Here is a 56,834-nt window from a genome sequence, read left to right as displayed (position 1 = left end):
GGCGCCGAGGTGGCGAGCCCCGGCGAGCTGGCGATCGCGCGGGCCGCCGGCGTGCCGCCCGCGCACACGGTCCTCGACTCGCCGGCCAAGACCCCGGCCGAGCTGCGCGAGGCCCTGGCGCTCGGCATCGCCGTGAACGCGGACAATCCGCAGGAGCTCGCCCGCATCGACGCGATGACCCAGTCGGCGCCCACCCGCTCCCCCATCGGCCTGCGGGTGAACCCGCAGATCGGCGGCGGCTCCATCGGCGCACTCTCGACGGCGACGGCGACCTCGAAGTTCGGCGTCGGCCTGCGCGACGAGGGCGCCCGCGAGTGGATCGTCCAGGCGTACCTCGACCGCCCTTGGCTGACCCGCCTGCACGCCCACTCCGGCTCGCAGGGACTGCCCCTGGAACTGATGGTGCGGGGCGTGGCGGCGACGTACGAACTGGCCGAGGAGATCAACGAACGCGCCGGACGGCGGCAGATCGACACGATCGACATCGGCGGCGGACTGCCCGTCAACTTCGGTTCGGACGAGGAGAGTCCGACCCACGCGCAGTACGCGCGCCGCCTCAAGTCCCGCGTGCCGGGGCTGCTCGACGGGCGGTACGGCCTGGTCACCGAGTTCGGCCGCTCGCTGCTCGCCAAGCACGGCACGATCCTCGCCCGCGTCGAGTACGCCAAGTCGGCGGGCGCCCGGCCGATCGCGGTGACGCACGCGGGCGTTCAGGTCGCGACGCGCACGGTGTACGCCCCCGCGTCCTGGCCGCTGCGGATCGCCGCGTACGACGCGAAGGGCCGCCCCAAGAGCGGCCCTCCGGTGGGCCAGGACATCGCGGGCCCGGCCTGCTTCGCGGGCGACCTGCTCGCCGAGAACCGCCCGCTCCCCCTGCTCGAACAGGGCGACTACGCCGCGGCGCTCGACACCGGCGCGTACTACTTCGCGCACCACTACTCGTACAACAGCCTTGCCAGGCCCGGCATTTACGGCTTCTCGACGCACGCCGACGAGGTGCGATTCGCCGCCGTGCGCGAGCCGCAGACGCTCGACGAGATCGTGGCGGAGGCGGGCGGCGGCATCGCGCGGGAGGCTCTGCGCCGCCTCTGAGCCTGCACGCCCCCCTCGAAGGCTCTGAGGTTCCTCAACTCCCGCATAGTGACGTGGATCACGGGCAAATCCTCCCTCCAGGCCCGTAACTCGGTCCCGGTCTCGGGGGAGGCACCTGTGACGACATCCGGCAAACCCATCACCGCACCACCACCGGCCGAAGAGCCCTCGCTCAACCGCGCGATCGGCCCCAAGCTCCTGATCCTCTTCGTGATCGGCGACATCCTCGGCACCGGCATCTACGCCACCACAGGCAAGGTCGCGGGAAAGGTCGGCGGCGCGCTGTGGCTGCCGTTCGCGATCGGGTTCGTCGTGGCGATCCTGACGGCTGCTTCGTACGTCGAGCTGGTCGGCAAGTATCCGAAGGCGGCGGGCGCGGCCCTCTACACCCAGAAGGCGTTCAAGACGCCGTTCCTCACCTTCATCATCGCGTTCATGGTGATGTGCTCGGGCCTGGCGTCGGCGAGCGCCGCGGCCCGTGCCTTCAGCGGCGACTATCTGAGCGAGCTGACGAGCAACGCGCTCCCGCCGACGCTGATCGCGATCCTCTTCATCCTGGCGCTCGCGGCGCTGAACCTGCGCGGGGTCTCCGAGTCGGTCAAGACGAACGTGGTCCTCACGCTCGTCGAGCTGACGGGCCTGACGATCATCCTCGCCATCGGCGCGTACGCGGTCCTGAGCGGCGACGGGGACCCCGGCCGCCTCACCGACTTCGAATCCCCCAGCGGCGGCACGGGCTACGCGCTCCTGACGGGCGTGCTCGGCGCGACCGCGCTCGGCTTCTTCGCCTTCGTCGGCTTCGAGGACTCGGTGAACATGGCCGAGGAGACGAAGGATCCCGTGCGCACCTTCCCCCGCGCCATCTTCATAGGGGTCGCGGTGACGGGCACGATCTATGTCCTGGTGGCGCTGGTGTCCTCGCTGCTCGTGGACTACAAGGTCCTGGAAGGCTCCAGCGGCCCGCTGCTCGAAGTCGTCAAGGCGGGCGGCATCGACTTCCCGCACAAACTCTTCGCGCTGATCGCCCTGTTCGCGGTCACCAACTCCGCGCTCATCAACATCATGATGGCCTCTCGGCTCTGCTACGGCATGGCCAACGAACGCATCCTGCCGCGCGCGATGGGCCGCGTCCTGGCCCGCCGCCGCACGCCGGTGGTCGGCATCGTCTTCGTCTCGCTCCTCGCGATCGGCCTGGTATCGACGGGCGAGATCGAGGGCTTGGGCGACACGACGGCGTTCCTGCTCCTCTGCGTCTTCGCGGTGGTCAACGTATCGGTGCTCGTACTGCGCCGCGACCCCGTGGACCACGAGCACTTCCGTACGCCGACGGTGCTGCCCGTGATCGGGGCGATCACCGCGCTGATCCTGGCGAGCCCGCTGGCGGACCGCCCGGCGGAGGTCTACATCCGGGCGGGCATCCTCGTCGCCATCGGGGTCGGCCTCTGGGTGGTCAACAAGGCGGTGATGAAGGCGCGGGGCGAGGACTGATCAGGCGGCCACCCGCTGCTGCGGGCGGCGGCGCGCGCCGCCGGGGGCGGCGTCTCCCGCGGCGAGGCCGGTGGAGCGGTAACCCTTCACCGCCTTGCCCGCGGGGGATCCGGCCCGGCGGCCTAGCCAGTCGACGCGCACCCACAGGAGCACGTCGCCGTCCCGCTCGCGGCGCCCGAGCCAGGCGGCCTTGATCCAGAGCCCGACTCCCGCGCCCGCCATGGCCATTCCGGCCGCGGCGGGCACCACGAAGGCGCCGCCAAGCGCGGCCAGGAAGCCTGCGGCCAGCCACCAGAGGTGCGCGCGACGCCAGTTGCGTACGGTGACGGCGCGGTCCTGGAGGACGTCGTACTTGGCGGCGCGGGTCGCTTCGCGGGCGAGGGCGGTGTAGCGCTTCCTGCGGGAGCACGCGGTCGCGGCGGCCACGAGGATCCACAGAGCCGCTCCGGTGAGCACCCCGATGCGCCGCCCGGTGAGCCCGCCCGGCAGTGCACCCACGCCCGCGGCGACCACGCCGAGCCACCACAGCGGGGCGGCCCCCGCCCGTACGACCACCGGCACCCTGACCAGCCCCTGCCCACCGCGTCCCACGGTCCTGCCTCCTTCGCCGCCGCTCTGCTCCACCCCTTCGGCGGCGCAGGCTAGCGGGGCAATCTGAAGGGACCGTGAGAGGCGTGAAGGGACCGTGAGAGGCGCCGGATCATGTGCGCGTTACATCCGGTCACTCATGGGCCTTCCCGAAGCGCGCACGGAACCGATCGCGTCGGGCTCGGGCATGTTCACGTGGGAAATGCCCATTCCGTACGGCACTTGGGATTCGCTGCGTAACTTCCTCCCCGCCGGGCGAGGGCAACCGCCGCCCGGCCGGGTGGTGGGGACCACCTGGTTCCACCTGGGGAAGGGGAGGCCGCGTGCCCGGAATCGACGAGTGTCTGCTCGAAGCCATGACACTGCCCGGCGCACGCGGTGCAGCGATCGTCGACTGGACCAGCGGGCTCGCCCTCGGTTCCGTCGGCGCATCGCCGAACGGCGACCCCGAGGAGACGGCCACCGAGACCGCCGAGGTGGCGCGGTCGGCGGCGGAGTACCGGGCGTTCACCCCCGGGGACGGAGCTCTCGACCAACAACCGGGCCGCGAGGGGCTCCAGGTCGAGGATCTGATGCTCATCACGAGGAACGGCTTCCATGTGATCCGCTTCGTGGAGACGACCTTCGACAGCAGCGTCTTCCTGTACCTCTGGCTCGACCGGCACTCCGGCAACCTCGCGCTCGCCCGGATGCGGCTGCGGGACCTGTCCCAGCGCCTGGTGCTGGTGTGAGAACCGCGCGGGCCGCCGTGCCCGCCACCTCCCCGATGCTGATGCGCCTGGCCGACGAGCGGGCGACCGGCGCCTTCCTGCGCGACCAGGGCACCCTCTACCTGGCGGAGGGCCGTGTCGTACACGCGGAGAGCTCCGCGGCACCCGGCATCGACGTCCTGCTCACGGTCGGCGGTGCGCTGCTCCCGCAGGGCTGGCAGGAGGCCCTCTCGCTTGCGGGGACCCGGCACGAGGTGGGCCGGCAGCTCGTCGACAGCGGCCGGGTGACCGAGGGCGAGCTGGAGATGTGCCACCTGGGCGCGCTGTTCGACGCCGCGTTCTTCGTGCTCGGCCCGGCGAGCGGGCCCACCCGGTTCCGCTACGGCGTCGCGCACTGGCTCGGCCGGGTGCGTCCGGTGCCTGCCGAGGCCGTGGAGCGGGAGACCCGGCGGCGTCGGGCGCTCCTGGACAGCGTCTGGTCCTGCCCGGATCTCGACACCGCCCCCGTGGTGCCCCGCCCGCCCGCGCCGGGCCAGGCGGTCACCGGACGGCAGCGCGCCCTGCTGCGGCTCGCCGACGGCGTCCGCACCCCGACGGCCATCGCCTGGGCCCTGGGCCGCCCGGCGTTCCACACCCTGATCGAGGTCAGGCGGCTGGCCGCCGCCGGGCTCGTGGAGACCCCGCGGCAGGCCGGCCCGGCCCCGCACGCCCCGGCTCCACAGGACTGCGCCGAGCCGGACATCGCCCTGCTGCGCCGGATCCGTGACGGCCTGGAGGCAAGCCTGTGAGTCTCCGCGCCGCACACCGGCCCCGGCCCCCGTCCCCATGAAGTTCTTCGCGCTCTGGAAGCGCCACGGGAGGAGACAGCTGATGGCTGCCGAAGCCGACGTACTCGGCGAACTGAAACGACTACGGACCCGGATCCCCCAGCTCACGGGCGCCCTGACCGCAAGCGTCGACGGGCTCGTGCTGGCCCAGGACGCCACGGACGTCGAGGTGGAGGGCGTCTGCGCGCTCACCGCTGCGGCGCTCGGGGTGGCCCTGCGGCTGACCGACACGACGCACCAGGGCGGCTTCCGGGAGCTGCTCATCCGCGGTGAGCAGGGCTATGTGGCCACGTACGCGGCCGGTTCATCGGCCGTCCTGACCCTGCTCGCCGAGCCCCGCGTCAACGTGGGCCGGCTGCACCTGGAAGCCCGCCGTTCCAGCGCACTCATCGGAGAGCTGGTCGACGCCGCCGGACGGGGCGACGCCGCCACCGGCCGAGCGGAGGAAATCTGACCCATGTCCCCCACACCATCCTCGTCCCCCTCCTCACCTCGAAAATCCACCAGACGGAAAGGAAGTGCGGCACTCGTGACCACCACGGAGACGGCACTCAAGGAAACGACCACCTCGATCGAGGGCGTCATCGGCGTCGCCCTCGTCGACTACACGAGCGGCATGGCCCTCGGCACGCTCGGCGGCAGCAAGGACCTGGACCTGACCGTCGCCGCGGCCGGCAACACGGACGTGGTGCGCGCCAAACTGCGCGCGATGGAGCTCCTGGGGCTCAAGGACGAGATCGAGGACATCCTGATCACGCTCGGCTCCCAGTACCACCTCATCCGACCGATCAAGGGGCGCAACAACAACGGCCTCTTCCTCTACGTGGCCCTCGACAAGGCAAGGTCCAACCTCGCCATGGCCCGGCACCAGCTCAAGCGCATCGAGTCGGGGCTGGACGTCTGACACCGTTCGGGGCGTGCCGCCGCGCCTACTCCACGAAGAGCCCGCGCGCCGCCGCCCTCGTGTCGAACTCCTCCAGGCGGGCCTGGGCGTCGGGGAGGTCATCGCACATCGCCTCAAGGAGGACGCGGCCCAGGAGCATCGGGGCGCAGGCCGTGTCGAAGGCGAGGCCTGTGCCCACCGCCGCCGGGAGGAGGAGGGTGGAGTGGGCCGCCACGGGGGCGAACGCCGAGTCGGCCACCGTCACCACGGTCAGGCCCGCCGACCGGGCGTAGGCCAGCGCGTCGACCACCTCCCGCGGATGCCTCGGCAGCGCGAAGCACAGCAGCGTCGAGGCGCCCGCACGTACCGCCGCGTCGATCCGGTCGGCCAGCATCGTGCCGCCCTCGTCGAGGAGGCGTACGTCCGGATGGACCTTCGAGGCGAAGTACGCGAAGCCGTACGCCTGGGACGCGGCGGCCCGCAGGCCGAGTACGGGGAGCGGGCGGGACGCGGCCAGGAGCCGGCCCGCGCGCTCCACCGGTGCCGGGTCCGCGAGGATCTCCGCCAGGTGCCGCAGGTTCGCGATCTCCGCCTCGACCGCCTGCTGGTACTCGTTGAGGGAGGACTCGCCCGCCTCCTCCGCGGGTGACAGTTCCCGCAGGTGCCTGCGGAGCGCCGGGTATCCGTCGAAGCCGAGCGCCACCGCGAAACGCGTCACCGAGGGCTGGCTCACCCCGGCGAGCTCCGCCAGTTCGACGCTGGAGAGGAAGGGGACGTCCGCCGCCCTTCGCACCATGCAGTGCGCGATGCGCCGCTGCGTGGGCGTAAGCCGGTGTCCCTCGAAGAGCACTTGCAGCCGTGCCGCAGGACTGTCACTCATACCGTTCCCCTCACAACACCCTGGCCCTCGACGGCCGTTCCGCCTCCGGCCCCCAGGCCCGCCCACAACTCGGTGAACCGGTCAAGGAGTCCGGCCGCCGCCGTCACATCATCCGTCAGCGGGCGGTCGGCAAGCTCCGCATCGAGGACGGAGTCCGCAAGTTCGAAGGCCCGCCCGACGGGCAGTTCGGGGTCCAAGCGCATGTCGCGCTGGCGCAACGCCCTTATGGCAGCGACCAGTTCGCAGCCCACCACCAGTCGGTACGCCTCGCACGCGCGCAGCGTCTGGCGGGCCGCCAGCGAGGCGAAGCTGGCCTGCTCCTCGACACCGCGGGAGAGAACGGCGTGGCCGAGCGACGCGGGCGCCGAGAAGGCCCGCAGGTCACCGAGGGCCGCCCCGGCCGCGTACTCAAGGATCATCACGCCCGACGATGCCGGTTCGCCGTCCGCGAGGAAGGGGCGCAGGCGGGTGAAGGCCGGTTCGTTCAGGGTCGAAAGGCGGGACGTGGAGAGGCGTGCCGCCTGTGTCATCGCCAGCCTGAAGTGGTCCAGGGACAGGGCGAGTTGGGCCAGATAGAAGCCGCCGTGGTGGTACGCCGCCATGTCGTCCGGCGAGATCAGGGGGTTCTCTGCGGCCGCGTTGATCTCGACCGCGAGGACGTCCTCAAGGGCGTCCGCCGCGTCGTGCGCGGGGCCATGGATCTGCGGGACGCAGCGGAAGCCGTACGGGTCCTGGATGCGGCCGAGCGGTGGGGTCGGCCGGTCCGGTGCGCCGAGGATCAGGCGCATCCGTTCCGCGACCGCGTACGAACCCGCGTGGCGGCGCGCCTCGTGGACGGGCAGCGCGTACGCCTCGTACGAACCGTCGACGGCCATCAGGGAGAGCGCCGCCACCACCTGCGTGGCCGCGATCAGGCCGCGCAGTTCGTGCAGGGCGAGCGCGGACTGGCCGAGGGTGAGGGCGTTGCTGCTGATCAGGGCGAGGGCGTCGTTGTTGTCGAGGGGCTGGGGGGCGGGGGCGGCCCCGGTGCCCTGCCAGGGGTGCTCGCCCGCGAGCGCGAGGCCCATCTGGGCGAGGGCCGCGATGTCGCCGGTCCCGACCGAGCCGAACTCATTGACCTTCGGGTACGCGCCCGTCTCCAGGGCCTCGCAGAGCGCCGTGACGACGGTCGGGCGCAGGCCCGCGCCGCCGGCAAGGAGCTGGTTGGCGCGGACCGCGAGCATCGCGCGGACCTGCCGTGCGGGCAGCTCGTCGCCGATCGCTCCGGCATGGCTGCGCAGCAGCCGCAGGCCGTGGTCGGCGGCCGCCTCGGTCGGCACGGACTCATTCCGGTTGGCGCCCACGCCGGTGGAGCGGCCGTAGACGCGGCCCCAGGACGCGATCTCCCTCGCGGCGTTCCAGGAGCTCTCGGCGCGCTTCATCCCATCGGTCGCCGGAACGGGCTTTGCGGTGGATTCGGCCAGGCGTACGACATCTGTGACCATCAGCCCGCGGCCGTCCAGGACGACGACCGAGCCGCTGTCGTCGGTCACCCTTCCGGTCGCCCTGTCCGCGATATGAGACGACATCACTCGCAATTCCTCCTCGACCCGGACGCTCCGTCTTGCCCTGCGATCACTCGTAACCAGCGATTTACGCCGGGGCGTGGACAAGCTATTGACAATCTATTCAGTCACCGAGAACTCTGCATGACGATATACAGCCGGGCAAGGGACTCCTCATGATCCAATTCGATACGGTCCACAAGCGCTTCCCGAACGGCACAACCGCGGTCCACGACCTCACACTTGAGATGCCGGAAGGCGGCGTGACCGTCCTCGTCGGATCTTCCGGTTGCGGCAAGACGACGACGCTCCGCATGATCAACCGGATGGTCGACCCGACCTCAGGGACGATCAAGGTCAACGGCAAGGACGTCCTGCGCCAGGACGCGGCCGAACTGCGCCGCTCCATCGGCTATGTGATCCAGCAGTCGGGGCTCTTCCCGCACCGCACGGTCCTGGACAACATCGCCACGGTGCCGCTGCTGCTCGGCTGGGGCCGCAGGAAGGCGCGGGCGCGGGCCGCCGAACTCCTGGAGACGGTCGGCCTCACCGCCGACGCGGGCAAGCGCTACCCGCACCAGCTCTCCGGCGGCCAGCAGCAGCGCGTCGGCGTGGCCCGCGCGCTCGCCGCGGACGCGCCGGTACTGCTCATGGACGAGCCCTTCGGCGCGGTGGACCCGGTGGTCCGCACCCAGCTGCAGGACGAACTCCTGCGCCTCCAGCGGGAGTTGAACAAGACCATCGTCTTCGTCACGCACGACATCGACGAGGCCGTACGGCTCGGCGACCGGATAGCCGTCTTCCGCACCGGCGGCCATCTCATCCAGTGCGCGTCCCCCGCCGAACTCCTGGCCCGCCCGGCGGACGACTTCGTCGCCGACTTCCTGGGCGCCGAACGCGGCCTGAAGCTGTTGTCGTTGACGATGCTGGCGGAGGTCCCCAAGGCCCCGGCTCCGGAGGGCGGCGCATGGACGCTGCGGCTGGACGCTGCGGGGGCCCCGGTGGCCTGGCGGCACAAGGACGCGCAGGCCGCGGATGTTCCCGTACGCCCGCTGCGTGACACCGACTCGCTGCTCTCCGCCCTTAACGAGTCGATAGCCGCCCCCAGCGGCCTGGTCGCCCGCGTCGACGCGGCGGGCGTCCTGACCGGGGTGACGTCCCGGGACGACATCCATGAGCACGCGGGCGTGGCGCACGAGCAAGGCCGCGAGGGCGCCCCGTCAGGGGCGCGGGGAACTGCGCGAGCAACCCAAGACGACCCGCACCCGAAGGACGCCACCCCCGCCACAGCTGAGCGCCCCGCATGACCATCGACTGGTCGTGGATATCCGACCACACCGGCGACCTCACCACCCTCACGCTCTCGCACCTCCAGGCCGCCCTCACCGCCGTACTGCTCGGGCTGCTGATCTCGCTCCCGCTGGCCGTCGTCGCGCATCGCGTGCGCCCCCTGCGCGGACTGCTCCTGGGCCTCTCGAACGTCCTGTTCACCATCCCGTCCATCGCCGTCTTCGTGCTGCTCCTGCCGGTCAGCGGGCTCACCCGCACCACCACCGTCATCGGCCTGACGATCTACACGCTCGTCGTGCTCCTGCGGAACACCGTCGAGGGCCTGGACTCCGTACCGGCCAAGACGAAGGAAGCCGCGAAGGCCATGGGCACCCGCCCGCTGCGCACCCTGCTCACCGTCGAACTCCCCCTCGCCCTGCCCGTGATCATGGCGGGCGTACGGATCGCCACCGTCATGGCGATCTCTCTCGTCTCCGTGGCGACGTACATCGGCGACGGCGGTCTGGGACAGCTCTTCACGGACGGGTTCCAGCGCAACTTCCCGACCCCCGTCATCGTCGGCGTGGTCCTGACCCTGCTCCTCGCGCTCGTCGCGGACGCGCTGCTCGTCACCCTCCAGTACGTCCTGACGCCCTGGACCCGCCGCAAGAGGAGCGCGTGACATGTACGAACTCTTCAAGGACCTCGGCGCCTGGCTGGTCAGCGGCGATCAGTGGGCCGGGCCCGACGGCATCGGGCACCGCCTCGCCGAGCACCTCCAGTACTCGCTGCTCGCCACGCTCATCGCGGCCGCCATCGCGCTGCCGCTCGGCCTGCTCATCGGGCACACCGGGCGCGGCGCCTTCCTCGCCATCAACCTGTCGAGCTTCGGCCGGGCGCTGCCCACCGTCGGCCTCGTCGTGCTCGTCTTCCTCGCCAGCGGGCTCTCCATGTGGCCCGTCTACATCGCGCTCGTCGCGCTCGCCGTGCCCTCCATCGTCACCAACACCTACGCGGGGATGACCGCCGTCGACCGCGAGGTGAAGGACGCGGCAAAGGGCCAGGGCATGCGCTGGCACCAGGTGCTCTTCCAGGTCGAACTCCCCCTCGCCATGCCGCTGATCATGACCGGGCTCCGGCTCGCGCTGATCCAGGTCGTGGCGACGGCCACCATCGCCGCGTACGTCTCCTTCGGCGGGCTCGGCCGGTACGTCTTCGACGGGCTCGCCCAGCGCGACCTGGTCCAAGTCCTCGGCGGAGCCGTGCTCGTGGCGGTCGTCGCCGTCGTACTCGACCTCGCGCTCTCCGCACTGCAGCGCGCCCTCTTCCGCCACCGCCCCGCCAAGTCGGCCTAGGAGCAAGCCAGATGTCCCCCATCAACCGCAGAAATCTCCTCGGCGGACTGCTCGCCGCCGCGTCCGTGCCCGCGCTCGCCTCCTGCAGCGGCGGCATCACCTCCCTCGACGGCCAGGGCGCCGCCGGCGGGGGCGGCGGCTCCAGCAAGGACGGCGTGACGATCGGCACCGCCAACTTCACCGAGAACCAGGTCCTCGGCTACCTCTACGCCGCGGCCCTCGAAGCGGCCGGGGTGAAGACGAACGTCCGCCCCAACCTCGGCACCCGCGAGATCCTCATCCCCGCGCTCAAGGGCGGCGACATCGACCTGCTGCCCGAGTACCAGGGCGCGCTCCTGCACTACCTCGACCCCAAGGCGAAGGCCACCGAGGAGGGCGAGATGCAGAACGCCCTCGCCATGGCGCTGCCCCGCGGGCTGCAGATCCTCCCCTACGGGCGGGCCGAGGACTCCGACGCCTTCGCCGTCACGCGGGAGACCGCCGACGAGTACGGCCTCAGGTCCCTGGCCGATCTGGCAAAGCACAACGGCAAGCTCGTCATCGGCGCCGCCCCCGAGGTGAAGAAGCGCACCGTGGGCGCCGTCGGCCTCAAGGACGTCTACGGCGTGGAGTTCAAGGAGTTCAAGTCCCTTGATTCCTCGGGTCCGTTGGTGAAGGGCGCCCTGAAGAAGGGCGACGTGGACGTGGCGAACCTCTTCACCACCGACACCGACATCGCCGCCGAGAAGTGGGTCGTGCTCACCGACCCCAAGAACCTGATCCCCGGCCAGCACGTCGTCCCGCTCATCGCCGACCGCAAGGCCGACTCGACGGTGCGCAGGGCCCTCGCCCGCCTGGGGAGCGTACTGACGACCAAGCAACTCACCGAGCTGAACCGCCTGGTGGACAAGGACAAGAAGGACCCGGAGGACGTCGCGAACGACTGGGCGGCGCGCCTCGGCCTGACGAAGAAGTAACGCACGTACGGAAAACCGGACTTACAAAAAGCGGACTTACGAGGAAGCAGGGGAGTCGAGCGGCATGGCAGCTGAGGATCTGGTGGAGCGGCGCTCCATCGACGTCGTCCCCGACGACGAACGGCACGGCACCGCGTTCAGCCAGTTCACCCTCTGGCTCGGCGCCAATCTTCAGATCACCGCGGTCGTCACCGGCGCGCTCGCCGTCGTGTTCGGCGGCGACGTGGTGTGGTCGGTCGTCGGGCTCCTGCTCGGCAATCTGCTCGGCGGCGCGGTGATGGCCCTGCACTCGGCGCAAGGCCCGAAGCTGGGCCTGCCCCAGATGATCCAGTCCCGCGCCCAGTTCGGCGTGAAGGGCGCGGTCGTCCCGCTGCTCCTGGTCATCGTGATGTACGTCGGGTTCTTCGCGAGCGGCAGCGTCCTGGCCGGACAGGCCACGGCCGAGCTGACGCACACGAACGACACCACCGGCATCATCGTCTTCGCGGTGGTCACGGCGGTGACGGCGGCGGTCGGCTACCGCGTCATCCACACGCTCGGCCGGGTCGCGAGCGTGATCTGCGCGCTGGCCTTCGTCTACCTGGGCATCCGCCTCCTGGACCGCGTCGACCTCTCCGCGCTCCTCTCCGACGCGCACTTCGACCTGCCGATGTTCCTGCTCGCCGTCTCCCTCTCGGCGTCCTGGCAGCTGGCCTTCGGTCCTTACGTCGCGGACTACTCGCGCTATCTGCCGCGTGCGACGTCGGGCAAGGCGACCTTCTGGTGGACCCTTTCCGGGTCCGCGCTCGGCTCGCAGTGGTCGATGACGTTCGGTGTCCTCGTGGCGGCGACCGCGGGGGACGCGTTCCTCGCCAACCAGGTCGGATACGTCGTCGGCCTGGGCGGCACGGGCCTGATCGCATCGTTCCTGTACTTCGTGATCGCGCTGGGCAAGCTGACCATCAACGTGCTCAACACCTACGGCGGCTTCATGTCGATGGTGACCAGCGTCAGCGGCTTCCGCGGTCAGAAGGTCCTCTCGCAGCGCGGCCGGGCGGTGTACATCGCGCTGATCATGGTCGCGGGCACGGCGGTGGCGCTCCTCGGCAAGGACAGCTTCCTGACCTCGTTCAAGGACTTCCTGCTCTTCCTGCTGACGTTCTTCACGCCGTGGTCGGCGATCAACCTGGTCGACTACTACCTGATCTCGAAGGAGCGCTACGACATCCCGGCGCTCTCCGACCCTGCGGGACGGTACGGCGCATGGCGCTGGGACGCCCTCGTCGTCTACGGGGTGGGCCTGCTCGCCCAGCTCCCGTTCCTGGTCACGCACTTCTACACCGGCCCGCTGGTCGAGCCGCTCGGCGGCGCGGACGTGTCGTGGATCGTGGGCCTGGTCGTACCGGCGGTCCTGTACTGGCTGCTGGCCCGGCGCGGCGCCACCCTAGGGCTGAACCCCGATGAGAATGGGGGGATAGCCCCACTGCCAGAGGCATCCGAGCTGCGTACGGTAAAGAACCATGGAAGCCCGTGACGCCGAACTCAAGAAGGAACTCGACGCCACTCTGCACGCCCGCAGAGAGCTCGGCGAAGAGTATGAGTCCGCGCTGGTCGACTCGTTCCTCGGGAAGGTCGAGCAGCGCCTGGACGGCACCATCGACCGGCGGATGCGCCGGCACATGGCCGAGCAGCAGATGGTCGTCGCCCGCGGCTCCCGCGCGCCCGACAACGCGGTGGACTCATGGGGCGAGCGCTTCGGCTTCGGCGTCGTCTCACTGATCCTCGCGATACCCCTCTCGGCGATCGGCGTGGTCAACGCCGACCTGCCGGGCCTCTTCGTCACCTGGGCGGGCATCGTCGGGGTGAACGGGGTGCACGCGATGCGCGGCATGCGTTTTGGCCGCCGCGGGGACCGCGACGGCCGGAAGTCGGAGTGGGACGACTGAAGTTCATGCGCGGGGACCGCCGCACCCCCGGTTTCCCAGGGGGCGGGACGACGGCGGTCCCCGCGGGGGACGCGGGCCGGGTCAGGCCGGGCCTCGCGTCCGGGCGTTCAGAGGTCCGGGAGCCGCTCCGGAGTTCCTGTACGCCGACAACGACCAATGTGCCGGAGCCGTGTTAAGCGGGTGCTGCGCGGACGTGACGCGCTCGTACCACTTCCGCGAAGTTCGGCCCACGGCACACCCGGTGGCTACTGCCCCTGCTGCTCCGCGAGGAAAGCCAGCAGGTCCTGACGGCTCACCACACCCGTCGGCTTGCCCTCGACGAGCACGATCGCCGCGTCGGCCGCGCCGAGCACCGACATCAGGTCGCCGACCGGTTCGCCCGAGCCGACCTGCGGCAGCGGGTCGGACATGTGCTTCTCCAGCGGGTCGCCGAGCGAGGCGCGCTGCGCGAACAGGGCGTCCAGAAGCTCGCGTTCGACGACCGAGCCGATGACCTCCGCCGCCATCACGTCGGGGTGACCCGCGCCCGGCTTGACGATGGGCATCTGCGAGACGCCGTACTCACGCAGTACCTCGATGGCCTCGCCGACCGTCTCCTCCGGGTGCATGTGAACGAGCGAGGGCAGCTTGCCACCCTCCTTGCGGCTCAGTACGTCACCGACGCGAGGCTGGTCGCCGGCCTGCTCCAGGAACCCGTAGTCGTTCATCCACTCGTCGCTGAAGATCTTGCTCATGTAGCCACGGCCCGAGTCGGGGAGAAGCACGACCACCACATCGTCCGGGCCGAGCCGCTCGGCGACCCGCAGCGCCGCCACGACCGCCATGCCGCAGGAGCCGCCGACGAGCAGCCCCTCCTCCTTGGCCAGGCGCCGCGTCATCTGGAAGGAGTCCTTGTCGGACACCGCGATGATCTCGTCGGTCACATTGCGGTCGTACGCCGTCGGCCAGAAGTCCTCACCGACGCCCTCGACGAGATACGGCCGACCGGAGCCGCCGGAGTAGACCGACCCCTCGGGGTCGGCGCCGACGACCTTGACCTTGCCGCCGGACACCTCCTTCAGATATCCGCCGGTCCCCGAGATCGTGCCGCCGGTGCCGATGCCCGCCACGAAATGGGTGATCTTTCCTTCCGTCTGCTCCCACAGCTCAGGGCCGGTTGAGTGGTAGTGGGAGAGCGGATTGTTCGGGTTCGAGTACTGGTCGGGCTTCCAGGCACCGGGGGTCTCACGCACCAGGCGGTCGGAGACGTTGTAGTACGAGTCCGGGTGCTCCGGGTCGACGGCCGTGGGGCAGACGACGACGTCGGCGCCGTACGCCCGCAGCACATTGATCTTGTCCAGGGACACCTTGTCCGGGCACACAAAGATGCACTTGTAGCCCTTCTGCTGGGCCACGATCGCAAGGCCGACGCCGGTGTTACCCGAGGTCGGCTCGACGATCGTGCCGCCGGGCTTGAGCTCCCCGCTCTGTTCGGCCGCCTCGATCATGCGCAGTGCGATGCGGTCCTTCACCGACCCGCCGGGGTTGAAGTACTCGACCTTGGCCAGGACCGTGGCCTGAAGGCCCGCGGTCACGTTGTTGAGCCTCACCAGCGGGGTGTTGCCGACGAGACTGATCATCGAGTCGTGGAATTGCACCGTTGTCTCCGGGCTGCCATGTAGTGCGACGAATGGGTGTGTCGTAAGCGTAAGACTCCTGGTCGCCCGTTCACCTCCGATCACGATTGGCCGACCGCCCTTACGGGGCAATGAGTGGATGTACGGCGGTATGGCTACGAGGAGGTGGCTGCAGGGCATGTCGAGGGCGAGGGTGGCGCGGCGGATCGCCGCGGGCGCCGCGTACGGCGGCGGAGGCATCGGGCTGCTCGGCGCGGCGACCGTGGGGGTGGTCCTCGCCGAGGTGCAGCTGGCGAAGCGTTCGGTGGGCAACAACGGGGCGCATGCGGCGCCGCCACGGGCCGATGGGTTGTACGGCGGGGCGCTCGCGGAGCGGCAGGACGGCGCCGAGCCCTTGCGGTTCGCGATGTTCGGCGACTCGACGGCCGCGGGGCAGGGGGTGCACCGGGCCCGGCACACCCCGGGGGCGCTGCTCGCCTCGGGGCTCGCGGCGGTGGCGGAGCGTCCGGTGGAGCTGCGGAACGTGGCGCAGCCGGGGGCCCAGTCGGACGACCTGGACCGCCAGGTGTCCCTGATCCTCTCCGACCCCTCGGGCTGGATCCCGGACGTCTGCGTCATCATGATCGGCGCGAACGACGTGACGCACCGGATGCCGGCGACACGGTCGGTCCGCTACCTGGCGGCGGCGGTGCGGCGGCTGCGGACGGTCGGCGCGGAGGTGGTCGTCGGCACCTGCCCGGACCTCGGCACCGTGGAGAACGTCTACCAGCCCCTGCGCTGGATGGCCCGCCGGGTCTCGCGGCAGCTGGCGGCGGCGCAGACGATCGGCGTGGTGGAGCAGGCCGGCCGTACGGTCTCGCTCGGCGACCTCCTGGGCCCCGAGTTCGCGGCGAACCCGCGGGAGCTGTTCGGCCCCGACAACTACCACCCCTCCGCGGAGGGGTACGCGACGGCGGCCATGGCGGTCCTGCCGACCCTCTGCGCGGCGCTTGGCCTGTGGCCGGAGGAGGAGCGCCCCGACGTGTCCCGCCGGGAGGGCTTCCTGCCGGTGGCCCGCGCGGCGGCGCAGGCCGCGTCGGAGGGCGGCACGGAGGTCGCTGCCGCGATGCCTACGGGGCCACGCGGCCCCTGGGCCCTCCTGAAGCGCAGGCGGCGCCGCCGGATCCACACCCCGGATCCGTCTCCGCTGCCGAACTGACGCTGTTCACAATCTGCGGGCCCACTGTGGCTGATCGCGCAGTTCCCCGCGCCCCTGAAGGGGCGCGACCGCCTGCGCCCCCTTCAGGGGCGCGGGGAACTGCGCGCCAAGCCCCCACCGGCCCGCAGCCAGGAAACCGCCCCCCTCCGCCCAAGGCCCACGGCCTGAGCGGGCGCTTAGAAAAATGCGTTCCGCGTCACAGTCCCCGCCCGATGACCGACAGCGATACGTGCAGGTAACTTCCCAGAGAGCCCTGCCCCCTCGTCACAGGAGTGCCCTGATGCCCGAAGCCGTGATCGTCTCTGCCGCCCGCACCCCGATCGGTCGCGCCTTCAAGGGCTCGCTGAAGGATCTGCGCCCGGACGACCTGACCGCCACCATCATCGAGGCCGCCCTCGCCAAGGTCCCCGAGCTCGACCCGAAGCTGATCGACGACCTGATGCTCGGCTGTGGCCTGCCCGGCGGCGAGCAGGGGCACAACCTCGGCCGCATCGTCGCCGTACAGATGGGGATGGACCACCTCCCCGGCTGCACCATCACCCGCTACTGCTCGTCCTCCCTGCAGACGAGCCGCATGGCCCTGCACGCCATCAAGGCGGGCGAGGGCGACGTCTTCATCTCCGCGGGCGTCGAGATGGTCTCCCGCAGCATCAAGGGCTCCAGCGACGGCCTTCCCGACACCCACAACCCCCTCTTCGCCGACGCCGAGGCCCGCACCGAGGCCGTGTCCAAGTCGGAGGGCTCCTCCTGGCACGACCCGCGCGAGGACGGGCTGATCCCGGACGCGTACATCGCCATGGGGCAGACCGCCGAGAACCTGGCCCGCGCCAAGGGCGTCACCCGTCAGGACATGGACGAGTTCGGGGTCCGTTCGCAGAACCTCGCCGAGGAAGCCATCAAGAACGGCTTCTGGGAGCGCGAGATCACCCCCGTCACCACCCCTGACGGCACCGTCGTCAGCAAGGACGACGGCCCCCGCGCCGGCGTCACCGTCGAGGGCGTCTCGGGCCTCAAGCCCGTCTTCCGCCCCGACGGCCTCGTCACGGCCGGCAACTGCTGCCCGCTCAACGACGGCGCCGCCGCCCTGGTGATCATGAGCGACACCAAGGCCCGCGAGCTCGGCCTGACCCCGCTCGCCCGCATCGTCTCCACCGGCGTCACCGGCCTCTCCCCCGAGATCATGGGCCTCGGCCCGGTCGAGGCCAGCAAGCAGGCGCTTCTGCGCGCCGGGCTCACCGTCGACGACATCGACCTCTTCGAGATCAACGAGGCCTTCGCCGCCCAGGTGATCCCCTCCTACCGCGACCTGAACATCCCGCTCGACAAGCTGAACGTCAACGGCGGCGCCATCGCCGTCGGCCACCCCTTCGGCATGACCGGCGCCCGCATCACCGGCACGCTCATCAACTCCCTCCAGTTCCACGACAAGCAGTTCGGCCTGGAGACGATGTGCGTCGGCGGCGGCCAGGGCATGGCGATGGTCATCGAGCGCCTCAGCTGACCCTCTGGACCCCTGCGGATCCCCAGCGCCTCCATTGATTCGTGACTCAATCTCCCCCAGGATGTGACCTATCTCCTGGGGGAGATGCATATGCCCAGGTCAGAGCACATCTGTGGATAAACACCGGGCCAAAAGACCTGTCCAATTCGTGACGTAATGCACTGACAGGTGGATCGTGCAGGCTTCAAGCTGATGTAGGAAGTCGGGGGTCGACTTGAAACCGGGAGTACGTCAGTGAGCGCCATGCCTCTTGCCCTGCTGCTCTCCACGGCTGCCGCCACGGCCGTGGGCGCCGCCGCCCTGCACGCCGTGCACGGTCTGCGGAAGCAGATAACGGCCCTGCGCACCGAGCTGGCCCAGAGCCAAGCCGCGACGGGGCGCCCCATCGTGCCCGCGGCACGCACCACTCCGGACACCGACGAGATACGCGCGGCCGTGGCCGAAGCGCTCGCCGAGGAGCGGGAGCGCGAGCTCGCCGAGGCGCGGGCCTTCTGGGCCGCCCAGGAAGCCCGCGACGCGTCGGACGCGCCGTCCCTGCTCAGCGGTCTGCCGGGGCTCTCCGACATGGCCGACGAGCTGTTCCTGCCGCGCCAGGCGGATCTCGCGGGCATCGAGGCGGACAGCCTCGAGCCGGTGATCGAGCCCTACGCCGAGCAGAGCGACGAGTTCGCGGGCGACTCCCCCGAGCTGGCCGCGGCCCGCCGCAGGCACCCCTCGCACCCGGACTTCGTACCGGTCCAGACTCCCCACACGGACGGCCACGGCGACCACGAGCGCACGGTCGCCTGTCTGGAGGAGCTGGCCGGCGCCCGCACGGCGCTCGCCGACGTCCGACCGGGCCCGCTGGGCACCCTGGACGTCTATGTCTTCGCGGACGGCACGACGCTCTGTATGACGCCGGGCCACCGCGAGACCGCGGAGCAACTCGCCGACGCCCTGCGCGACGGCCACACCCCGGTCCTGCTCGGCGGCTCCGGAGTCTCCGGCGCCTACGCCCTCACGTTCGAGTGCGGCACCGAGAACGTCTACATCCTGGCCGACCGCGTCATCGCCTCGGTCTGACCGTCCCCCTGGTCTGAGGGTCCCCACCCCTCAGACCCCGCGCCGGGCGGCCTCAGACCGACGCGCGCTTCTGCGCCTTCTCCACCAGCGTCAGCGCTTCCGCCAACTGGCGCTCGTCCTCCAGTACGAGGGCCAGGTCCCGCCCCGCGACCGTGATCTGGTCGGCCGCCGCGAACATCCCGGCGTCCGGCATCTCCCGCGGCTCCTCGTCGGGCACCTCGATCCGCTGCGCCCACGCCGCCAATTCCCTGGCCAGAGCGAGCGCTTCGGCCGCCGCCCCCCGCTGCAGGCGACTCTGCGGGGCGGCCCGCAACCGATCGGCGAAATGGTCCACTGCGGCCGTCAAAGGCGTCGTATCAAGCACCCGGCGACCCTATGCGCCGAGACGGGACTGTTGCCAACGCCCCAACGCTCAGGCACGGTGGCGTGAAGGACGGAACACATCGCGACGCGTCCGGAGGCGCCGATGTCCCAAGTCTTCTCCGAGGAGACCCACCGCAATCTGCTCGCCCGCATCCCCCACTGCACCGGTCGTGAAGTCTCCGACTGGCTTCGCGCCGTGGACGAAGGCCCTTCTCTCTTCCGCTTCGAGGAGAAGGTCAGCTGGCTCCGCGCCGAACACAACCTCGCGTACGGCCATGCCAAGGCAATCATTCACGAGTACGACTTGCGGAGGGCCGCACGCAAGTTCCTCTGACCCCCTGTCCCCTCACACACACGGCGAAGGGCCCCGCGGAACATCTGTTCCGCGGGGCCCTTCGGCTGTCAGCTCTTGACCGACGTGCGTCAGTCGTTGCCCTGAAGGATGGCGATCAGGCGCAGGAACTCCAGGTAGATCCAGACCAGCGTCATCGTCAGACCGAACGCCGCGAGCCAGGCCTCTTCCTTCGGAGCGCCGTACGCGATGCCGTCCTCGACCTGCTTGAAGTCCAGGGCCAGGAAGCACGCGCCGAGCAGGATGCCGACGATGCCGAAGACGATGCCGAGGCCGCCGCTGCGGAAGCCGAGGCCGTCGCCGCCGCCGAAGACCGCGAACAGCAGGTTCACCGCGGTCAGCAGCAGGAAGCCCATCGCCGCGGCCATCACGAAGCCGTAGAAGCGACGGTTGACCCGGATCCAGCCCGCCTTGTAGGCGATGAGGACACCGATGAAGACCGCCATCGTGCCGAGCACGGCCTGCATGGCCGCGCCGCTCGCGATGCGGTTGTCGACGACGCTGGAGACGACGCCGAGGAAGACGCCTTCGAGCGCGGCGTACGTCAGGATCAGCGGGGGCGACGCCTTGCGCTTGAAGGCCTGGACGAGGCCGAGCACCATCGCGATGAGGCCCGCGCCGATCGCGATGCCGTAGGACTTGCTGATGTTCGCGTCGTCCACCGGCAGCAGCGCCCAGGCGAGCGCGGCGGTCACCACGAGGGTGCCGAGCGTCGTGGCCGTACGCATGACGACGTCGTCCATCGTCATGCGGCCCGCAGTGGTCACGGGCGCCTGCGGCGCGCCGTACTGCAGGTCCTGCTGGGCGTACGGGTTGGCCGCGTACGGGTTGGTGGGGGCCTGCTGGCCCGCGCCCGCGTACGGATTGCCCTGCGCGTACTGGGTCTGCGTACCGCCCGCGGGTCCCCCGGCCTGCGGCTGCTGGCCGAAGCCCGCGTAGCCGTTGTCGCGGCTGAACCCCCGTCGCGAGAAGACCGGGTTGCTGCTCCTCATCTCACTCCTCCATGGGCCACCGGGCGTGGCTTTTGCTCAAGAGTAATGCGTAGGCAAAAGGAAGACCCTAGTGCTTGGGGAGGATCTTTCCCTCCTTGTGACCAAGAACGACAGAGGAAGGGCCCTGTGTTCCCGCCGCGGCCGGGGTCCGGCGGCTGCGCCGGACGAGTGGCACCAGGGAGATCGCCACCGCACCGAGCACGGCGGCGACGGCGAACGTGGTGAATCCGAGGGACGCGTTTCCGCCGGAGACGACGGCGCCTCCCAGCCACGGCCCGACGACCGCGCCGGTCCGCCCGACGCCGGTGATCCACCCGAGCCCCGTGGCGCGCTGCGCCGGCGTGTAGACCGAGGGAGCAGACGCGTAAACCATGACCTGCGCCGAGAAGAGCCAGATGCCGGTGACGAAGACGATCACGTACGCGACACCGAGCGGCAACTCCGCCTTGAGCAGGAAGGCGCCGCAGGCGGTGAGCAGGAACCAGATCGCGGAGATCCGCATGGCGCCGAACCTGTCGGCGGCACGGCCTGCCACCAGCATGCCGATGATGCCGCCCGCGTTGATCACCATGAGGAAGGTGACGGAGGAGGAGAGCGAGTAGCCGGAGGCGCGCATCAGCTCGGGGAGCCAGGTGGAGACGCCGTAGACGAGGAGCAGTCCGGCGAAGGAGGCGATCCACAGGAGCGGGGTCGCGAGGCGCTGTCCCGGGGTGAAGAGGGATGCCACGGCGGAGAAGCGGCCCTTGGCGCCGGCCTCGGGGGCTTCGGCGAGGGTCGGCGACGGCAGCAGGTAGCGGGCGGCGACCGCCTCGGCCTCGCCGGTGCGGCCCTTGGCGAGGAGCACGCCGGGCGACTCGGGCAGCCACTTCAGTACGAGGGGGATGGCGACGACGGCGGGGATGACGCCCGCCCAGAAGACGACGCGCCAGCCGTGGTCGGGCCCGAGCGCGAGGCCGAGGCCCGTGGCCGCCATGCCGCCCGCGTGGTACGAGGTCATCATCAGGCCGGTGGCGAGCGCGGCCCTGCGCTTCGGCGCGAACTCGGCGACGATCGCGAGGCTGATCGGCATCAGACCGCCGAGCCCGAGCCCGGCGATGAAGCGTCCGGCGCCGAAGACGGCGGCGCTCGGCGCGAGCGCGCAGACCGCGGAGCCGAGCGAGAACAGCGCGACGCTGCCCGTGACCATCGGCTTGCGGCCGATCCAGTCGGTGAGCGTGCCGCAGCCGAGGGCGCCGATCAGCATGCCGAAGGTGGTCCAGGAGCCGATGGTGCCCGCGGTCGACGTGGTGAAGCCGAAGCCCTTGTCGTCGATGAGGTGCGGCATCACGGCGCCGTAGATGTTGACGTCCATGCCGTCGAAGAAGACGACGAGCCAGCACAGGGCTATGACGGGGGCGACGGATCTAAAGGTGCGCTCGGGGGCGGCGCTCTGGGGAGCGGTCACGGGGCTCTCACTTCTTTGTGGGACCTGGTGGGGACGGGGGTTTTCCAGGGGGTACGGCGGTGCGGGCTCAGTCGAGGGGGAAGCCCGTGTAGCCCTCCGCGAGGTCGGCCTCGGCCGAGCGCGCGGTGGTGATGCGGTCCAGCTGGGCGAGCTGGATGCGGTCGTCGAAGGGGGTGGCTTCGGGGCCGCGGTGGAGCATGGTCGTCATCGCGTACGAGAAGCGCTCGGCCTGCCAGACGCGGCGCAGGCAGGTCTCCGAGTACGCATCGAGGCGGGCGTCGGAGCCGGTCTCGCGGAGGTCGACGAGCGCGCGGGCGAAGGTGACGACGTCGCCGACGGCGAGGTTGAGGCCCTTGGCGCCGGTGGGCGGGACGATGTGCGCGGCGTCCCCGGCGAGGAAGACCCGGCCGTGCCGCATGGGCTCGTGGACGTAGCTGCGCATGGGCGTCACGGACTTGGCGGTGACGGGTCCGCGCTTCAGCGTCCAGGAGGGGTCGTCGGTCTCCAGGCGGCGGTCGAGCTCGTCCCAGATCTCCTCGTCGCCCCAGTCGGCGGCGTCCGTGTCCGCCGGAACCTGGAGGTACGCGCGCGTGACGGTCGGCGACCTCATGGAGAGCAGCGCAAAGCCGCGGTCGTGGCGGGCGTAGACCAACTCGTCGTGCGAGGGCGGCACATCGGCGAGGATGCCGAGCCAGCCGAAGGGGTACGTCCGCTCGAAGACCTGCGAAACATCGGCGGGCACGGCCTTGCGGGCCACGCCCCAGGAGCCGTCGCAGCCCACTACGTAGTCGCACTCCAGGAGGTCCTCGCGGCCCTGATGCCGGAAGCGGACGCGCGGATTCTCGCTCTCGGCGCCCTCGACGGCGAGCGCTTCCGCCTCGAAGAGCAGCGGTCCTCCGGCCGCGAGCTGGAGGGCTATGAGGTCCTTGCAGACCTCGGTCTGCGCGTACACCATCACGGACCGGCCGCCGGTCAGGGCGGGGAAGTCGACGCGGTGCCTGCGGCGGTCGAAGCGCAGCTCGATGCCGTCGTGCGGGATGCCTTCGCGGTCCATACGGGCAGCCACGCCGGCCTCTCGAAGGACATCCACGCTGCCCTGCTCCAGGATTCCGGCGCGCTGGCGCTGCTCCACGTAGGCGCGGTCCCGGGTCTCCAGGACGACGGAATCGATGCCGGCGTTGTGCAGCAGGCGGGCGAGGAGCAGTCCCGCGGGTCCGGCCCCGATGATTCCGACGGTGGTGCGCATCGATCGTTCCCTTCGCTTCCGAACCAGCCCGCTCGACTCGACTTGTTCGCCTGGTGAACTTTCGTTCATAATGTGCTGACGGGAGTCTCCGACCGGACCCAGCGGCTGTCAACGGTTGCGGGGCACCCATTTCGACGGCTTTCCACGGCCACGAGGAGCGGCGCCATGCCCGAAGAGTCCGTACGCCCCCTGGAGCGCGGCCTCGCGGTGCTGCGCGCCCTCGCGGCCGCGGACAGGGCCAGAGCGGGCGATCTGGTCCGCGCCACGGGCCTGGCCCGCTCGACCGTGGACCGGGTGGTGGCGACCCTGGCCCGGCTCGGATACGTACGCGAGAGCGGCCAGGAGCTGCAGCTCACCCCGCGCCTCATGGAGCTCGGCAACGCCTATCTGGCGGCCAGCGGCCTTACCGGCGAGGTGGCGGCGCGCACCGCACGGCTCGCGGACGAGCTGGACGAGTCGGTGTCCCTTGCCGTGCCGGACGGCGACGGCGTCCGCTTCGTCACGCAGGCCGCGCGCCGTCGCGCGATGTCCGTGGCCTTCCGCATCGGAGATCTGCTGCCCGCCGAACGGTGCGCTCCGGGCGCCCTGTTCGCCGCCGAGTGGGACGAGACGGGCTGGGCCGCGTGGCACGCGCGCGTGGCCGCCGATCCGGACGGCCATGCCTTCCCCGCGCTCCCGCCAGGGCCCGCGCCCCGCGTCCCCGGCCTCGCGGACCGCGTGACGCACTCGCGCGCCGCGGGGTGGGCCGTGGACGACCAGCTGATCGAACCGGGCCTGATCGCGACGGCGGTCCCGGTGCGCGACGCCGCGGGCCGCGTGCGGTACGCCCTGTCCGCGGTGAGCCACACCAGCAGACACACGGCGCAGGGCCTCGCGGAACTGGTCCTTCCGAGGCTGCGCGAGGAGGCGGCACACCTGGAAGCACTGCCGGCCGCCCCATCGCCGTACGAGGAAGGCGAGTTGACGCCCGATCAGACTCAGACTCAGACTCTCGAAACCGCCGACGCCAAGGCCGAGCTGGGCCCCGGCTTCCTCCAGTCGCTCGCCCGCGGCCTCGCCGTCCTGCGCGCGCTCGGCCGGGCCCGCGGCGACGGACTGCCGCTCACCGCGATCGCTGAGGCCTCCGGACTGCCGCGGGCCACGGCACGCCGCTGTCTGCACACCCTGGAACTCGAGGGGTATGCGGCGCACGACGGTCGCCTCTTCCGTCCGCTCCCCCGCATCCTGGAGCTCGGCTACGCCCGGCTCTCCCGCCTGGGCTTCGCCGAGATCGCCGAGCCGCATCTGCGCGAACTGACCGGCCGCGTCCACCAGTCGGCGTCGGTGACGGTGCTCGACGGCACGGAGATCCTGTACGTGGCGCGGGCGGCGACGGTCCGCGTGATGAGCGTCTACATCACGCTCGGCACGCGCTTCCCCGCCCACCCCACCGCAATGGGCCGCGTCCTGCTCGCGGGGCTCCCCGAGCGGGACCGCGCCCGTCTGCTGGCGGCCGAGCCGCCGAAGGCCCTCACCCGGCGCACGGTCACGGACCCGGCGGAGCTGCGGCGCATCCTCGACCGGGCCGCCGCCGACGGCTACGCCACCGCGGACGAGGAATTGGAGGAGGGCCTGCGCTCGGTCGCCGTACCGCTCAAGGGCGCGGACGGCCGCGTGGTCGCCGCCCTGAACGTGGCCCAGCACGCGGGCACCGCCCCGCTGAGCGAGACGGTCGATGCCCTGCTGCCGGCCCTGCGCGAGACCGCGGCGGCGATCGAGACCGACCTGCACACCGCGGCCCGCTTCAACTCCGTACGCATGCCCTGAGCGCTCCCGCACGGGGGCGGTGAAAGTGCCCCGAGCCGGGGTCGAACCGCCGATCAGCCGGTCGGCAACGGTACGGAATCGATGAGCGCCGCCCCCTGCACAACGCTGGATACCGAACGGTAATGTCGCGTCGCCGCCGGGAGGACAGAACCGGCGGGTGAGCGCGAAGGAGCCCTCATGGCGACGGACATGCACCCTGCGCATGCGGGCGGGGCGGCCGACGAGGCGGACCTCGACCGGTGGCAGCGCGCGTGGAGTCACCGCGAGGAACTGCTGCGGGTTGCCCGCCGCAGATCCATGAGCGCCGAGGACGCCGAGGACGCCGTGCACGAGGCGATGCTGCGCGCCGCCGAGCGTCCGCAGCTCGACGACGAGCGGCTCGGCGCCTGGCTGACGACGGTGACCATACGGCTGTGTGTCGACCGGTACCGGCAGGTCAGCCGCGAGGCCGAGGTGCGCAGCAGCCCCAAGCTGGTCGCGCCGGGCCAGGTGCCCGTCGACGACGCGGTGTGCGACCGGGCGGAGGCGCGGTGGCTGGCCGCGCGGAGCGGGGAGCTGCCCGCGCGGCAGGCGGAGGCGATCTGGCTCAAGTCCGAGGACCTGGACGTCGGTCAGGTCGCCAAGAAGATGGGCCTGAGCTACCGGACGGCCGAGTCGCTGCTCGCCAGGGCCCGGCGCACACTGCGCACGGCGCTTGCCGCGACCCTTGGGCTCGCCCTGTGGCTGTGCGGGCGCGGGCCGCGTCCGGGCGGGAGCGTGCAGGTGGTGGGCGTGGCCGCGACGGCGGCGACCCTCGCCGTGGCGGGGTTCGTCCTGCCGGGCGTCCTCGACGGGGACCGGCCAGGACCGGCGCGGCCCGCCCCTTCCGTCTCCTCCGTGTCCTCCGTGTCCTCCGTGTCCGACGGGGCCGATGACGCGCGGACTCCGGAGCGCGGGGCGGCGCCCTCGGACAGCTCCCGCCGGGCCCCGTCGACGACCACCCCCGGCACGGCGCAGGACGACGGCTCGCTGCCCGTGCTGCCTTCCCTGCCCGAGGTGCCGCTCCCGGCCCTGGAAACACTGCCCGCGGTGCCCTCCCCCGACGTCCCCGAGGTATCGGTCGAGCCGCCGGAGGTGTCCGTACCCACGGCCCCGAAGCTGCCCGCCGACGGCGTCACACAGGTCCCGTAGAAAAAACTTCGGTTTCTCCGCGACGGACGGGGCGCCCTTCCCCGTAGAGCAGATGAGAGAGCTGCTCACGGCGAAGGGTGAACCGGATGGGTGTCGAGATCTGCGTGGAAGGGCTGACCAAGTCCTTCGGCGACCAGGTCATCTGGCAGAACGTCTCGCTGACACTGCCCGCCGGAGAGGTCTCGGTCATGCTGGGCCCCTCGGGCACCGGCAAGTCGGTCTTCCTCAAGAGCCTCGTCGGACTGCTCAAGCCGGAGCGCGGGTCGATCCGGATCGCGGGCACGGACATCACCAAGCTCCGCGAGCACGACCTGTACGAGGTGCGGAAGCTGTTCGGCGTGCTGTTCCAGGACGGCGCCCTGTTCGGGTCGATGAACCTCTACGACAACATCGCCTTCCCGCTGCGCGAGCACACCCGTAAGCAGGAGAGCGCGATCAGGAAGATCGTGCTCGAAAAGATGGACATGGTCGGCCTGATCGGCGCCGAGGACAAGCTGCCCGGCGAAATATCCGGCGGGATGCGCAAACGGGCCGGTCTGGCACGGGCCCTGGTGCTCGATCCGGAGATCATTCTCTTCGACGAGCCCGACTCGGGCCTCGATCCGGTCCGGGTGGCCTACCTCAACCAGCTGATCGTCGACCTCAACGCGCAGATCGACGCGACCTTCCTGATCGTCACGCACGACATCGCGTCGGCCCGCCAGGTCCCCGACAACATCGGGCTGCTCTTCCGCCGTGAACTGGTGATGTTCGGCCCCCGCAAGCAGCTCCTGACCAGCAACGAGCCAGTCGTACGGCAGTTCCTGAACGGCCGGATGCAGGGGCCGATCGGCATGGCCGAGGAGAAGGACGCCGCCACGATGGCGCGCGAGGCGGTGCACTTCGGCAACGGCGGCGCCGCCGACAGCGTGGGCGTCGCCGAGATGACCCCGCGGCTCCTTCCGGGGCCCGGAATCGACCGCCCGCCCCGCTGGCAGGCGATCGCCGAGCACGAAGAGGCGCGAGAGGCTCAAGAGGTGAGCGGCGCATGAGTCTGTCGCCCAAGGGAGCGCTGCGGCACTCGGGCAGTCTCTTCGCGATGGGCCTTGACGTGCTGCGGACGCTGCCGCGACGCCCGTTCCAGGTACGGGAGTTCATCCAGCAGGCCTGGTTCATCGCGAGCGTCACGATCCTGCCCACCGCGCTCGTCTCCATCCCGTTCGGTGCGGTGATCGCGCTGCAGATCGGCAGCCTGACCCGGCAGCTGGGCGCGCAGTCGTTCTCGGGCGCCGCCTCGGTGCTCGCGGTGCTCAGGGAGGCCTCGCCGATCGTCACCGCGCTGCTCATCGCGGGGGCCGGCGGCACCGCCATCTGCGCGGATCTCGGGGCGCGCAAGATCCGCGAGGAGATCGACGCGATGCAGGTCCTCGGCATCGACCCGATCCACCGCCTCGTCGTGCCCAGGGTCCTCGCGTCGATGGTCGTCGCGGTGCTGCTCAACGGCCTGGTCTCGGTCGTCGGGGTGGCCGGCGGCTACTTCTTCAACGTGGTCCTGCAGAACGGCACTCCGGGCGCCTATCTGGCCTCGTTCACCACCCTCGCCCAGCTGTCCGACCTCTGGGCGGCGGAGCTCAAGGCCCTGGTCTTCGGCGCCATCGCCGCGATCGTCGCCTCGTACAAGGGGCTCACCGCCAAGGGCGGTCCCAAGGGCGTCGGTGACGCGGTGAACCAGGCCGTGGTCATCACCTTCATGTTGCTGTTCGTGACGAACTTCGTGATGACCGCCGTGTACTTCCAAATCGTCCCGCAGAGAGGGTAGTTGATGCGACTTCTCGACCGCCCGCTCCGCTCGCTCGAAGAGCTGGGCAGCCAACTGGCCTTCTACGGCCGCTCCCTGGCCTGGACCGGCCGCACCCTGCGCCGCTACAAGAAGGAGATCCTGCGCCTGCTCGCCGAGGTGAGCTTCGGCCGTGGCGCCCTCGCCGTCATCGGCGGCACGGTCGGCGTGATCGCCTTCCTGTCCTTCTTCACCGGCACCGAGGTCGGCCTTCAGGGCTACGCCGCCCTCAACCAGCTGGGCACGTCCAACTTCGTGGCGTTCCTGTCGGCGTACTTCAACACGCGGGAGATCGCGCCCCTGGTGGCGGGCCTCGCCCTGTCCGCGACGGTCGGGGCCGGGTTCACCGCGCAGCTGGGCGCGATGCGGATCAGCGAGGAGACGGACGCGCTGGAAGTGATGGGCGTGCCCTCGCTGCCGTTCCTGGTGACAACGCGGATGATCGCCGGGTTCGTCGCGGTGATCCCGTTGTACGTGATCGGCCTGCTGTCCTCGTACTTCGCCGCGCGCACCATCACCACCGGCTACTACGGGCAGTCCGCGGGCACCTACGACCACTACTTCCAGCAGTACCTGCCACCGGTGGACGTGCTCTGGTCCTTCGGCAAGGTGATCGTCTTCGCCGTCGTGATCATCCTGGTGCACTGCTACTACGGCTACTACGCGAGCGGCGGTCCGGCCGGCGTCGGCGTCGCGGTCGGCCGCGCCGTGCGCACCTCCATCGTCGCCGTCAACGTCCTGGACTTCTTCCTCAGCCTCGCGATCTGGGGCGCCGTCACGACCGTACGAATAGCGGGGTAGGGCAGATGAGGATTCCGGTCTCTCTCGCTTCGCGCGGCGCCAGACTGCGGCTGTACGGCGTCGTGTTCATCACGGTCATCGCGCTGCTGCTCGCCCTCTCCGTCGCCGTGTACCAGCAGGTGTTCACCTCCGTCGTACGGATCACGCTGCAGGCCGACACCCTGGGCAACCAGCTGGAGCCGCGGGCCGACGTCAAGCTGCGCGGCCTCCTGGTCGGCGAGGTCCGCGAGGTGCGGGCCGACGGGGAGAAGGCGACCCTCGGGATCGCCCTCAAGCCGGAGCACACCGCCAAGATCCCGTCCGACGTCCACGCGCGGCTGCTGCCCAAGACACTGTTCGGCGAGAAGTACGTCGAGCTGGTGGAGCCCCGCAGGCCGTCGGACCGGCACATCCGCGCCGGTGACGTCATCACGCAGGACCGCACCACGGTGGGCATCGAGGTGCAGCAGCTGATGAACGATCTGCTGCCGCTCCTGCGCACCGTGCGGCCCGCCGATCTCAACGCGACGCTCTCCGCGTTCGCCACCGCGCTCGACGGGCGCGGCGACCGGATCGGCGCCAACCTCACCCGCGTCGAGCGCTATCTGCGCCGCCTCAACCCGCATCTGCCGTCCCTGAAGGAGGACATCACGCGCTTCGCCGACGTCGCCGAGGTGTACGCCGACGCGGCGCCCGACCTGCTGAAGATCCTGCGGAACTCCGTCACCACCAGCCGCACCCTCGTGGAGAAGCAGGGCCAGCTGGCCGCCGCCCTCACCGCGACCGCCACCGCGGCCGACACCGGCGAGGAGTTCTTCGACGACAACGGCGAGCGCCTGATCACCCTCGGCCGGGTCTCCCGCCCGACGCTTGCGCTGTTCGCCCGCTATGCGCCCCAGTACCCCTGCCTGCTCGAGGGCCTGGTGCGGCAGGACAAGGCGTCCGAAGAGACCTATCGAGGCGGAAAGATGCGTATCACCCTCGAATTCGTCCACCCGCAGCCCGCCTACGAGCCCGGCGAGGAACCGCGGTACGCGGACCGGTCGGGCCCCAACTGCCGCGGTCTGCCCCATCCCCGGGTGCCCGCGGGGGACGACCAGCTCAACGACGGTACGAAGCCCAACAAGGTCGGTGGTCCTTCCGACTCGGCCACGATGTCCTCGACCGCGGCCGAACAGCGGGCCGTCGGCTCCCTCGTGGCCCCGGTCCTCGGGATGCCGGCGGACCAGGTGCCCCCGGTCGCGACGCTCCTCTTCGGCCCGATGGCACGCGGAACGGCGGTGAGCGTCGCATGAAGACGGCACGAGCCACGGACACCGCGGCGCCTTTGGTGAAGTTCCTGCTGTTCGCGCTGGTGACGGTGGTGGCGACGGCGCTGCTCGCGGCCACCATCGTCAATATCTCCTTCACCCCGGAGCACACCTACCGCGCGGTGTTCAGCGATGTCACGAGCCTGGAGGAGGGCGACGACATCAGGGTCGCCGGGGTGCGGGTCGGCGAGGTCGACCGCATCCGGATCAAGGACCGGACCCGGGCCGAGGTCACCTTCACCGTCACCGAGGACCGCCCGCTGTTCACCAGCACCGGCGCCGTCATCCGCTACCGGAGCCTGGTCGGGCAGCGCTACATCGCGCTGACCGAGGGCGCGGGCGGCAGCACGCCGCTGCGGCCCGGCGGCCTGATCCCGCTGTCCCGGACCCAGCCCGCGCTCGATCTGAACGCGCTGCTCGCCGGGTTCAAGCCGCTGTTCGCCGCGCTGAGCCCCAAGGACGTGAACCAGCTCGCCACCGAGATCATCAAGACGCTGCAGGGCGAGGGCGGCACGGTCAACAGCCTCCTGGCCCACACGGCGTCGCTCACCACCACGCTTGCCGGCCGCGACAAGCTCATCGGCTCCGTGATCGACAACCTCAACGAGGTGCTCACGACCCTGGACAAGCGCGGCGGCCGCTTCTCCTCGCTGCTCAAGCAGTTGCAGCGGCTCGTCTCCGGACTGTCCGCGGACCGCAAGCCGATCGGAAAGTCACTGGTGAACATCGGGCACCTGACCGAGGCCACCTCGGGCCTGATCGGGGAGGCACGGCCTCCGCTGAAGGACGACATCAAGGAGCTCGGCGAGCTCACCGGAACGCTGAACGACAACGAGAAAACCGTGGAGGGCGTGCTGAAGCGGCTGCCGAACAAGCTCAACAAGCTGACCGGGACCGCGTCCTACGGCTCCTGGTTCAACTTCTACCTCTGTGACTTCGACGGCCGGATCGTGCTGCCGAAGACCAAGGAGGTGCTCACTCCCGAGCTGCATGTGGCACGGGCGAGGTGTGGCGGATGAGGCTGCGTGTGCGGATGAGGCTGCGTGTGCCGCGCATACCGCGGCTCTTCCCGCGGAGGCGTGGGCGGATGACGCCCTTCCGTGAGCGGAACCCGGTGACGATCGGTGTCGTGGGTCTCACCACCCTCGGCCTCCTGACCGCCGCCGCGTTCAACGCCGACAGTCTGCCGCTGATCGGCAACGGCGAGACGTACAGCGCGGCCTTCTCGGAGGCGGGCGGGCTCAAGCCGGGCGACGAGGTACGGATCGCCGGGGTGAAGGTCGGCAAGATCGACGAGGTCGACCTCGACGGCGACCATGTGAAGGTCACCTTCAAGGTCAAGGGCGAGCCGAAGTTCGGCACCAGGACCGGCGCGTCCATCCGGATCAAGACGATCCTGGGCTCGAAGTACCTGGCCCTGGAGCCCAAGGGGCCAGGGCAGTTGAAGCCTGGCGCCGAGATCCCGGTGTCCCGGACGACACCCGCGTACGACGTCGTGACCGCGTTCAGCGATCTGACCACCACCACGGAGAAGGTCGACACCGAACAGCTCGCCAAGGCCATGGACACCATCTCCACCACCTTCGAGGACTCTCCCGCCGAGGTGAAGGCGTCCATCAAGGGCCTGTCGAGGATCTCCCGCACGGTCGCGTCGCGCGACAAGGAGCTGCGCGAACTCCTCACCCACGCCAACGGCGTCACCAAGGTGCTCGCCGACCGCTCCGACGAGTTCTCCACCCTGGTCAGGGACGCCGACAAACTGCTGACCGAGATCGCCAAGCGCCGCAAGGCCATCCACACCCTGCTCAAGAGCTCGGCCACGCTCGGCATCGAACTCTCGGGCCTGGTGGCGGACAACCGCAAGGACATCGGCCCGGCACTCAAGGGCCTGAACAAAGTGGTGTCGATGCTGGAGCGCAACTACTCCAGCCTCGATCGCAGCGTCCAGCTGCTCGCGCCCTATGTGCGGCTCTTCACCAACACCCTCGGCAACGGCCGCTGGTTCGACAGCTACATCCAGAACCTGGTCGCCACTCCGGTGGTCCCGCGGACGGGAGACAAGCGATGAGCAAGCACGCACGACTCCTGCGGCGGACGGCCCTGGCGACCGCCCTGGCCGTGGTGGCCGCCCTCGCCGTGGTGCTGTGGCCGCGCGACGAACCGGTGCGCGTCACCGCGTACTTCCCGCGCACCGTCGGCATCTATCCGGGCTCGGACGTCCGGGTGCTCGGCGTCCGCATCGGCGAGGTCAAGGAGATCACCCCGGAGGGCGAGCGGGTGCGGGTGACCTTCGAGTACGACAGTGAGCGCAAGGTGCCCGCCGAAGCGCGGGCCGCGATCATCAACTCCTCGGTGGTCAGCGACCGTTACCTCCAGCTCCTCCCGGTGTACCGGAAGGGCCCTGCGATGCGGGACGGCGCCGTCATTCCGCAGAGCCGCACCGCCGTACCGGTCGAGCTCGACCGCGTCTTCGACAGTCTGCACACCACGTCGGAGGCGCTCGGCCCGCGCGGCGCCAACAAGAAGGGCTCACTGTCCCGGCTGCTCGGGGTCAGTGCGGACAACCTCGAAGGGCAGGGCGGGAACCTGCATCAGACCGTGGAGGATCTCTCCACGGCCGTCACCACCCTCTCCGACGGCCGGGGCGACCTGTTCGGCACCGTACGGAACCTTCAGGTGTTCACGGCCATGCTCGCCAAGGACGACAAGAGCGTGCGGTCGTTCAACACCAGCCTCGCCAAGGTGGCAGGACAGCTCGCCGGAGAGCGCAAGGACCTGGCGGCCGCGCTGAAGCACCTGGGCACCGCGCTCGGCGATGTGCAGCGGTTCGTCAAGAAGAACAAGAAGTCGCTGACCTCCGATGTGAAGGGGCTCAGCAAGGTCACCAAGGTGCTCGTCACCCAGAAGAAGGCGCTCGCCGAGATCCTGGAGACCACGCCGACCGGCCTGTCGAATCTGCAGAACGCCTACAACCCGGGCTCGGGCACCCTCGACACCCGCAACAACGCCGAACAGGCACAGGACCCGGCCGCGCTGCTCTGCTCGCTGCTCGGCACCACCGGCGAGAAGCAGGCCGCGGAGTGCAAGGACCTGCGGAAACTCTTCGACTCACTGCCCAAGTTGTCGCAGCCACAAGGGGTTTCGGGCGCGAATGGCGCCAAGCCGAGCGACAAGACCCTCGGCGGAATCCTGGAGGCCGCGGCATGAGCGCGAGCACGCTGCGCAAGGGCGGGGCGGCCGCCTGGGCCGCGATCGGTTCACTGCTCCTGGCCGGCTGTGAGTTCAACGGTCTGTACGACGTCGAACTGCCCGGCGGCGCCGCCAAGGACGCGGGCGCCTACCAGGTCACGGTCGAGTTCCGGGACGTACTCGACCTGGTGCCGCAGTCGGCCGTGAAGGTCAACAACGTCACCGTGGGCTCGGTCGAGAAGGTGGAGCTCGACGGCTGGCACGCCAAGGTACGGCTGCGGGTCGCCGGTTCGGTGAAGCTGCCCGGCAACGCGCATGCCGGTCTGCGGCAGACCAGCATGCTCGGCGAGAAATACGTGGCCCTGTCCGCCCCACCGGACAGCGCCCCCGTCGGCAGGCTCAAGGACGGTGCGCGGATTCCGCTGTCCCGCAGCGGCCGCAACCCGGAGATCGAAGAGGTGCTCTCCGCGCTGTCGGCGCTGCTCAACGGCGGCGGCGTGGCCCAGCTCAAGACAATCACCACGGAGCTCAACAAGGCCCTGTCCGGCCGCGAGAACCGGGTCAAGTCGCTGCTGAAGGAGCTGAACAAGTTCGTCGGCGGTCTCGACGGCCAGCGCAAGGAGATCGTGCGTGCACTCAAGGGCGTCGACCGCCTCGCCAAGCGCCTCAAGAAGGAGAAGAAGACGATCGGCAGAGCCGTCGACACCGTGCCGCCCGCCCTCAAGGTGCTCGCCGACCAGCGACGCGATCTGACGAGAATGCTCACGTCGCTGTCGAAGCTCGGCAAGGCGGGCGCCAAGGTGGTCAACGCCTCACGCTCCGACGTGGTCGCCAATCTGAAGCACCTGCGGCCGATCCTGGAGCAGTTGAACAAGGCGGGCGACGATCTGCCGAACTCCCTTGAGCTCCTGACGACTTATCCCTTCCCGCGCGGCACCACCGACGCCATCAAGGGCGACTACGTCAACCTCAAGATCACCGCCGATCTCGATCTGGACAGCATCTACGGCAATCTCGCCGACGACCCCGAGAAGCCGGACGGCCCGTCCGGGCCCGAGCTGCCCGATGTGCCGAAACCGCCGAAGCTGCCGGACGTGCCCGGCGTTCCGGATCTCCCCGGTGTTCCGGACACCCCAAAGGCCCCCGAGCTGCCGGACACGCCCGACGATCCGAGTGGCGACACCGAGCAGCTGTGCCCGCCGGTGTGCACCGGCCAGTACGCCGCGTACGGGAACGGGGACACCGAGGGCTCCGCGCCCGGGATCAACCTCGCTCTGGCCGAGCTCCTGCTGAGGGGGGTCTACTAGTGATCACACGTACGGTCAAGATCCAGCTGCTCGCGTTCGCCGCCGTCACCGCCGTGGGCGTGAGTTACGTCGGCGTGCAGTACACCGGCATCCCCGACGCCCTGCTCGACCGCGGGTACACCGTGCGCGCCGAGTTCGCCGAGTCCGGGGGCATCTTCCAGGGGGCCGAGGTCACCTATCGCGGGGTGCCCGTGGGCCGGGTCGGGCAGCTCGAACTCGCCGACGCCGGAGGGGTGTCGGTGGCGCTCGACATCGAGGACGGGGCGCGGATCCCGGCGGACACGCTTGCCGTGGTGGCGCACCGTTCGGCGGTCGGTGAGCAGTACGTCGATCTGCAGCCGCGCACCGGCTCCGGGCCGCTGCTCGAGGAGGGCAGCACGATCGCCCGCGGCGACACCCGGGTACCCCTGGCCAGCACGGAGCTCGTCCTCAGCGTGGACCGCCTGGTCAAGTCCGTCGGCAAGGAGGATCTGCGAGTCACGGTCGACGAACTGGGCAAGGCCTTCAAGGGGACGGGACCGCACCTGAGCCGCCTGGTGGACTCGGGCAATGAGCTGGTCGAGTCGGCCTCCGCATCGCTCCCCGAGACGATCAGGCTCATCGAGGACTCGCGCAAGGTCCTCAGGACCCAGTCGGAGCAGGGCTCGTCGATCAAGTCGTTCTCCGAGGACCTGGCGGACCTCACCGCGGAACTCAAGTCCAGTGACGGGGACATCCGCAGGCTGATCGGGTCGGGCGCGCCCGCCGCGCACGAGGTGGACTCGCTGCTCAAGGCGAACCGGACCCAACTGCCGGTGCTCCTCGGGAATCTGATCAGCGGCGGCCAGATCACGGTGGCCCGACTGCCCGGGGTGGAACAGGCCCTGGTCACCTTCCCCCTGACCGTCGCGGGCAGCTACACGGTGGTGCCGGGCGACGGCACCACGCACTTCGGCCTGGTCGCGGGCAAGGACGAACCGGCGCCCTGCCGCCAGGGGTACGACACCCGGCGGCGCGACCCCGCTGACACCGGCGACCGACCGGCCAACACCGGCGCACGCTGCACGGCGCCACGCGGCGGCGACACCTCGGTGCGCGGCGCGCAGAACGCCCCCGGCGCCCCGGCCCGCTCCGGCGGGGCGGACCGGGCGGCGCACGTCACCCCGTACGACCCGGACACCGGCACCGCCGTCGGACCGGACGGAACGCCCGTCGAGATCGGCTCGACGGGCGGCGAACAGAACGCGTTCGGAAAGGACTCGTGGCAATGGCTGCTCGTAGGACCGATGGCATGAGCGGCGGCCTGACCGCCCGCTCGGCGGGAGGCCTGATATCCCGCCCCGTACGGGCGCTGCGCCGCCTCGGCGCCAGGCTCGCGGACCCCGCCCGCAACGGCCGCGTCATGGCCGCGGGACTCGCCGTGGCCACCGCGGGGACGTCGGCGCTCGCCCTGTGGCTGGGCCTCCAGGTGTACGAGCAGCGCGCGACGGAGCAGCGGCACCAGGACATCCTGGCCGCGGCCAGGCAGTCGGCCCTGAACTTCACCTCGCTCGACTACCGGCATTACGGGCGGGACAGCGAGAACGTGCTCAAGGGCGCGACCGGTGACTTCAAGAAGCAGTTCACGGCGCAGACCGCGCAGCTGACGAAGCTGGTCGCCAAGAACAAGTCGGTCTCCAAGGGGCAGGTCCTCGAAGCGGGCATCACCCGGGCCGACGAGGACTCCGCCCGTGTCCTGGTGGTCGCCGACAGCAAGGTGACCAACACCGCCGCCCCCGACGGCCAGGCCCGCACCTACCGGCTGCAGCTGGACCTGGAACTCAAGAACGGCCGCTGGCTGACGTCCGGAGTCGAGTTCGTCGGCTGACCGCACCCCCGTATAAGGAGAGACACCGTGGCGAACACCACCAGCACCCGAGGCCGCGGCACCGGACCCGGCTCACCGGGCCGGCGCTCCCTGACCGCGGCCGCCCGCGCCGCAGCGAAGCGGGCCGACGGCAGCCGCTCCGGGGCGCAGGACACGCTCGACGGCGTACCCGAGGATCTGGTCAACGACCTGACGGGGCTGCCGCCCGTCGAGAAGGTGGTCGGGAAGGTCCTGACGCCGGCCCCAGAGGCCACCTCGAACCAACCGGCGCCAGAGGTCTCGGACCCAGAGGCCCCGCCCCGCGGGCGCCGGCGCGCACGGCTGAGCGCCGTCCTCGCCCTTCTGACCACGGCGGGCCTCGTCGCGGTCGCGGTGCTCGGGTGGCAGTACCGGGAGGGCCGCCAGGTCGAGGCGGCGCGGGCGCAGGCCCTCGCGGCCGCGCAGAAGGCGGCGCCCCTCGTCCTGTCGTACGACTACCGGCATCTGGACCGGGATTTCGCCGCGGCGCGCGACCGGCTCACGGGCTCCTTCCGCGACGAGTACGGCCGGACGACCAAGGCGGTGGTCGCGCCGACCGCGAAGAAGTACAAGGGGGTGGTGAAGGCCTCCGTGGTCACGCCGCCCGACGGCGGTGCCCCGGCGGCCTCGGTGGCGTCGGCGTCGGCGGACAGCGCCGTTGTGGTGCTCTTCGTGAACCAGGTCACCAAGAGCACTCAGGTCTCCGGCTCGCGGGTGGATCTGAACCGGGTCCGGATGACCCTCACGCGTATGACGGACGGCTGGAAGGTGAGTGCCGTCGACGCGCTGTGACCGGCCAACGCTGGTGCTTGACCGTTGAACTGATTTTCCGTCAGACTTGCCCAGGCGTCCCGCAAGGGGACGGTGGAGGTGCCCGGAGCCGGACTCGAACCGGCACGCCCCCGAGGGGCAGCGAGGTTTAAGCTCGCCGTGTCTGCATTCCACCATCCGGGCTGGCCGTGGGCTCCGCATCAAGTGATTCGACCCTATCGGGAGGCGTCCCCCGAACAGCGGAACAACAGCCCGATGTTGTCTTATTTTATTGACGTCTGAGGGTGCATCAGTCACCGGTACGGGCCATCGGTACATGCCGCAGGCTATTCCGCGAGTTCCCGGCGTCCCGTACGGAATGACGGAATTTAGCCGCAGCCGGACCGCACCCGGCTCGTCCCCGGACCGCTTACGGGTGCCGCCCGTCTCAGGGGCAGGTGTCATCCCCAGGTATGACAAGGGCGTCCCGGGTCCGACTGGAGAGGGCCCCTGGAACCGGAACAGCGGCTGACTACACGGCGCGGATCGGCAAGCACGATGGAGTACGTCCCCACTCGTCGTCCCGACAGGAGCACCGTCCCGTGACCACCACCCCCTTCGCCGCCCGCGCCACCGCCGTGGCAGCGCGCGCCACGGATCTCTCCAAGGTGTACGGACAGGGCGAGACGCAGGTGGTCGCCCTGGACCATGTCTCCGTCGACTTCCGGCAGGGCGAGTTCACCGCGATCATGGGCCCCTCGGGCTCCGGCAAGTCGACGCTCATGCACTGCGTCGCGGGGCTCGACAGCTTCAGCGGCGGCTCCGTGCGGATCGGCGAGACCGAGCTGTCCACCCTCAAGGACAAGCAGCTCACCAAGCTTCGCAGGGACAAGATCGGCTTCATCTTCCAGGCCTTCAACCTGCTGCCGACGCTGACCGCCCTGGAGAACATCACGCTGCCGATGGACATCGCGGGCCGCAAGCCGGACAAGGCGTGGCTGGAGCAGGTCATCTCCATGGTCGGCCTGGCCGAGCGGCTCTCCCACCGGCCCACCGAGCTCTCCGGCGGCCAGCAGCAGCGCGTCGCGGTGGCCCGTGCGCTGGCCTCTCAGCCGGACATCATCTTCGGTGACGAGCCCACCGGAAACCTGGACTCCCGCTCGGGTGCCGAGGTCCTCGGCTTCCTTCGCAACTCCGTGCGCGAGCTGGGGCAGACCGTCGTGATGGTCACCCATGACCCGGTGGCCGCCGCCTACGCGGATCGCGTGATCTTCCTCGCCGATGGGCGGGTCGTCGACGAGATGCTCTCGCCGACCGCCGAGGGCGTGCTTGACCGGATGAAGTCCTTCGACGCGAAGGGCCGTACCAGCTAGGTGCTCCGTGCCTCGTCCGCCTGCGGGCGCGTCGTGGCTTGTCGCGCAGTTCCCCGCGCCCCTTCGGGGCGCCCTCTCTCCAGGACTCTCACCCATGTTCCGTACCGCCCTGCGCAACGTGCTCGCGCACAAGGCCAGGCTGTTGATGACCGTGCTCGCCGTCATGCTCGGCGTCGCCTTCGTCTCCGGCACCCTCGTCTTCACCGATACCTTCGGCAACGCCTACAAGAACAAGTCGGCGAAGAGCTTCGACCACGTCTCGGTCGCCATCCAGCAGAACGGCGGCTCCGACGACGAGACCAAGCAGCAGCCCCGGCTCACCGACTCGCTGCTCGCCAAGACCAAGGAGCTGCCCGGCGCCGAATCGGCGATCGGCGGGGTCTCCGGGTTCACCGCGCTCGCCGACAAGGACGGCAAGCTGGTCGGCGGCGAGTGGGGCACCACCGGCGCCAACTACTACCCGGCCAAGGACGGCAAGGACCCGCGCTACGACTTCACCGAGGGCGCCGCGCCCAAGTCCGCGGGCGATGTCGCCCTGGACTCGCGCACCGCCGAGCGCACCGGCTACAAGGTCGGCGACACGGTCCGCTACTCCACCGAGGGTCCGGTGCGGGAGGCGAAGGTCAGCGGCGTCTTCGACACCGACGACGGCAGTGTCGTCGCGGGCGGCAGCCTGATGGTCTTCGACAACGCGACCGCGCTGAAGGCGCTGAACAAGACCGAGTACGACGAGATCGACGTGAAGGCGGCCGCCGGCACCTCCGAGACCGCGCTCAAGAGCTCGGTCGAGAAGATCCTGCCCAAGGACACGGACGCGGTCACCGGCACCGAGCTCTCCGACAACCAGGACGAGATGATCGAGCAGCAGACCAGCTCGATGAGCCAGGTCCTGCTGATCTTCGCCGGTATCGCGCTGTTCGTCGGCATCTTCATCATCGCCAACACCTTCACCATGCTGGTCGCCCAGCGCACCAAGGAGCTGGCCCTGATGCGCGCGGTCGGTGCCTCGCGCCGCCAGGTCACCCGCTCCGTGCTCATCGAGGCGTTCCTGGTCGGCCTTGTCGCCGCCGTGGCCGGCTTCGGGCTCGGCATCGGCGTCTCCACGGGGCTTGAGGCCCTGATGAACTCGGGCGGCGCATCGCTGCCCCAGGGCCCGCTGGTCATCTCCCCGACGACGGTCGTCGTGGCGCTCGTGATCGGCGTGGTCGTGACCATGCTGGCCGCCTGGCTGCCGGGCCGCCGCGCCGCGCGGATCCCGCCGGTCGCCGCGATGAACAGCGTGCACGCGACGCCGACCACGCGTGGTCTTGTCGTACGCAACACGATCGGCTCGCTGATCGTCGCGCTCGGCACGGTCATGCTCTTCATGGACGACAACTACGTGATGGCCGGCGGCGCCGGTGTCATCCTCGTCGGCGTCATCGTCCTCACCCCGCTGCTCTCGCGCCCAGTCATCGCCGCGTCGGCCCCGCTCCTGAAGCCGTTCGGCGTCTCCGGCAAGCTGTCGCGCCTCAACTCGGTGCGCAACCCGCGCCGTACGGCGTCCACGGCGTCGGCCCTGATGATCGGCCTGACCCTCATCACGGCGATGACGGTCGTCGCGACCTCCATGAGCAGCGCCATCAACAAGATGGCGGTCGACTCCCTGAAGGCCGACTACAGCGTCTCCATGGCGAACTTCCAGCCGCTGACCCCCGAGGTCCGCGAGAAGCTCGACAAGCTCCCCGACGTCGAGGCGAGCAGCCCGCTGCGCGCCGCGTACGGCGAGGCCGACGGCAGCTACACCTCCATCTCCGGCGTCGACCCGAAGACCATCGGCAAGCTGGTCGGCCTGGACTTCACCAGCGGTTCGATGGACGCCTTCAAGGGCGAGTCCACGCTCGTGGACTCGGACACCGCCAAGGACAAGGGCATCAAGGCGGGCGACACCATCCCGGTGAAGTTCGACGAGGACAGCAAGACGGTCCGGCTGAAGGTGGCCGGCGTCTACGAGGCGAACGAGATGCTCAGCGGCCTGTTCGCGCCGACGTCCGTCGTCGACCCGCACCTCGACAAGATCGTCGACAAGCAGGTGCTCCTGAAGATGAAGGGCGGCGCGTCCGACAGCGCCGAGGACTCCATCGTCAAGGCCCTTGGCGACAACCCGGCCATCACCATCCAGGACAAGCAGGCGATCAGCAACGCCATCGGCGGCGCCATCAACATGGTCCTGAACATGCTGTACGGCCTGCTCGCCATGGCGATCCTGATCGCGGTGCTCGGCGTCATCAACACCCTGGCCATGTCGGTCTTCGAGCGGAAGCACGAGATCGGCATGCTGCGGGCCATCGGCCTCGACCGCGCGAAGGTCAAGCAGATGGTGCGCCTGGAGTCGGTCGTGATCTCCTTGTTCGGCGCGATCCTCGGCATCGGCCTCGGCCTCTTCATGGGCTGGGCGGCGGGCGGCAGCATCGCCGAGACGGTGACGACGTACTCCATGGAGATCCCGTTCGGCCGCATCGCGATCTTCCTGGTGATCGCCGCGGTGGTCGGCGTCCTCGCGGCGGTCTGGCCGGCCCGCAGCGCGGCACGACTGAACCCGCTGCAGGCGATCAAGAGCGAGTAGCACCGGCGGTAGTACGCGCGAAGGGGCCCGGACGACTTGTCGTCCGGGCCCCGCCCCGTAAGGGGCGCGGGGAACTGCGCGACCAGCCACAACGGCCCCGCAGACGAAAAGCGCCTACCGCCAGTCGCGGGCCCGCAGAGGCATCCCGGAGGTGCCAACCTCCGGGGTCTTCACCGCCAGCACCTGATTGACGCCGATCCGATTCCGCTCAAAGGCAAGGGCGGAGGCGGCCATGTAGAGCCGCCAAATCCGCGCACGCCCCGGCGAGGTCAACCGCTGCCCCTCCTTCCAATGAGCCTCAAGATTGGCGACCCACCGCCGCAGGGTGAGGGCATAGTGCTCGCGGATGGCCTCAACATCGCGCACCTCGAACCCGGCCCGCTCAAGAAGCCCGACGGTGGTTCCCAGGGGCGCCAACTCACCGTCAGGGAAGACGTACGCGTCAATGAACTCGTCCACCGAGTACGCCGACTCGTCGGCCTGCGGGCGCCGCGCGATCTGGTGGTTGAGCAGCCGTCCGCCCGATTTGAGGAGGGCGTGCAGATCGCGTGCGTACTCCAAGTAGCGCTCGGAGCCGACGTGTTCGGCCATACCGATGGAGGAGATGGCGTCGTACGGGCCGTCGCGCACATCGCGGTAGTCCTGGACGCGGATCTCGACCTTGTCGGTCAGGCCCTCCTCCGCGATGCGCTTCCTTGCGTACGCGGCCTGCTCCTGGGAGAGCGTGACGCCGACGACGGTGGCGCCGTGCTCGCGGGCCGCGTGGATCGCCATCGAGCCCCAGCCGCAGCCGACGTCGAGCAGCCGCATCCCGGGCTTGAGGGCGAGCTTGCGGGCGATGAGCTCCAGCTTGTCGCGCTGGGCGTCCTCCAGGGTGGAGGCTTCCTCTTCATCGGCCCCCCAGTATGCGCACGAGTAGACCATCGAGGGGCCGAGCACCAGCTCGTAGAAGTCGTTGCCCACGTCGTAGTGGTGGCTGATGGCCTGGCGGTCGCTGCCCTTGGTGTGCAGATGGAGCCGGCCGCGCCTGCGCATCTCCTCCTGCGGCGGGGACGGCGGCAGGAACGGCGCGGCCAGGGCGATCAGCGAGCGGGCGGCGGCGCGGAACTCGGGGTCGCGCAGGGACTCCCTGAGGCTCTTGGCGTCGTCGGCGCGCTCCCAGATGAACTCGGCGAGCGCGTCGAGCGCGGCGTACAGATCTCCTTCGACGTCCAGGTCCCCGGCCACCCAGGCGCGGGCCAGACCCAGTTCGCCCGGCTTCCACATCAGGTGGCGCAGGGCCCTGCGGCTGCGCACGACGAGGGCGGGCGCACCCGGCGGGCCCGCTTCCGAACCATCCCAGGCACGAATACGTACGGGGAGCGGGGCTCCCAGCAACTGTTCGGCAAGCTTCTTCAGCCGCGGTGCGGCGCTTGGCATGGTGCACACCTCCGTGATTCGGGATATCCCGGATAGGTTCAACACCACGTAAACACCAACGGAGCGCTCGCGCAGTCCCGTTGCGGCGTTACGGATCGGCAAAATACATGTAACCGCCACACATGACGGCCATGCATGAGGTCGCGGAAAAGACGGTCACGGAAATGCCGAAGGGGCCGCCCGCACCACGGATGGCGGGCGACCCCTTCGGGGTTGATCAATGACCGCAGGTCAGGAGGCCTTGGCCTTCTCCTCGGCCTTGGCGACCGGAGCCTCCGCGGCAGCGGCGGGCTTCGGCGCGGGCTTGGCGGCCTCGTAGAACTCCTCGCGCGGCGTCTCCATGGCGCCGAGCGAGACGACCTCGCGCTTGAGGAAGACCGCGAGAGTCCAGTCGGCGAGGACGCGGATCTTGCGGTTGAAGGTCGGCATGGCCATGCCGTGGTAGCCACGGTGCATGTACCAGGCGAGACGGCCCTTGAGCTTGATCTTCACCTTGCCCATGACGATCATCGCGACGCCCTTGTGCAGGCCGAGACCGGCGACCGCACCCTTGTTGGCGTGGCTGTACTCCTTCTGCGGGAAGCCCCGCATGCCGGAGATCACGTTGTCGCCGAGGACCTTCGCCTGACGCAGCGCGTGCTGGGCGTTCGGCGGGCACCAGGCGTTCTCGTTGCCGGCCTTGCGGCCCACGAGGTCCGGCACCTGGGCGTTGTCGCCCGCGGTCCAGATGTAGTCCGTGCCCTTGACCTGGAGGGTCGGCTCGGCGTCCACGTGGCCGCGCGGGCCAAGGGGCAGGCCGAAGCGGGCGAGCGCCGGGTTCGGCTTCACACCGGCGGTCCACACGATGGTGTTGGAGTCGACCTCGAGGCCGTTCTTGAGCACCACGTGGCCGTCGACGCAGGAGTCCATGGAGGTGGAGAGGTAGACCTCGACCCCACGGCCCTCCAGGTGCTCCTTGCCGTACTGACCCAGCTTCGGGCCGACCTCGGGAAGGATCTTGTCGGCGGCGTCGACCAGGATGAAGCGCATGTCCTCGCGCTTCACGCTGGTGTAGTACTTGGCCGCGTCGCGTGCCATGTCCTCGACCTCACCGATGGTCTCCGCGCCCGCGAAGCCACCGCCGACGAAGACGAAGGTCAGCGCCTTGCGGCGGACCTCCTCGTCCGTCGTGGAGTCAGCCTTGTCGAGCTGCTCGAGGACGTGGTTGCGCAGGCCGATGGCCTCCTCGATGCCCTTCATGCCGATGCCCTGCTCGGCGAGGCCGGGGATCGGGAAGGTGCGGGAGACCGCGCCCATCGCGATGACCAGGTAGTCGAAAGGCAGCTCGTACGCCTCGCCCACGAGGGGGGCGATCGTGGCGACCTTGCGGTCCTGGTCGATGGTGGTGACCCGGCCGGTCAGAACTTCCGCCTTGGGCAGCACGCGTCGCAGCGGGACGACGACGTGCCGAGGCGAAATGCTGCCGGCTGCGGCTTCGGGGAGGAAGGGCTGGTAGGTCATGTACGACCGGGGGTCGACGACCGTGACGGTCGCCTCTCCGTAGCGCATCTTCTTGAGGATGCGCCGAGCTGCGTACAGGCCTACGTACCCACCGCCTACTACGAGGATCCTGGGACGCTCCGTGGTGCTCATGCCATCGAGTATCCACCTGCCCGACAGGGGTCGCTCGTGCGCCCCTTCACAAGCATGGGTGCACCCTCTGCTACACTTCGCCGCCCACGTGACGCAGGCCATAGCCCCCCAGGGGAACCACGCCTCCACTCGAGACGTTCTGCACCCCTTGTGAGCTGCCACTCTGGCCCATTCCGCACAGTGGACCAGGCGGCCGCTTCACACTCCGGACACGCTCCCGAACCTTCACTGTCACGGGTCAAGAGGTCCTCGACGGGCACATTCAAGGGCTCAGAACCCAAGAACCTTGCCCAACCGAGGCCAATTCCTTGTGAAGAACTTCACGAAGTTTCCCGACAGGACGTCGCCGAGGGGCCCTCCGGGCCCCTCACCAGGCGCTCAGACGCCGCCGGAACCGCTCACGCGAGGGACCATCCGATCCCGTCGAGGATGTCGTGCTCACTGACGACGACCTCCCTGGCCCCCGTCCGGTCCATGATCGCCAACAGCACGAGAGCGCCCGAAACGATCACGTCGACGCGGCCCGGGTGCATCACCGGGATCGCGGCGCGCTCGTCGTGCGTCGACCCGGCGAGCCGCCCGACGATCTCGGCGACCTGCTCGTACGAGACACGGGAGTGGTGGATCGCCGCGGAGTCGTACGCGTCGAGGCCGAGCGCGATGGCCGCCACGGTGGTGACGGACCCCGCGAGGCCGACCAGGGTGCGGGCCTCGCGGATCGGGACCGTCTGCTCCGCGAGGTCGAGCGCGGCCTCGATGTCGGCGCGGACGGCGTCGAGCTCGGCGGGCGCCGGCGGGTCGCTGCGGATGTGCCGTTCCGTCAGGCGTACGCAGCCGATGTCGACGGAGCGGGCGGCGCGGGCGTGGTCCTCGCCGACCACGAACTCCGTGGAGCCGCCGCCGATGTCGACGACGAGGTAGGGCTTGGCTAGGTGGTCGGTGCCGGTCAGCTCCTTGGTCGCCCCCGTGAAGGAGAACTCGGCCTCCTGGTCGCCGCTGATGACCTCCGGCTCGACGCCGAGGATGTCCAGGACTCCGCGTACGAAGTCGTCGCGGTTCTCGGCGTCGCGGGATGCGGAGGTCGCGACGAAGCGGAGGCGCTCCGCTCCGTGGCGCTTGATCACCTCGGCGTACTCGTGGCAGGCCGCGAAGGTGCGGTCCAGTGCCTCGGGGGCGAGGCGGCCCGTCTTGTCCACGCCCTGGCCCAGGCGGACGATGGTCATCCGCCGGTCCAGGTCGACCAGTTCGCCGGTCGCGGGGTCGGCGTCTGCGACGAGCAGACGGATGGAGTTGGTACCGCAGTCAATCGCGGCGACGCGGGTCATGCGCGCTCTCCTGTCACGGGATGGGGGCTCAGCCCCCGAAGAAGGGCGGGTGGGTGGGGAGCAAGCCCGCCGCGAAGCGGCGGCGGGGTCAGCCCTGTTCCTCGGTCGTCGAAACGCACGCGCCCTTGCGCCACCACTCCGGGAGCATCGCGATGGCCTCGTCGCCCAGGGGGTTCACTCCGGGGCCCGCGGCCAGGGAGTGGCCGACCAGGACGTGCAGGCACTTCACGCGGTCCGGCATGCCGCCCGCGCTCGGGAAGCCCTCCAGGACCTCGATGGCGTCACGGCGCGCGATGTAGTCCTCGTGCGCCGCGCGGTACGCGGCGGCCAGCTCGGGGTCCGTCTTGAGGCGTTCCGACATCTCCTTCATGACGCCGTTCGCTTCCAGCGTGCCGATCGCGGACGCGGCGCGCGGGCACGTCAGGTAGTACGTCGTCGGGAACGGCGTCCCGTCCGGCAGGCGCGGCGCCGTCTCGACGACGTCCGGCTGCCCGCACGGGCAGCGGTGTGCGATGGCCCGCAGGCCGCGCGGCGGGCGGCCGAGCTGCTGCTTGAAGGCCTCGACGTCGGCGTCGGTGGGCTCGGTGCGCGGGGTGGTCGGCGGGGGCGTTTCCATGCCTGTCTTTCGTGTCCTTGGGTCAGTCGTCGGGGCGGTCGGCCTTGTCGACGCCGTCCCATACGTTCGAGTACCAGGGGCGCGTGGCCGCCCCCTGGTCGGCGCGGCGGTTCTCCGTCGCCGCGGGGTCGATCACCGTGAACCCGGTCTCGCCCGGCATCACGTAGTGCAGCCGGTCCCGGATGCGCTGCTCCGCGTACGCGTCGTCACGCCAGCGCGCCTTCTCGTCCTTCAGCTTCTCGACGTTCTCGCGGCGCTCGGCCTGCTCCCGGCGCTGATCGGCGATCTCGGCGCGCTGGGAGACGTACTGCCTTATCGGGTACGCGAGCGCGACGATGAGGGAGCAGAGCACAAGAGCGAGGAGGGCCGCCCGGCCGGTGAGCCGGGAGCGGCGGGCCTGGCGCTTGGTCTGGGAGCGGTAGACGCGCTCCGCGGTCTGCTCGCCGAGCAGCCGCAGCCTGGTCGCGGTGGAGAACCGGTCCCGGTCCTTCACGGCCATGTCCCCGCCTCCCGTTCACACGCGCGTACGTCCCCGCACACGGTACGGGACCGAGTACGGGGACGTACGTATCTACAGCGTGACTACGGCTCAGCCCTTGAAGCGGGGGAACGCCGAACGGCCGGCGTAGACCGCCGCGTCGTCCAGGATCTCCTCGATGCGCAGGAGCTGGTTGTACTTGGCGACGCGCTCGGAGCGGGCCGGGGCGCCGGTCTTGATCTGGCCGCAGTTGGTGGCGACGGCCAGGTCGGCGATGGTGACGTCCTCGGTCTCGCCGGAGCGGTGGGACATCATGCACTTGAAGCCGTTGCGCTGGGCCATCTCGACGGCGTCGAGCGTCTCGGTCAGCGAGCCGATCTGGTTGACCTTGACCAGCAGGGCGTTCGCGGACTTCTCCTCGATGCCGCGGGCCAGGCGCTCCGGGTTGGTGACGAACAGGTCGTCGCCCACGAGCTGGACCTTCTCGCCGAGCTTCTCGGTGATGACGTTCCAGCCGGCCCAGTCGTCCTCGAACAGCGGGTCCTCGATGGAGACCAGCGGGTACGCGGCGACGAGCTCCTCGTAGTACTCGGTCATCTCGGCGGCCGAGCGGGACTTGCCCTCGAACTCGTACTTGCCGTCCTTGTAGAACTCGGACGCGGCGACGTCGAGGGCGAGCGCGATCTGCTCGCCGGGGGTGTAACCGGCCTCCTTGATGGCCTCGAGGATGAGGTCGAGGGCGGCGCGGTTGGAGTCCAGGTTCGGGGCGAAGCCGCCCTCGTCGCCGAGGCCGGTGGCCAGGCCCTTGCTCTTCAGGACCTTCTTGAGGGTGTGGTAGACCTCGGTGCCCCAGCGCAGGGCCTCGGAGAAGGACTCGGCGCCGATCGGCGCGATCATGAACTCCTGGATGTCGACGTTCGAGTCGGCGTGCGACCCGCCGTTCAGGATGTTCATCATCGGGACGGGCAGCAGGTGCGCGTTCGGGCCACCGAGGTAGCGGAACAGCGGCAGGTCGCTGGCCTCGGATGCGGCGTGCGCGACGGCGAGGGAGACGCCGAGGATGGCGTTGGCGCCGAGCGAGCCCTTGTTGTCGGTGGCGTCCAGGTCGAACATGGCCTGGTCGATCAGGCGCTGCTCGGTGGCGTCGTACCCGACGAGCTCCGGGCCGATCTGCTCGATGACGGCGAGGACGGCCTTCTCCACGCCCTTGCCCTGGTAACGGTTGGGGTCACCGTCACGGAGTTCGATGGCCTCGAAAGCACCGGTGGACGCACCGGACGGAACGGCGGCACGACCCGTGCTGCCGTCGTCGAGGCCGACCTCGACCTCGACCGTGGGGTTGCCTCGGGAGTCCAGGATTTCCCGGGCTACGACGACGTCGATGGACGGCACGAGCATCTCCTTCTGGGATGTGACGCGGGTACGCGGGGCGTTGGCCTCGCGGACACGAGCCTAACCGGCTCCCGGACAAGAGCCAGCCGAGCGACCGCCCTGTGGACAAACCGAGAGCAAAAAGTTTCCGAACAAAACAAAGCCCCGCCCCGGTGCGTACGGGGGATACGCGCACCGGGGCAGGGAGCCCGTGGGGACGGGGGTCCCCCCCTCAGCAGCCGGGGGGGTAGCGCCCGAAGGGGCGCGGGGCTGTGACATGTGCGGCTCCGCCGCGTGGGCGCGACAAGCCACGACGCACCCGCAGTCATAAGGACCAGCGAGGCGCCCCCGCCAGAATTAGCTGAGGTGCAGCTGCTGACCCGGGTAGATCATGTCGGCGTTGTCGATGATGTCGCCGTTGAGCTTGTACACCTTGTGCCAGCCGCCCTTGACGTCCTTCTCCTCGGCGATCTTGGAGAGGGTGTCACCCTTCTTGACCTTGTACTCGCCGTCGCCCTTCTTGACCTTCTTGCCGGTCGGGGTCTCGACGGTCTTCTTGGACTCGGCCTTCGGGGCGGCCGGGGCGGCCTGCTTCGGGGCGGCCTCCTGCTTCGGCGCCTCGGTCTGGGCGCTCGGCTGGCTCTGCGGCTGCTCGGCCGGCTGCTGCTGCGGCGCGCTCTCCTCGGCGCCGCCACCGCTGTACGCGGCGCCCGAGAGGCCCACGCCACAGCTCGGCCAGGCACCCTTGCCCTGACCCGCGAGAACCTTCTCGCCGATCTCTATCTGCTGGGCCTTGGAGGCCTGGTCGGCGGTGGCCGCGTACTTCGTGCCGCCGTATGCGGCCCAGGTGGAGGCCGAGAACTGCAGGCCGCCGTAGTAGCCGTTGCCGGTGTTGATGGACCAGTTGCCGCCGGCCTCGCACTGGGCGACGGAGTCCCACTCGGAACCGGTGGCGGCGGAGGCCGAGCCGGCGGCCATCAGCGGGGCAGCGACCGCGACACCGGTGACGCCGGCGAGCGTGGCGACGCGGGTGGCCTTGGACGGACGACGGTGCTTGCCCTTGCTGGAAAACAGCATGAGTGATCCCCTCACCGACGCCTACGAGGTGAGCTGTCGGGTTCGGGCCGATGAAGTTGCCCGGCCGCGCTTCTCGAGCGCGACTTAACCCCTAGCCGGTCCCAACTCCGCTCGGCAGCTTCTTCGTTCTGCTGCTGTGCGGCCGGGCCCGGCGGAAACCTTGGGTCCCCCGCTCCTGCCTACGGCGCTTGACGCGACGACTGTTCCCGAACGGCCGTTGGCAGGACTAGGCGTACCGACCGGCGGGGCCCGCTGTGGCGAGCGGTCACGACCGTAGTCATGCGATCCGCCGAATTTCAAAGACGATCAGGGCTTCTGAGACCCATCTCTCACTTACGCCAAACCAGACATTCAGCGCGAAGCGACTGCCCGACTCTTCGTCAACTTCCCTTACTTTTCGCCCAAATCGAGGCTCTGACCGGGGAGGATGAGGTCGGGGTCGGTTCCGAGGGACTTCTTGTTCTCGGCGTAGAGCGCGCTCCATCCGCCCTGCACGCCGAGGTCGTCGGCGATGGTCCAGAGGTTGTCTCCGGAGCGGACCGTGTACGTCCCGTCGGCGCCGTCCTTCGCGCGGTCGTCGCCGCGCGACGCGTGCCGCCCCGAGCCGTCGCGGTCGCCGTTCTTGGCCTGCCCGTCGTCCGCGCTGTCGCCGCGGTGCCGGCCGGAGCCTTCGCCCGCGCCGGTGGAGGGGGTGGAGTTCGGGGAGTTCGGGGCGGGCGAAGTGGAATCGTTCTGCCCGGACTTGTCCGAATCACTACCGGAGTCGCCCGACTCGTCGTGATTCTTGTCTCGGGATTCGTCGCCGGAGTCGGCCTTTTCGGAGGGCTTCTCGGACGGCTTCCCCGAAGGCTCTTCGGTCGGCTTCTCCGAGGGCTTTTCGGTCGGCTCCTCGGAGGGCTCCTCAGACGGCTTCTCCGAGGGTTCGGCCGAGTCGCCCGAGTCACCCGACTCGCCCGCGTCGCCGGACCCGCTCGTGTCGGTCGGCTCGTCCGAGGGCACGGAGGTGATCGGAGCGCCCGGGTCGACGTCGGCGGGGGCGTCATCCTTGCTGAGTCCGGCGATCACTCCGCAGCTGGGCCAGGCGCCGGGACCCTGGTCGGCCAGGACCGTCTCGGCGACGGCTATCTGCTGCGAACGGCTGGCCTGGTCGGCGTAGGGGGCGTAGTCGAGACCGCCGTACTGCTCCCAGGTCTCCTGGGACATCTGGAGTCCGCCGTAGTAGCCGTTGCCCGGGTCCAGGCTCCAGGAGCCGCCGCTCTCGCACTCCGCGAGCTTGTCCCAGGTGGCGGTGTCCGCGGCGCTCGCGCTGGTGGCGCCGAGCAGCGGGATCGCGATGGCTGATCCGGTGACACCTGCCGCGACGATGAGGGCCGGGGCTTGGCGGGGGCGTCGGTGACGACCATTACCGGAGAGCATGCAAGTGCCTTTCAGAAGACTGCAGAGGCGACTGCGGCTGCTGCGACAGCGGATGCCGAGTCGTCGGTGAACGTAGCCGCAGTCGAACAGTTGTTACAAGTCGATGCAGCGGAGATCACGTGAAAGTCACAGTCTTGACGCACCGTCAGCTCAAGGGTGTCTCAGGTGCGCTTCTGTGCGGGTGTGAACTCCACCGGCAGCGTGCGCAGTCCGCGCATGATGAGCCCGCCTCGCCAGCGCAAATCACCCGGTTCCGCCGCGAGGCGCAGGTCAGGGAGGCGGCGTAGCAGGGTCGCGAGGGCGGCCTGACCTTCGAGCCGGGCGAGGGGTGCGCCGAGGCAATAGTGAATGCCGTGCCCGTATCCGAGGTGCTGGTTGTCGCGCCGGGAGAGGTCGAGCGTGTCGGGGTCCTCGAACCGCTCCGGGTCACGGTCGGCGGCTGCGAGTACGACGAGAACGGGGTCGCCCTGCGCGATGTCCTGCCCGCCGATGGTCAACGGCTCGGTGGCGAACCGCCAGGTGGCCAGCTCCACGGGCCCGTCGAAACGGAGGAGTTCCTCGATGCCGGTCTCAAGGAGCCCCATGTCCCCTCCCTTGAGGGACTCCTGGAGGCGCTCGCGCTGCTCGGGGTGGGTGAGGAGCGCGTAGGTCCCGTTCCCGATGAGATTGACGGTGGTCTCAAAACCGGCGAAGAGGAGAATGAAGGCCATTGCGGCGGCCTCGTTCTCGGTGAGGTGCTCGCCGTGGTCGGAGGCGCGGATGAGCCCCGAAATGAGGTCGTCGCCCGGTTCGAGGCGCTTGCGGTGGATGAGTTCGGCGAGATAGCCCCGCATCTTCTTCACGGAGCGCGCGACGCCGCCGCGCGGGCCGCCGCCGTGCCGGATCATCATGCCCGCCCAGTCACGGAAGTCGTCCTGGTCCTCGCGCGGGACGCCGAGCAGATCGCAAATGGCGTAGATGGGGAGAGGAAAGGCGAAGTCGTGAATGAGGTCGGCCTCCCCCTTCTCCGCGAACCGGTCGATGAGGTGGTCGGTCAGCTCCTGCACGCGGGGCGCGAACTCGGCGACGCGGCGGGGGGTGAAGGCCTTCGACACGAGGCGGCGGAGCCGGGTGTGGTCCGGCGGGTCGATGTTGAGCAGATGCGTCATCAGATTGGCGCTGCGCTCGCCCGGGATGCCGGTCTTGCTCTTGGCGTGGGCGGGTTCGTCGTGATGTGCCGGATTCTTGCTGAGCCGCTGATCGGCGAGGGCCTGCTTGGCATCGACGTACCGGGTGACCAGCCAGGCCTCCACGCCACTGGGCAGCGCGGTCCGGTGCACGGGTGAGTTCTCACGCAGCCAGGCGTAGGCGGGGTACGGGTCGGTGGCGAACTCCCAGGTGAAGAGTTCCGGCTGCGGGGCGGCGGCTCCTGCGGGGCAGGCGGCGGGCGGCTGGTCGTGCATGGGGTCGACGGTATCCCTAGGCAGGGCCCGGCTCCTGGCCGGTCGGGCGGAGGAGGCCTTTGAGGCGTTGTCCGGCCATGGGGTCGCCGTCGGCCTTGGCGATGCGGAAGTAGTGGACCGCGAGGTGCTGGTGGACCTGCCCGAGGAGGGCGGCCGTCCCGGGCTCGCCCGCGTCGGCGGCGGCCGTGAGATGAGGAACCGCTTCCGCGTAGGCGACGCGGATGGCCAGGAGGCGGCCCAGCGCACCGGCGGCGCGGGTGCTTCCGAGATCCGCGGCCTTGCGGTACCAGTCCTCGGCGGCCGCCGTGTCGCCTTCGTCCTCGGCAAGGAGGCCGAGCCACCCCATGGCGGGGGCGTCCCCGTTCGCGGCCTGGGGGGTGAGGGTCAGCCGGAAGGCGGCCACAAAGCCGTCCAGTTCGGCCACGTCGTGGGGCTGAAGATCGCGGTACGCACGGACCCACACCTTGTCCGGCACCGGCCCCGTCCCGGGTGAGCGGGCCGTGTCCGCGATCAGGGAGCCGTACGCCCGCCAGGTGCCCGGCCACTCGCCCGGTACGAGCAGTCCGGTCACTCCGTGCCGGGGCTCGGTGGCCCAGGCGAGCGCCTCCTCGAGGCTCTCGCTGCCGGCGTCGGCCGCCTCAAGGCCGTACTCCTCCTGGACCTGGCTCAGCAGCTTCGGTGTGACGCCCCGGGTGAGCCCGCACCGCGCGAGATCGATCGCGGCGCGCACGAGGAGGTGCCCCAGCGGATTCCTGCGGGCCGCCCTGCGCCACTCGTCCCACAGCTCCGGGCCGACCGCCAAGTACTCGGTGACGCCCCGTTCTCCGCGCCACCGCGCGGCGTCCACGAGGCGCGGGTCAGCTGCCTCCGCGAGCCGCGCCAGCTCCGGTTCGCTCCAGCGGGAGTTCAGCTGGACCGTGCCCGCGCCGCTCAGGACGCGGGACGCCGGGCCGCCGCCGAAGCGGTGGATGTCGTACGCCTCGTCGCTCATCGTGGCGAGGACGAGCACGCCCTCGTGGGCGAGTTGGGCGAGGAGGCCCGCGGTCAGGCCGTGTTCACCGAGGTGGCCCTCCAGGTCGTCGAGCCACACCACATACGTCTGTGTGCGGTCGCGGCCCTGCAGCTGGGCCGGGATGTCGCGCAGGTCCGTCCCGGGGTGCGGGGTGTGGACCCGGGCGCCGTCGCCGACGCTCCGGTGGAGCAGCGCCCAGGCCGCCGTCATCGTCTTGCCCGACAGCGGCTCCCCCGTGACCACGACCAGGCCGCCCCCCTCCAGTGCGCCCGGGATCAGGGTGTTCAGCTCGTCGTCGCAGTCCCGGGCGACGTACGGCGGCAGGGCGGACTCGTCGCCGAACCGGCGCACGGGCCGCACGCCCAGCGCGGTCCGCCGCAGCTGGTCGGCGCGGGGCCAGCTGTCCGCGAGGGCGTGGGCCCGCGGGGTGCCGTAATGGTTGTGCTGCACGCCGATGGCCGGGGCGCTGAAGTTCCCCCTGCTGAAGTCGATGTGGTCCTGCGATGCGGCATGGTGGTGAAGGGTGACCGCACCGAGGGAACCGGACTGGACAAGGCCGCCGGAGACGAATTCAGCGGACACGGCGTTGCGGACGAGCGAGGGCCCAGAGACGGGCGGCGAGGCTTCGACCATCCGCTGTTCGCAGACCTCGCACCAGTCGGCGTCCCTCGGAAGGTGGCCGTCCGGGCAAGTGGAGAGGCCACGCCCATGGTCCGGCTCCAGCCTGAACTCGGCCACGATCGCCTGGACTTCAGGGATCGTCTCCGGCTGTTCTCGCATGAGGCGGCTCAGCCGGACGCGCCATTCCAGCGAGACCCGAGCCGCTGTCGTCCTGTCCCCGTCGAGCCGCTCGGCTCTGGACTCGGTCAGCCTCGACTCCCAGGCCACGCGCCCCGCCATCTGGAACAACAACGTGAAGCGCGCCCGCACCACTTCCCAGCGATCGGAGCCCATCGCGTCGATGATCGCCCGCCGCCCCGAAGCCGCCAGTTCCTCCAACTCCGGTTCCACGCAAGCCCCTATGCGTCGACGACAGCCCTACCGCAACGGTACTAACGCCCCGCCCTCCGTCTACTCCGTCTGCCCCGTCTCCTCCTCCAGCACGTCCGTCCCCGCCCGCAGCGTGTTCAGGTACGTCACCGCCTCCATGTGCCCCGCCTCGGCGCCCTTGGTCAGCCAGTGCCGGGCGCGGTCCCGGTGCAGCTTGCCCAGCGTGACGTATGCGTCCTCCATGCCCGCCTCCGCGGCGATCTCCAGGTAGTGGATCGCCTCCGCCTTGGCGCCGCGGTTGGCGAGGATCTGGCCCAGGGCGTTGCAGGAACGGAGGTCGCCGAGGTCGGCCGCCTTACGGTGCCAGCTCTCCGCCTCGACCACGTCGCCCTCCCGGTGCGCGAGGGCGCCGAGCCCGTACATGGCAGTCAGGTCCCGGCCGTCGGCGCGCGGAAGCATGACGGCGCGGAACGACGCGACGACAGTGTCGGTGTCGAGCCCGTGAGTGCGTGCTCCGGCCACCGCCTCACCCCACACCATGTCCGGCACCGGCTCCGTCTCGGGCCACCGGACGGCGTCCGCGACGAGTGAGCCGTACGCCCGCCAGGTGTCCGGCTGCTCACCGCGCACGAGAAGTCCGGTAACCCCGTTCCGAGGTTCGGCCGCCCAGGCCAGGGCCCAATCGAAGTCCTCGTCCGTGAGGTCCAGTTCGCCGTACTTCGCACACGTTCCCCGTAGCAGGACCTGCGGGATGTCAGCCGTGATCCCGCACCGGGCGAGGTCGACGGCCGCGCGCACCACGAGGTGCCCGAGGGGGTTGCCCTGCCGGGCCCTGCGCCATTTGTCCCACAGCTCCGGGCCCAGCACGAGGAACTGGGTGATGCCGCTTTCGCCGCGCCACTCACGGGCGTCCGCCAGGCGGGGGTCGTCGAACAGCGCGAGTCGCGTCAGTTCCGTCTCGCTCCAGTCGTGGCTCAACTGGACGGTGCCCGCGCCGCCGAGGACCCGGGACGTGGGGCCGCCGCCGAACCGGTGGGTGTCGTAGTCACCGTCGTTCATCGTGGCGACGACGAGGATCCGCTCGTGGACGAGCTGCGCCAGCAGGCCCGCGGTGAGGCCGTGTTCACCGAGGTGGTCCGCCAGGTCGTCGAGCCAGACGACGTACGTGCCTTCGCGGTCGCGGCCCCGGAGCTGGGCCGGCAGGTCCCGCAGGTCGGTGCCCCGTGGGGCGACGTGAACCCTGGCGTCGTCGCGCACGGCCCTGCGGAGTGCCGCCCAGGCCGTCCTGGTCTTGCCGGAGAGCGGCTGGCCCGTGACGACGACGAGGCCGCCGTTGAGCAGGGCGCTCCGCACCAGACCGCTGAGTTCGGCGTCGCAGTCCCTGGTGACGTACGGCGGCACGGTCGGCTCGCCGGCGAGCCGCCGCGTGGGGTGAACGCCCATGGCCAGGCGGCGGAGCCGGGTGATACGGGGCCAGTCGGCGGCTGCCGACTGGGCCGTCGGCGACACTGCTCCGTAGTGGTTGTGCTGGACGCCGATGGCGGGGCCGTTGAAGGTGCCGTCGCGGAAGTCGATGTGGTCCTGGGCGGTGCCGGGGGCGGCGTTGACGGTGAGCGAGTCGATACGGCCCGACTGGAGAACCACGCCGTCCGTGACGCCGCCCGACACGGTGTTGCACACCTGCGGGCTGCCGTCCGCGAGCGGGGCGAACTCGGCCACGATGCTGCGGAGTTCAGCCGCTGCCTTCGGGTTCTCGCGCAGGAGACGGGTCAGCTGCGCGTGCGCCTCGTCCTCCGCTTCGATCCTCTCCTCCGGGTCGCCGGCGAGCAGCTCCGCCCGGGTCTCGTCGAGCTGGTCCGCCTCCTCCTCGCGGGCCCTCCCGTACAGGCGCACGATGCGGTCCCGCATGGCGGCCCACGCGTCCGTCGCCATCGCCTGCACGAGCGCCGTACTCCCAGCAGACGCCAGCGCCGCCAACTCCGCGTCCATACAGCCAAGCCCCCCGCCGCTACAACTCGCCCTGAAGCAAAGGTACTAAGCCCCCGCCCTCTCAGCGGCCCGAACCGCATCCCGGTAAGCCCGCGCGGCAACCCGCAGCGCCGCCTCCGGATCAACCCCGTCCGCCTCGGCCCGCAGGGCCAGGGCAAGCAGCTCATAGCCGACGCCCTCCCCAGGAGGCACCGCCACCTCAAGCCCCGCGGTCCGCACCCGCGAGGCCAGCTTGGCGGCCAGCGCCAACCCCGGCTGGCCCAGCGGGATGCCCTCCGTCACCGATGAGCGCTGCTTCTCCTCCGCCTTCGTGCGCAGCCAGTGCGCCTTGACGTCCTCGGGGGTGTCCGCCGAGTCGTCGCCGAAGACATGCGGGTGGCGGTGGATCAGTTTCTCGACGATGCCGCCCGCCACGTCGTCCACGGAGAAGGGGGACTCCGGGTCCTCCTCGGCGATACGGGCGTGGAAGACCACCTGGAGCAGGACGTCCCCGAGCTCCTCCAGGAGCTCGTCCCTGTCACCCTCCTCGATCGCCTCCACCAGCTCGTACGCCTCCTCGATCGCGTACTTCGCCAGGCCCTGGTGCGTCTGCTGGGACGACCAGGGGCATTCGCCCCGGATCTGGTCCATGACCTGCACCAGGTCCAGGAGCCGCGCGCCCGGCAGGTCGTACGACGCCGGGAGCAGCTCCAGGTCGGGCATCGTGATCCGGCCCGATCCCGCGAGGCGGGCCAGGCCGTCCGTCAGGGGGCGGTCGCCCTCGGCCGTGGCGATGACCAGGACCGTGCGGCCGCCGGCGCAGGCGT

Annotated in this window: 51 protein-coding genes, 1 tRNA gene and 1 riboswitch (2 of these 53 cut by a window edge); of the genes, 31 read left to right on the top strand and 21 right to left on the bottom strand. The window is 70.3% G+C overall.

All coding sequences use genetic code 11. The features are described from left to right. Positions 1-1,092, top strand: the 3' portion of a protein-coding gene (locus tag AB0G47_RS18595; protein ID WP_360770665.1) for a diaminopimelate decarboxylase. The gene continues 330 nt to the left of window position 1, outside the view; the window shows 1,092 of its 1,422 coding nt (coding positions 331-1,422); its start codon lies beyond the left edge, outside the window; the stop codon is at positions 1,090-1,092. A 117-nt stretch (positions 1,093-1,209) separates the two neighbouring features. After that, positions 1,210-2,580 carry an APC family permease gene (locus tag AB0G47_RS18590; RefSeq protein ID WP_360770662.1) on the top strand — a complete coding sequence of 457 codons (1,371 nt, stop codon included), beginning with the start codon at positions 1,210-1,212 and terminating at the stop codon, positions 2,578-2,580. Here AB0G47_RS18590 and AB0G47_RS18585 read toward each other — a convergent pair whose 3' ends face one another. After that, a complete protein-coding gene (locus AB0G47_RS18585; RefSeq protein WP_360770659.1) occupies positions 2,581-3,171 on the bottom strand; it encodes a hypothetical protein in 591 nt (196 codons plus the stop codon). 320 nt (positions 3,172-3,491) lie between these two features. Here AB0G47_RS18585 and AB0G47_RS18580 point away from each other — a divergent pair, with 320 nt between their 5' ends. From AB0G47_RS18580 to AB0G47_RS18565, 4 genes are all read left to right on the top strand, one after another. Next, entirely contained in the window at positions 3,492-3,899 is a 408-nt protein-coding gene (locus tag AB0G47_RS18580) for a hypothetical protein (RefSeq protein WP_360770655.1), read from the top strand. A gap of 35 nt (positions 3,900-3,934) precedes the next feature. Further along, positions 3,935-4,666: a transcriptional regulator gene (locus AB0G47_RS18575; protein WP_360770869.1), complete on the top strand. Its 732-nt coding sequence runs from the start codon at positions 3,935-3,937 to the stop codon at positions 4,664-4,666. 82 nt (positions 4,667-4,748) lie between these two features. Next, on the top strand, positions 4,749-5,159 hold the full coding sequence (locus AB0G47_RS18570; protein WP_266866146.1) for a roadblock/LC7 domain-containing protein: 411 nt from the start codon (positions 4,749-4,751) through the stop codon (positions 5,157-5,159). A gap of 75 nt (positions 5,160-5,234) precedes the next feature. Next, entirely contained in the window at positions 5,235-5,609 is a 375-nt protein-coding gene (locus AB0G47_RS18565; RefSeq protein ID WP_360770652.1) for a hypothetical protein, read from the top strand. A 25-nt stretch (positions 5,610-5,634) separates the two neighbouring features. On the opposite strand, the gene AB0G47_RS18560 is transcribed toward AB0G47_RS18565, so the two are convergent. Together AB0G47_RS18560 and AB0G47_RS18555 are read right to left on the bottom strand one after the other, a co-directional pair. Continuing rightward, the gene (locus tag AB0G47_RS18560) at positions 5,635-6,468 is read right to left on the bottom strand and encodes a MurR/RpiR family transcriptional regulator (protein ID WP_360770649.1); all 834 of its coding nucleotides are present in this window, start codon (positions 6,466-6,468) and stop codon (positions 5,635-5,637) included. Continuing rightward, positions 6,465-8,036 (bottom strand): aromatic amino acid ammonia-lyase, encoded by a 1,572-nt coding sequence (locus AB0G47_RS18555; protein ID WP_360770646.1) that lies wholly within the window; start codon positions 8,034-8,036, stop codon positions 6,465-6,467. The genes AB0G47_RS18560 and AB0G47_RS18555 overlap by 4 nt, the downstream gene beginning before the upstream one ends. A 152-nt stretch (positions 8,037-8,188) precedes the next feature. On the opposite strand from AB0G47_RS18555, the gene AB0G47_RS18550 reads away from it, so the two are divergent. The 6 genes from AB0G47_RS18550 to AB0G47_RS18525 all read left to right on the top strand — a co-directional run bounded on the left by AB0G47_RS18550 (position 8,189) and on the right by AB0G47_RS18525 (position 13,517). Then, on the top strand, positions 8,189-9,319 hold the full coding sequence (locus AB0G47_RS18550) for an ABC transporter ATP-binding protein (RefSeq protein WP_360770643.1): 1,131 nt from the start codon (positions 8,189-8,191) through the stop codon (positions 9,317-9,319). Further along, complete coding sequence (locus AB0G47_RS18545; protein WP_360770640.1) at positions 9,316-9,963, top strand: ABC transporter permease; 648 nt, start codon at positions 9,316-9,318, stop codon at positions 9,961-9,963. The genes AB0G47_RS18550 and AB0G47_RS18545 overlap by 4 nt, the downstream gene beginning before the upstream one ends. 1 nt (position 9,964) lies before the next feature. Then, positions 9,965-10,636: an ABC transporter permease gene (locus AB0G47_RS18540; protein WP_360770637.1), complete on the top strand. Its 672-nt coding sequence runs from the start codon at positions 9,965-9,967 to the stop codon at positions 10,634-10,636. Positions 10,637-10,656: 20 nt separating this feature from the next. Beyond that, positions 10,657-11,592: an ABC transporter substrate-binding protein gene (locus tag AB0G47_RS18535; protein ID WP_360770866.1), complete on the top strand. Its 936-nt coding sequence runs from the start codon at positions 10,657-10,659 to the stop codon at positions 11,590-11,592. A gap of 64 nt (positions 11,593-11,656) precedes the next feature. Further along, positions 11,657-13,105 carry a cytosine permease gene (locus AB0G47_RS18530; protein ID WP_360770634.1) on the top strand — a complete coding sequence of 483 codons (1,449 nt, stop codon included), beginning with the start codon at positions 11,657-11,659 and terminating at the stop codon, positions 13,103-13,105. Next, complete coding sequence (locus AB0G47_RS18525; RefSeq protein WP_360770631.1) at positions 13,092-13,517, top strand: hypothetical protein; 426 nt, start codon at positions 13,092-13,094, stop codon at positions 13,515-13,517. The genes AB0G47_RS18530 and AB0G47_RS18525 overlap by 14 nt, the downstream gene beginning before the upstream one ends. 245 nt (positions 13,518-13,762) lie before the next feature. Here the strand turns inward: AB0G47_RS18525 and AB0G47_RS18520 are convergent, their stop codons facing one another. Next, positions 13,763-15,154: a cystathionine beta-synthase gene (locus tag AB0G47_RS18520; RefSeq protein WP_360770628.1), complete on the bottom strand. Its 1,392-nt coding sequence runs from the start codon at positions 15,152-15,154 to the stop codon at positions 13,763-13,765. Between the two features lie 157 nt (positions 15,155-15,311). Here AB0G47_RS18520 and AB0G47_RS18515 point away from each other — a divergent pair, with 157 nt between their 5' ends. The 3 genes from AB0G47_RS18515 (at position 15,312) to AB0G47_RS18505 (ending at position 18,894) form a co-directional block, all read left to right on the top strand. Then, positions 15,312-16,331, top strand: a complete 1,020-nt coding sequence (locus AB0G47_RS18515; protein ID WP_360770626.1) for an SGNH/GDSL hydrolase family protein — start codon at positions 15,312-15,314, stop codon at positions 16,329-16,331. 280 nt (positions 16,332-16,611) lie between these two features. Beyond that, positions 16,612-17,832 (top strand): acetyl-CoA C-acetyltransferase, encoded by a 1,221-nt coding sequence (locus AB0G47_RS18510; RefSeq protein ID WP_360770623.1) that lies wholly within the window; start codon positions 16,612-16,614, stop codon positions 17,830-17,832. Between the two features lie 243 nt (positions 17,833-18,075). Then, on the top strand, positions 18,076-18,894 hold the full coding sequence (locus AB0G47_RS18505; protein WP_360770863.1) for a hypothetical protein: 819 nt from the start codon (positions 18,076-18,078) through the stop codon (positions 18,892-18,894). A 52-nt stretch (positions 18,895-18,946) separates the two neighbouring features. Here the strand turns inward: AB0G47_RS18505 and AB0G47_RS18500 are convergent, their stop codons facing one another. Then, positions 18,947-19,258: a hypothetical protein gene (locus AB0G47_RS18500; protein WP_360770620.1), complete on the bottom strand. Its 312-nt coding sequence runs from the start codon at positions 19,256-19,258 to the stop codon at positions 18,947-18,949. Positions 19,259-19,360: 102 nt separating this feature from the next. Here AB0G47_RS18500 and AB0G47_RS18495 point away from each other — a divergent pair, with 102 nt between their 5' ends. Beyond that, positions 19,361-19,591, top strand: a complete 231-nt coding sequence (locus tag AB0G47_RS18495; protein ID WP_055545457.1) for a DUF4287 domain-containing protein — start codon at positions 19,361-19,363, stop codon at positions 19,589-19,591. An 89-nt stretch (positions 19,592-19,680) separates the two neighbouring features. Here AB0G47_RS18495 and AB0G47_RS18490 read toward each other — a convergent pair whose 3' ends face one another. The 3 genes from AB0G47_RS18490 to AB0G47_RS18480 all read right to left on the bottom strand — a co-directional run bounded on the left by AB0G47_RS18490 (position 19,681) and on the right by AB0G47_RS18480 (position 23,291). Next, positions 19,681-20,601, bottom strand: coding sequence for a Bax inhibitor-1/YccA family protein (locus tag AB0G47_RS18490; RefSeq protein ID WP_360770616.1), 921 nt, complete (start codon positions 20,599-20,601; stop codon positions 19,681-19,683). A 67-nt stretch (positions 20,602-20,668) separates the two neighbouring features. Continuing rightward, entirely contained in the window at positions 20,669-22,045 is a 1,377-nt protein-coding gene (locus tag AB0G47_RS18485) for an aromatic acid/H+ symport family MFS transporter (protein WP_360770613.1), read from the bottom strand. Between the two features lie 67 nt (positions 22,046-22,112). Then, entirely contained in the window at positions 22,113-23,291 is a 1,179-nt protein-coding gene (locus AB0G47_RS18480; protein ID WP_360770610.1) for a 4-hydroxybenzoate 3-monooxygenase, read from the bottom strand. Positions 23,292-23,456: 165 nt separating this feature from the next. Here AB0G47_RS18480 and AB0G47_RS18475 point away from each other — a divergent pair, with 165 nt between their 5' ends. The 13 genes from AB0G47_RS18475 (at position 23,457) to AB0G47_RS18415 (ending at position 37,325) form a co-directional block, all read left to right on the top strand. Continuing rightward, entirely contained in the window at positions 23,457-25,097 is a 1,641-nt protein-coding gene (locus AB0G47_RS18475) for an IclR family transcriptional regulator C-terminal domain-containing protein (RefSeq protein ID WP_360770607.1), read from the top strand. A 177-nt stretch (positions 25,098-25,274) separates the two neighbouring features. After that, positions 25,275-26,267, top strand: a complete 993-nt coding sequence (locus tag AB0G47_RS18470; RefSeq protein ID WP_360770605.1) for a sigma-70 family RNA polymerase sigma factor — start codon at positions 25,275-25,277, stop codon at positions 26,265-26,267. 86 nt (positions 26,268-26,353) lie between these two features. After that, a complete protein-coding gene (locus AB0G47_RS18465) occupies positions 26,354-27,298 on the top strand; it encodes an ABC transporter ATP-binding protein (protein WP_360770602.1) in 945 nt (314 codons plus the stop codon). After that, positions 27,295-28,065, top strand: coding sequence for an ABC transporter permease (locus tag AB0G47_RS18460; RefSeq protein WP_135330127.1), 771 nt, complete (start codon positions 27,295-27,297; stop codon positions 28,063-28,065). The genes AB0G47_RS18465 and AB0G47_RS18460 overlap by 4 nt, the downstream gene beginning before the upstream one ends. Positions 28,066-28,068: 3 nt before the next feature. After that, positions 28,069-28,884 carry an ABC transporter permease gene (locus tag AB0G47_RS18455; RefSeq protein WP_360770598.1) on the top strand — a complete coding sequence of 272 codons (816 nt, stop codon included), beginning with the start codon at positions 28,069-28,071 and terminating at the stop codon, positions 28,882-28,884. 5 nt (positions 28,885-28,889) lie between these two features. Continuing rightward, positions 28,890-30,158 (top strand): MCE family protein, encoded by a 1,269-nt coding sequence (locus tag AB0G47_RS18450; RefSeq protein ID WP_360770595.1) that lies wholly within the window; start codon positions 28,890-28,892, stop codon positions 30,156-30,158. Beyond that, complete coding sequence (locus AB0G47_RS18445) at positions 30,155-31,192, top strand: MlaD family protein (RefSeq protein WP_360770593.1); 1,038 nt, start codon at positions 30,155-30,157, stop codon at positions 31,190-31,192. Before AB0G47_RS18450 ends, AB0G47_RS18445 begins: the two co-directional genes overlap by 4 nt. 68 nt (positions 31,193-31,260) lie before the next feature. Beyond that, positions 31,261-32,241, top strand: coding sequence for an MCE family protein (locus AB0G47_RS18440; RefSeq protein ID WP_360770590.1), 981 nt, complete (start codon positions 31,261-31,263; stop codon positions 32,239-32,241). Continuing rightward, complete coding sequence (locus tag AB0G47_RS18435) at positions 32,238-33,380, top strand: MCE family protein (protein WP_360770587.1); 1,143 nt, start codon at positions 32,238-32,240, stop codon at positions 33,378-33,380. The genes AB0G47_RS18440 and AB0G47_RS18435 overlap by 4 nt, the downstream gene beginning before the upstream one ends. Next, complete coding sequence (locus AB0G47_RS18430) at positions 33,377-34,669, top strand: MCE family protein (RefSeq protein WP_360770584.1); 1,293 nt, start codon at positions 33,377-33,379, stop codon at positions 34,667-34,669. Before AB0G47_RS18435 ends, AB0G47_RS18430 begins: the two co-directional genes overlap by 4 nt. Beyond that, positions 34,669-35,943 (top strand): MlaD family protein, encoded by a 1,275-nt coding sequence (locus AB0G47_RS18425; RefSeq protein ID WP_360770581.1) that lies wholly within the window; start codon positions 34,669-34,671, stop codon positions 35,941-35,943. The genes AB0G47_RS18430 and AB0G47_RS18425 overlap by 1 nt, the downstream gene beginning before the upstream one ends. After that, on the top strand, positions 35,916-36,515 hold the full coding sequence (locus AB0G47_RS18420; protein ID WP_360770578.1) for a hypothetical protein: 600 nt from the start codon (positions 35,916-35,918) through the stop codon (positions 36,513-36,515). Before AB0G47_RS18425 ends, AB0G47_RS18420 begins: the two co-directional genes overlap by 28 nt. 27 nt (positions 36,516-36,542) lie before the next feature. Further along, positions 36,543-37,325: a hypothetical protein gene (locus tag AB0G47_RS18415; protein ID WP_360770575.1), complete on the top strand. Its 783-nt coding sequence runs from the start codon at positions 36,543-36,545 to the stop codon at positions 37,323-37,325. A gap of 79 nt (positions 37,326-37,404) precedes the next feature. On the opposite strand, the gene AB0G47_RS18410 is transcribed toward AB0G47_RS18415, so the two are convergent. Then, a tRNA-Leu gene (locus AB0G47_RS18410) sits at positions 37,405-37,487 on the bottom strand. Positions 37,488-37,885: 398 nt separating this feature from the next. On the opposite strand from AB0G47_RS18410, the gene AB0G47_RS18405 reads away from it, so the two are divergent. Further along, positions 37,886-38,656: an ABC transporter ATP-binding protein gene (locus AB0G47_RS18405; protein WP_360770572.1), complete on the top strand. Its 771-nt coding sequence runs from the start codon at positions 37,886-37,888 to the stop codon at positions 38,654-38,656. 94 nt (positions 38,657-38,750) lie between these two features. After that, positions 38,751-41,261 carry an FtsX-like permease family protein gene (locus AB0G47_RS18400; protein WP_360770570.1) on the top strand — a complete coding sequence of 837 codons (2,511 nt, stop codon included), beginning with the start codon at positions 38,751-38,753 and terminating at the stop codon, positions 41,259-41,261. A 114-nt stretch (positions 41,262-41,375) separates the two neighbouring features. Here AB0G47_RS18400 and AB0G47_RS18395 read toward each other — a convergent pair whose 3' ends face one another. The 12 genes from AB0G47_RS18395 to AB0G47_RS18340 form a co-directional block, all read right to left on the bottom strand. Then, positions 41,376-42,680: a cyclopropane-fatty-acyl-phospholipid synthase family protein gene (locus AB0G47_RS18395; protein ID WP_360770567.1), complete on the bottom strand. Its 1,305-nt coding sequence runs from the start codon at positions 42,678-42,680 to the stop codon at positions 41,376-41,378. Positions 42,681-42,911: 231 nt separating this feature from the next. After that, a complete protein-coding gene (locus tag AB0G47_RS18390) occupies positions 42,912-44,312 on the bottom strand; it encodes an NAD(P)/FAD-dependent oxidoreductase (RefSeq protein ID WP_266866083.1) in 1,401 nt (466 codons plus the stop codon). Positions 44,313-44,710: 398 nt separating this feature from the next. Further along, the gene (locus AB0G47_RS18385; RefSeq protein WP_360770564.1) at positions 44,711-45,637 is read right to left on the bottom strand and encodes a Ppx/GppA phosphatase family protein; all 927 of its coding nucleotides are present in this window, start codon (positions 45,635-45,637) and stop codon (positions 44,711-44,713) included. Between the two features lie 88 nt (positions 45,638-45,725). Beyond that, positions 45,726-46,253, bottom strand: a complete 528-nt coding sequence (locus tag AB0G47_RS18380) for a DUF501 domain-containing protein (RefSeq protein ID WP_266866079.1) — start codon at positions 46,251-46,253, stop codon at positions 45,726-45,728. A 22-nt stretch (positions 46,254-46,275) separates the two neighbouring features. Then, the gene (locus AB0G47_RS18375; protein WP_360770561.1) at positions 46,276-46,752 is read right to left on the bottom strand and encodes a septum formation initiator family protein; all 477 of its coding nucleotides are present in this window, start codon (positions 46,750-46,752) and stop codon (positions 46,276-46,278) included. A 90-nt stretch (positions 46,753-46,842) separates the two neighbouring features. Further along, complete coding sequence (eno, locus tag AB0G47_RS18370; RefSeq protein ID WP_360770558.1) at positions 46,843-48,123, bottom strand: phosphopyruvate hydratase; 1,281 nt, start codon at positions 48,121-48,123, stop codon at positions 46,843-46,845. 336 nt (positions 48,124-48,459) lie between these two features. Then, positions 48,460-49,179 carry a transglycosylase family protein gene (locus AB0G47_RS18365; RefSeq protein ID WP_360770555.1) on the bottom strand — a complete coding sequence of 240 codons (720 nt, stop codon included), beginning with the start codon at positions 49,177-49,179 and terminating at the stop codon, positions 48,460-48,462. A gap of 3 nt (positions 49,180-49,182) precedes the next feature. Next, positions 49,183-49,376, bottom strand: a riboswitch (cyclic di-AMP (ydaO/yuaA leader). A gap of 193 nt (positions 49,377-49,569) precedes the next feature. Then, positions 49,570-50,595 carry a transglycosylase family protein gene (locus AB0G47_RS18360; protein WP_360770553.1) on the bottom strand — a complete coding sequence of 342 codons (1,026 nt, stop codon included), beginning with the start codon at positions 50,593-50,595 and terminating at the stop codon, positions 49,570-49,572. A 161-nt stretch (positions 50,596-50,756) separates the two neighbouring features. Continuing rightward, positions 50,757-52,037, bottom strand: coding sequence for a cytochrome P450 (locus AB0G47_RS18355; RefSeq protein ID WP_360770550.1), 1,281 nt, complete (start codon positions 52,035-52,037; stop codon positions 50,757-50,759). Positions 52,038-52,053: 16 nt separating this feature from the next. After that, complete coding sequence (locus tag AB0G47_RS18350) at positions 52,054-54,060, bottom strand: sel1 repeat family protein (protein WP_360770547.1); 2,007 nt, start codon at positions 54,058-54,060, stop codon at positions 52,054-52,056. 60 nt (positions 54,061-54,120) lie between these two features. Beyond that, a complete protein-coding gene (locus AB0G47_RS18345) occupies positions 54,121-56,028 on the bottom strand; it encodes a hypothetical protein (RefSeq protein WP_360770544.1) in 1,908 nt (635 codons plus the stop codon). A 45-nt stretch (positions 56,029-56,073) separates the two neighbouring features. Then, positions 56,074-56,834 carry the 3' portion of a nucleoside triphosphate pyrophosphohydrolase gene (locus tag AB0G47_RS18340; RefSeq protein ID WP_360770541.1) on the bottom strand. 220 nt of this gene lie beyond the right edge of the window, so 761 of the gene's 981 nt are visible here — the last part of the coding sequence; its start codon lies beyond the right edge, outside the window — the gene reads right to left on this strand; it ends in the stop codon at positions 56,074-56,076.

Source organism: Streptomyces sp. NPDC021622 (genome assembly GCF_040640795.1).
In the GTDB taxonomy this organism is placed as follows: domain Bacteria; phylum Actinomycetota; class Actinomycetes; order Streptomycetales; family Streptomycetaceae; genus Streptomyces.
The sequence above is the reverse complement of the archived record's forward strand: the minus strand, read 5'-3'. Positions and strand labels throughout refer to the sequence as shown.

Bases quoted from the DNA above. Each gene is read 5' to 3' on its own strand.
- AB0G47_RS18470 (WP_360770605.1), top strand. From the start codon at position 25,275: ATGGCGACGGACATGCACCCTGCGCATGCGGGCGGGGCGGCCGACGAG.
- AB0G47_RS18455 (WP_360770598.1), top strand. From the start codon at position 28,069: ATGCGACTTCTCGACCGCCCGCTCCGCTCGCTCGAAGAGCTGGGCAGC.
- AB0G47_RS18540 (WP_360770637.1), top strand. From the start codon at position 9,965: ATGTACGAACTCTTCAAGGACCTCGGCGCCTGGCTGGTCAGCGGCGAT.
- AB0G47_RS18490 (WP_360770616.1), bottom strand. From the start codon at position 20,601: ATGAGGAGCAGCAACCCGGTCTTCTCGCGACGGGGGTTCAGCCGCGAC.
- AB0G47_RS18445 (WP_360770593.1), top strand. From the start codon at position 30,155: ATGAAGACGGCACGAGCCACGGACACCGCGGCGCCTTTGGTGAAGTTC.
- AB0G47_RS18375 (WP_360770561.1), bottom strand. From the start codon at position 46,752: ATGGCCGTGAAGGACCGGGACCGGTTCTCCACCGCGACCAGGCTGCGG.
- AB0G47_RS18365 (WP_360770555.1), bottom strand. From the start codon at position 49,179: ATGCTGTTTTCCAGCAAGGGCAAGCACCGTCGTCCGTCCAAGGCCACC.
- AB0G47_RS18550 (WP_360770643.1), top strand. From the start codon at position 8,189: ATGATCCAATTCGATACGGTCCACAAGCGCTTCCCGAACGGCACAACC.
- AB0G47_RS18555 (WP_360770646.1), bottom strand. From the start codon at position 8,036: ATGTCGTCTCATATCGCGGACAGGGCGACCGGAAGGGTGACCGACGAC.
- AB0G47_RS18465 (WP_360770602.1), top strand. From the start codon at position 26,354: ATGGGTGTCGAGATCTGCGTGGAAGGGCTGACCAAGTCCTTCGGCGAC.
- AB0G47_RS18495 (WP_055545457.1), top strand. From the start codon at position 19,361: ATGTCCCAAGTCTTCTCCGAGGAGACCCACCGCAATCTGCTCGCCCGC.
- AB0G47_RS18480 (WP_360770610.1), bottom strand. From the start codon at position 23,291: ATGCGCACCACCGTCGGAATCATCGGGGCCGGACCCGCGGGACTGCTC.
- AB0G47_RS18355 (WP_360770550.1), bottom strand. From the start codon at position 52,037: ATGCACGACCAGCCGCCCGCCGCCTGCCCCGCAGGAGCCGCCGCCCCG.
- AB0G47_RS18530 (WP_360770634.1), top strand. From the start codon at position 11,657: ATGGCAGCTGAGGATCTGGTGGAGCGGCGCTCCATCGACGTCGTCCCC.
- AB0G47_RS18505 (WP_360770863.1), top strand. From the start codon at position 18,076: ATGCCTCTTGCCCTGCTGCTCTCCACGGCTGCCGCCACGGCCGTGGGC.
- AB0G47_RS18545 (WP_360770640.1), top strand. From the start codon at position 9,316: ATGACCATCGACTGGTCGTGGATATCCGACCACACCGGCGACCTCACC.
- AB0G47_RS18450 (WP_360770595.1), top strand. From the start codon at position 28,890: ATGAGGATTCCGGTCTCTCTCGCTTCGCGCGGCGCCAGACTGCGGCTG.
- AB0G47_RS18430 (WP_360770584.1), top strand. From the start codon at position 33,377: ATGAGCGCGAGCACGCTGCGCAAGGGCGGGGCGGCCGCCTGGGCCGCG.
- AB0G47_RS18435 (WP_360770587.1), top strand. From the start codon at position 32,238: ATGAGCAAGCACGCACGACTCCTGCGGCGGACGGCCCTGGCGACCGCC.
- AB0G47_RS18440 (WP_360770590.1), top strand. From the start codon at position 31,261: ATGACGCCCTTCCGTGAGCGGAACCCGGTGACGATCGGTGTCGTGGGT.
- AB0G47_RS18510 (WP_360770623.1), top strand. From the start codon at position 16,612: ATGCCCGAAGCCGTGATCGTCTCTGCCGCCCGCACCCCGATCGGTCGC.
- AB0G47_RS18475 (WP_360770607.1), top strand. From the start codon at position 23,457: ATGCCCGAAGAGTCCGTACGCCCCCTGGAGCGCGGCCTCGCGGTGCTG.
- AB0G47_RS18385 (WP_360770564.1), bottom strand. From the start codon at position 45,637: ATGACCCGCGTCGCCGCGATTGACTGCGGTACCAACTCCATCCGTCTG.
- AB0G47_RS18420 (WP_360770578.1), top strand. From the start codon at position 35,916: ATGGCTGCTCGTAGGACCGATGGCATGAGCGGCGGCCTGACCGCCCGC.
- AB0G47_RS18460 (WP_135330127.1), top strand. From the start codon at position 27,295: ATGAGTCTGTCGCCCAAGGGAGCGCTGCGGCACTCGGGCAGTCTCTTC.
- AB0G47_RS18395 (WP_360770567.1), bottom strand. From the start codon at position 42,680: ATGCCAAGCGCCGCACCGCGGCTGAAGAAGCTTGCCGAACAGTTGCTG.
- AB0G47_RS18525 (WP_360770631.1), top strand. From the start codon at position 13,092: ATGGAAGCCCGTGACGCCGAACTCAAGAAGGAACTCGACGCCACTCTG.
- AB0G47_RS18575 (WP_360770869.1), top strand. From the start codon at position 3,935: ATGCTGATGCGCCTGGCCGACGAGCGGGCGACCGGCGCCTTCCTGCGC.
- AB0G47_RS18570 (WP_266866146.1), top strand. From the start codon at position 4,749: ATGGCTGCCGAAGCCGACGTACTCGGCGAACTGAAACGACTACGGACC.
- AB0G47_RS18360 (WP_360770553.1), bottom strand. From the start codon at position 50,595: ATGCTCTCCGGTAATGGTCGTCACCGACGCCCCCGCCAAGCCCCGGCC.
- AB0G47_RS18400 (WP_360770570.1), top strand. From the start codon at position 38,751: ATGTTCCGTACCGCCCTGCGCAACGTGCTCGCGCACAAGGCCAGGCTG.
- AB0G47_RS18515 (WP_360770626.1), top strand. From the start codon at position 15,312: ATGTCGAGGGCGAGGGTGGCGCGGCGGATCGCCGCGGGCGCCGCGTAC.
- AB0G47_RS18390 (WP_266866083.1), bottom strand. From the start codon at position 44,312: ATGAGCACCACGGAGCGTCCCAGGATCCTCGTAGTAGGCGGTGGGTAC.
- AB0G47_RS18380 (WP_266866079.1), bottom strand. From the start codon at position 46,253: ATGGAAACGCCCCCGCCGACCACCCCGCGCACCGAGCCCACCGACGCC.
- AB0G47_RS18345 (WP_360770544.1), bottom strand. From the start codon at position 56,028: ATGGACGCGGAGTTGGCGGCGCTGGCGTCTGCTGGGAGTACGGCGCTC.
- AB0G47_RS18560 (WP_360770649.1), bottom strand. From the start codon at position 6,468: ATGAGTGACAGTCCTGCGGCACGGCTGCAAGTGCTCTTCGAGGGACAC.